The 57041-nt window shown below is 65.2% G+C and carries 51 protein-coding genes and 1 tRNA gene (2 of these 52 running past the window's edge); 24 read left to right on the forward strand and 28 right to left on the reverse strand.

Annotation, left to right across the window (positions count from 1 at the left end; all coding sequences use genetic code 11):
• From ASC89_RS10435 to ASC89_RS10465, 7 genes are all read left to right on the forward strand, one after another.
• A protein-coding gene (locus tag ASC89_RS10435) for a GFA family protein (protein WP_055997388.1) crosses the window boundary here: on the forward strand, window positions 1-438 show its 3' portion. 51 nt of this gene lie to the left of the window's left edge; only the last 438 of its 489 coding nucleotides appear in the window; its start codon lies off the left edge, out of view; the stop codon is at window positions 436-438.
• A 10-nt stretch (window positions 439-448) separates the two neighbouring features.
• Entirely contained in the window at window positions 449-2056 is a 1608-nt protein-coding gene (gene cimA / locus ASC89_RS10440; protein WP_055997391.1) for a citramalate synthase, read from the forward strand.
• A gap of 76 nt (window positions 2057-2132) precedes the next feature.
• The gene (locus ASC89_RS10445; protein ID WP_055997394.1) at window positions 2133-3932 is read left to right on the forward strand and encodes a LysM peptidoglycan-binding domain-containing protein; all 1800 of its coding nucleotides are present in this window, start codon (window positions 2133-2135) and stop codon (window positions 3930-3932) included.
• Window positions 3933-4044: 112 nt separating this feature from the next.
• Window positions 4045-4356, forward strand: coding sequence for a helix-turn-helix transcriptional regulator (locus ASC89_RS10450; protein ID WP_244488434.1), 312 nt, complete (start codon window positions 4045-4047; stop codon window positions 4354-4356).
• Window positions 4356-6254 (forward strand): ABC transporter ATP-binding protein/permease, encoded by a 1899-nt coding sequence (locus ASC89_RS10455; RefSeq protein WP_055997397.1) that lies wholly within the window; start codon window positions 4356-4358, stop codon window positions 6252-6254. Before ASC89_RS10450 ends, ASC89_RS10455 begins: the two co-directional genes overlap by 1 nt.
• A gap of 4 nt (window positions 6255-6258) precedes the next feature.
• Complete coding sequence (locus tag ASC89_RS10460) at window positions 6259-6726, forward strand: GNAT family N-acetyltransferase (RefSeq protein WP_055997400.1); 468 nt, start codon at window positions 6259-6261, stop codon at window positions 6724-6726.
• 242 nt (window positions 6727-6968) lie between these two features.
• Window positions 6969-7955, forward strand: coding sequence for an acyltransferase (locus tag ASC89_RS10465; protein WP_055997403.1), 987 nt, complete (start codon window positions 6969-6971; stop codon window positions 7953-7955).
• A 66-nt stretch (window positions 7956-8021) separates the two neighbouring features.
• Here ASC89_RS10465 and ASC89_RS10470 read toward each other — a convergent pair whose 3' ends face one another.
• From ASC89_RS10470 to nadC, 5 genes are all read right to left on the reverse strand, one after another.
• Complete coding sequence (locus ASC89_RS10470; RefSeq protein ID WP_082533286.1) at window positions 8022-11375, reverse strand: efflux RND transporter permease subunit; 3354 nt, start codon at window positions 11373-11375, stop codon at window positions 8022-8024.
• Window positions 11372-12598, reverse strand: a complete 1227-nt coding sequence (locus tag ASC89_RS10475; protein ID WP_055879524.1) for an efflux RND transporter periplasmic adaptor subunit — start codon at window positions 12596-12598, stop codon at window positions 11372-11374. Before ASC89_RS10475 ends, ASC89_RS10470 begins: the two co-directional genes overlap by 4 nt.
• 11 nt (window positions 12599-12609) lie before the next feature.
• A complete protein-coding gene (locus ASC89_RS10480; protein ID WP_055997409.1) occupies window positions 12610-13158 on the reverse strand; it encodes a PadR family transcriptional regulator in 549 nt (182 codons plus the stop codon).
• Window positions 13159-13300: 142 nt separating this feature from the next.
• Window positions 13301-14113, reverse strand: a complete 813-nt coding sequence (gene cysQ, locus ASC89_RS10485; protein WP_055997412.1) for a 3'(2'),5'-bisphosphate nucleotidase CysQ — start codon at window positions 14111-14113, stop codon at window positions 13301-13303.
• The gene (gene nadC / locus ASC89_RS10490; protein WP_055997414.1) at window positions 14110-14973 is read right to left on the reverse strand and encodes a carboxylating nicotinate-nucleotide diphosphorylase; all 864 of its coding nucleotides are present in this window, start codon (window positions 14971-14973) and stop codon (window positions 14110-14112) included. The genes cysQ and nadC overlap by 4 nt, the downstream gene beginning before the upstream one ends.
• 221 nt (window positions 14974-15194) lie before the next feature.
• Here nadC and ASC89_RS10500 point away from each other — a divergent pair, with 221 nt between their 5' ends.
• From ASC89_RS10500 to ASC89_RS10515, 4 genes are all read left to right on the forward strand, one after another.
• Window positions 15195-17012 carry an OmpA family protein gene (locus ASC89_RS10500; protein ID WP_156384566.1) on the forward strand — a complete coding sequence of 606 codons (1818 nt, stop codon included), beginning with the start codon at window positions 15195-15197 and terminating at the stop codon, window positions 17010-17012.
• Between the two features lie 150 nt (window positions 17013-17162).
• Window positions 17163-17768 carry a TetR/AcrR family transcriptional regulator gene (locus ASC89_RS10505; protein ID WP_055997423.1) on the forward strand — a complete coding sequence of 202 codons (606 nt, stop codon included), beginning with the start codon at window positions 17163-17165 and terminating at the stop codon, window positions 17766-17768.
• A gap of 409 nt (window positions 17769-18177) precedes the next feature.
• Window positions 18178-18858, forward strand: a complete 681-nt coding sequence (locus tag ASC89_RS10510) for a PspA/IM30 family protein (RefSeq protein ID WP_055997426.1) — start codon at window positions 18178-18180, stop codon at window positions 18856-18858.
• Window positions 18859-18900: 42 nt separating this feature from the next.
• Window positions 18901-19167 (forward strand): YiaA/YiaB family inner membrane protein, encoded by a 267-nt coding sequence (locus ASC89_RS10515; protein ID WP_055997429.1) that lies wholly within the window; start codon window positions 18901-18903, stop codon window positions 19165-19167.
• 217 nt (window positions 19168-19384) lie between these two features.
• Here the strand turns inward: ASC89_RS10515 and ASC89_RS10520 are convergent, their stop codons facing one another.
• A complete protein-coding gene (locus tag ASC89_RS10520; RefSeq protein WP_055997432.1) occupies window positions 19385-20791 on the reverse strand; it encodes a short-chain fatty acyl-CoA regulator family protein in 1407 nt (468 codons plus the stop codon).
• A gap of 219 nt (window positions 20792-21010) precedes the next feature.
• On the opposite strand from ASC89_RS10520, the gene ASC89_RS10525 reads away from it, so the two are divergent.
• The 5 genes from ASC89_RS10525 (at window position 21011) to mce (ending at window position 27773) form a co-directional block, all read left to right on the forward strand.
• The gene (locus ASC89_RS10525; protein ID WP_055997435.1) at window positions 21011-22543 is read left to right on the forward strand and encodes an acyl-CoA carboxylase subunit beta; all 1533 of its coding nucleotides are present in this window, start codon (window positions 21011-21013) and stop codon (window positions 22541-22543) included.
• A gap of 109 nt (window positions 22544-22652) precedes the next feature.
• Entirely contained in the window at window positions 22653-23096 is a 444-nt protein-coding gene (locus tag ASC89_RS10530) for an endonuclease domain-containing protein (protein ID WP_082533288.1), read from the forward strand.
• Window positions 23097-25073 carry an acetyl/propionyl/methylcrotonyl-CoA carboxylase subunit alpha gene (locus ASC89_RS10535; RefSeq protein WP_055997438.1) on the forward strand — a complete coding sequence of 659 codons (1977 nt, stop codon included), beginning with the start codon at window positions 23097-23099 and terminating at the stop codon, window positions 25071-25073. It abuts the gene before it with no gap.
• A gap of 148 nt (window positions 25074-25221) precedes the next feature.
• Window positions 25222-27351, forward strand: a complete 2130-nt coding sequence (scpA, locus tag ASC89_RS10540; RefSeq protein ID WP_055997441.1) for a methylmalonyl-CoA mutase — start codon at window positions 25222-25224, stop codon at window positions 27349-27351.
• Window positions 27348-27773, forward strand: a complete 426-nt coding sequence (gene mce / locus ASC89_RS10545) for a methylmalonyl-CoA epimerase (protein ID WP_055997444.1) — start codon at window positions 27348-27350, stop codon at window positions 27771-27773. Before scpA ends, mce begins: the two co-directional genes overlap by 4 nt.
• 21 nt (window positions 27774-27794) lie before the next feature.
• Here mce and rfbC read toward each other — a convergent pair whose 3' ends face one another.
• From rfbC to rfbB, 4 genes are read right to left on the reverse strand one after another with little or no spacing between them, the layout of a single operon-like run.
• A complete protein-coding gene (gene rfbC / locus ASC89_RS10550; protein WP_055997447.1) occupies window positions 27795-28343 on the reverse strand; it encodes a dTDP-4-dehydrorhamnose 3,5-epimerase in 549 nt (182 codons plus the stop codon).
• Window positions 28343-29224: a glucose-1-phosphate thymidylyltransferase RfbA gene (gene rfbA, locus ASC89_RS10555; RefSeq protein ID WP_055879487.1), complete on the reverse strand. Its 882-nt coding sequence runs from the start codon at window positions 29222-29224 to the stop codon at window positions 28343-28345. The genes rfbC and rfbA overlap by 1 nt, the downstream gene beginning before the upstream one ends.
• Window positions 29221-30117 carry a dTDP-4-dehydrorhamnose reductase gene (gene rfbD, locus ASC89_RS10560; protein ID WP_055997450.1) on the reverse strand — a complete coding sequence of 299 codons (897 nt, stop codon included), beginning with the start codon at window positions 30115-30117 and terminating at the stop codon, window positions 29221-29223. Before rfbD ends, rfbA begins: the two co-directional genes overlap by 4 nt.
• On the reverse strand, window positions 30114-31172 hold the full coding sequence (gene rfbB / locus ASC89_RS10565; protein WP_055997453.1) for a dTDP-glucose 4,6-dehydratase: 1059 nt from the start codon (window positions 31170-31172) through the stop codon (window positions 30114-30116). Before rfbB ends, rfbD begins: the two co-directional genes overlap by 4 nt.
• Window positions 31173-31318: 146 nt before the next feature.
• Here rfbB and ASC89_RS10570 point away from each other — a divergent pair, with 146 nt between their 5' ends.
• The 4 genes from ASC89_RS10570 to ASC89_RS10585 all read left to right on the forward strand — a co-directional run bounded on the left by ASC89_RS10570 (window position 31319) and on the right by ASC89_RS10585 (window position 35921).
• A complete protein-coding gene (locus ASC89_RS10570; protein ID WP_055997456.1) occupies window positions 31319-31771 on the forward strand; it encodes an RbsD/FucU family protein in 453 nt (150 codons plus the stop codon).
• Window positions 31772-32222: 451 nt separating this feature from the next.
• Window positions 32223-33800, forward strand: coding sequence for an extracellular solute-binding protein (locus ASC89_RS10575; protein WP_407065066.1), 1578 nt, complete (start codon window positions 32223-32225; stop codon window positions 33798-33800).
• A 91-nt stretch (window positions 33801-33891) separates the two neighbouring features.
• A complete protein-coding gene (locus tag ASC89_RS10580) occupies window positions 33892-34986 on the forward strand; it encodes a carbohydrate ABC transporter permease (RefSeq protein ID WP_055879474.1) in 1095 nt (364 codons plus the stop codon).
• Window positions 34986-35921: a carbohydrate ABC transporter permease gene (locus tag ASC89_RS10585; protein WP_055879472.1), complete on the forward strand. Its 936-nt coding sequence runs from the start codon at window positions 34986-34988 to the stop codon at window positions 35919-35921. The genes ASC89_RS10580 and ASC89_RS10585 overlap by 1 nt, the downstream gene beginning before the upstream one ends.
• A gap of 188 nt (window positions 35922-36109) precedes the next feature.
• Here the strand turns inward: ASC89_RS10585 and ASC89_RS10590 are convergent, their stop codons facing one another.
• Genes ASC89_RS10590 through ASC89_RS10600 form a run of 3 tightly spaced genes read right to left on the reverse strand, consistent with a single transcriptional unit; the run spans window position 36110 to window position 39506 of the window.
• Window positions 36110-37600 carry an FGGY-family carbohydrate kinase gene (locus ASC89_RS10590; protein WP_055997459.1) on the reverse strand — a complete coding sequence of 497 codons (1491 nt, stop codon included), beginning with the start codon at window positions 37598-37600 and terminating at the stop codon, window positions 36110-36112.
• A complete protein-coding gene (locus tag ASC89_RS10595) occupies window positions 37597-38694 on the reverse strand; it encodes a M42 family metallopeptidase (RefSeq protein WP_055879465.1) in 1098 nt (365 codons plus the stop codon). The genes ASC89_RS10590 and ASC89_RS10595 overlap by 4 nt, the downstream gene beginning before the upstream one ends.
• Window positions 38694-39506 (reverse strand): BtpA/SgcQ family protein, encoded by an 813-nt coding sequence (locus ASC89_RS10600; RefSeq protein WP_055997462.1) that lies wholly within the window; start codon window positions 39504-39506, stop codon window positions 38694-38696. The genes ASC89_RS10595 and ASC89_RS10600 overlap by 1 nt, the downstream gene beginning before the upstream one ends.
• A gap of 148 nt (window positions 39507-39654) precedes the next feature.
• Here ASC89_RS10600 and ASC89_RS10605 point away from each other — a divergent pair, with 148 nt between their 5' ends.
• Window positions 39655-39912 carry a hypothetical protein gene (locus ASC89_RS10605; RefSeq protein WP_055997465.1) on the forward strand — a complete coding sequence of 86 codons (258 nt, stop codon included), beginning with the start codon at window positions 39655-39657 and terminating at the stop codon, window positions 39910-39912.
• 141 nt (window positions 39913-40053) lie between these two features.
• Here the strand turns inward: ASC89_RS10605 and nagA are convergent, their stop codons facing one another.
• The 12 genes from nagA to ASC89_RS10665 form a co-directional block, all read right to left on the reverse strand.
• Entirely contained in the window at window positions 40054-41178 is a 1125-nt protein-coding gene (gene nagA, locus ASC89_RS10610) for an N-acetylglucosamine-6-phosphate deacetylase (protein WP_055997468.1), read from the reverse strand.
• Between the two features lie 225 nt (window positions 41179-41403).
• The gene (locus ASC89_RS10615; protein ID WP_055997471.1) at window positions 41404-42198 is read right to left on the reverse strand and encodes a sugar isomerase domain-containing protein; all 795 of its coding nucleotides are present in this window, start codon (window positions 42196-42198) and stop codon (window positions 41404-41406) included.
• Window positions 42199-42222: 24 nt separating this feature from the next.
• Window positions 42223-42969 (reverse strand): GntR family transcriptional regulator, encoded by a 747-nt coding sequence (locus tag ASC89_RS10620; protein ID WP_055997474.1) that lies wholly within the window; start codon window positions 42967-42969, stop codon window positions 42223-42225.
• On the reverse strand, window positions 42962-43843 hold the full coding sequence (locus tag ASC89_RS10625) for an ROK family protein (protein WP_055997477.1): 882 nt from the start codon (window positions 43841-43843) through the stop codon (window positions 42962-42964). Before ASC89_RS10625 ends, ASC89_RS10620 begins: the two co-directional genes overlap by 8 nt.
• Complete coding sequence (locus ASC89_RS10630; protein ID WP_055997483.1) at window positions 43840-44577, reverse strand: PIG-L deacetylase family protein; 738 nt, start codon at window positions 44575-44577, stop codon at window positions 43840-43842. The genes ASC89_RS10625 and ASC89_RS10630 overlap by 4 nt, the downstream gene beginning before the upstream one ends.
• A complete protein-coding gene (locus ASC89_RS10635) occupies window positions 44574-45404 on the reverse strand; it encodes a carbohydrate ABC transporter permease (RefSeq protein ID WP_055997485.1) in 831 nt (276 codons plus the stop codon). Before ASC89_RS10635 ends, ASC89_RS10630 begins: the two co-directional genes overlap by 4 nt.
• Window positions 45401-46336: a carbohydrate ABC transporter permease gene (locus ASC89_RS10640; RefSeq protein ID WP_055997488.1), complete on the reverse strand. Its 936-nt coding sequence runs from the start codon at window positions 46334-46336 to the stop codon at window positions 45401-45403. Before ASC89_RS10640 ends, ASC89_RS10635 begins: the two co-directional genes overlap by 4 nt.
• A 67-nt stretch (window positions 46337-46403) precedes the next feature.
• Window positions 46404-47648 carry an extracellular solute-binding protein gene (locus ASC89_RS10645; RefSeq protein WP_244488435.1) on the reverse strand — a complete coding sequence of 415 codons (1245 nt, stop codon included), beginning with the start codon at window positions 47646-47648 and terminating at the stop codon, window positions 46404-46406.
• Between the two features lie 135 nt (window positions 47649-47783).
• Window positions 47784-48659: a carbohydrate ABC transporter permease gene (locus tag ASC89_RS10650; protein ID WP_055997494.1), complete on the reverse strand. Its 876-nt coding sequence runs from the start codon at window positions 48657-48659 to the stop codon at window positions 47784-47786.
• Window positions 48656-49519 (reverse strand): carbohydrate ABC transporter permease, encoded by an 864-nt coding sequence (locus tag ASC89_RS10655; protein ID WP_244488436.1) that lies wholly within the window; start codon window positions 49517-49519, stop codon window positions 48656-48658. Before ASC89_RS10655 ends, ASC89_RS10650 begins: the two co-directional genes overlap by 4 nt.
• 245 nt (window positions 49520-49764) lie before the next feature.
• Window positions 49765-51060: an ABC transporter substrate-binding protein gene (locus ASC89_RS10660; protein ID WP_055997499.1), complete on the reverse strand. Its 1296-nt coding sequence runs from the start codon at window positions 51058-51060 to the stop codon at window positions 49765-49767.
• 315 nt (window positions 51061-51375) lie between these two features.
• On the reverse strand, window positions 51376-51915 hold the full coding sequence (locus ASC89_RS10665) for a hypothetical protein (RefSeq protein ID WP_055997502.1): 540 nt from the start codon (window positions 51913-51915) through the stop codon (window positions 51376-51378).
• Window positions 51916-52397: 482 nt separating this feature from the next.
• On the opposite strand from ASC89_RS10665, the gene ASC89_RS28460 reads away from it, so the two are divergent.
• Complete coding sequence (locus ASC89_RS28460; protein ID WP_156384567.1) at window positions 52398-52526, forward strand: BA14K family protein; 129 nt, start codon at window positions 52398-52400, stop codon at window positions 52524-52526.
• A 43-nt stretch (window positions 52527-52569) separates the two neighbouring features.
• On the opposite strand, the gene ASC89_RS10670 is transcribed toward ASC89_RS28460, so the two are convergent.
• A tRNA-Gln gene (locus ASC89_RS10670) sits at window positions 52570-52643 on the reverse strand.
• Window positions 52644-53165: 522 nt separating this feature from the next.
• Between ASC89_RS10670 and ASC89_RS10675 the strand changes: the two genes are divergently transcribed.
• Both ASC89_RS10675 and ASC89_RS10680 read left to right on the forward strand, forming a co-directional pair.
• A complete protein-coding gene (locus ASC89_RS10675) occupies window positions 53166-54089 on the forward strand; it encodes a Ppx/GppA phosphatase family protein (RefSeq protein WP_055879432.1) in 924 nt (307 codons plus the stop codon).
• Complete coding sequence (locus tag ASC89_RS10680; RefSeq protein WP_055879430.1) at window positions 54089-54802, forward strand: RlmE family RNA methyltransferase; 714 nt, start codon at window positions 54089-54091, stop codon at window positions 54800-54802. Before ASC89_RS10675 ends, ASC89_RS10680 begins: the two co-directional genes overlap by 1 nt.
• A gap of 195 nt (window positions 54803-54997) precedes the next feature.
• Here ASC89_RS10680 and ASC89_RS10685 read toward each other — a convergent pair whose 3' ends face one another.
• Window positions 54998-56395: an MFS transporter gene (locus ASC89_RS10685; protein ID WP_055997505.1), complete on the reverse strand. Its 1398-nt coding sequence runs from the start codon at window positions 56393-56395 to the stop codon at window positions 54998-55000.
• Between the two features lie 8 nt (window positions 56396-56403).
• Window positions 56404-57041: the final stretch of an MFS transporter gene (locus ASC89_RS10690; RefSeq protein WP_407065064.1), read on the reverse strand. The gene runs 769 nt beyond the window's last position; the window shows 638 of its 1407 coding nt (coding positions 770-1407); its start codon lies off the right edge, out of view; it ends in the stop codon at window positions 56404-56406.

A 57041-nucleotide genomic window follows, 5' to 3' on the forward strand; every position in this document is an offset into this window, starting at 1 on the left:
CGCGTCGACCAGCAGCCCGACAACGTCCATGTCTGCCACTGCCGTATGTGCCAGAAGGCGGTAGGCGGGCCGTTCGCCGTGATCTGCCCGGTCGACAAGGTGAACTTCCACGTCACCCGCGGCGAGATCAGCTGGTTCAAGAGCTCCGAGCTCGCCAATCGCGGTTTCTGTCGCGAGTGCGGCACGCCGCTGATTTTCGACTACCCCTGGGCCCCTGATATCGGCGTGCTCTCCGGCGCCTTCGACGAGCCTGACCGCGTGCCGCCGGTGATCCAGTACGGTAACGAAAGCCGCGTCGCCTGGTATGCCCATATCGGCGAGCTGCCGGGCAGCACGCCGACCTATTCCGTCGACCCCGAAGGCCGCCTCGCCCGAATTAGTAGCTCCAACCGGCAACACCCTGACCACGACACGGCCGAATGGCCGCCCCGTAACTGAGTACCCTGTGATGACTGCCCAAGCGCCTGCCAAGGAACGCCTCTACCTCTTCGACACCACGCTGCGTGACGGCGCGCAGACGGCTGGGATCGAGTTTTCGCTCGAGGACAAGATCTCGGTCACCGCGCTGCTCGAGCGCCTCGGCGTCGATTACATCGAGGGCGGCTATCCCGGCGCCAATGTCATCGACGACCAGTTCTTCACCGAGAGCCGCACCCGCGACGCCGTCTTCACCGCCTTCGGCATGACCAAGCGGGCAGGGCGCTCGGTCGGCAACGATCCCGGCGTGCAGGCAACGCTCAACGCCGTATCCGATGCTGCCTGCTTCGTCGGCAAGTCGTCGTCGCACCAGGTAAAGGTGGCGCTCGGCATCTCGCTCGAGGAGAATCTCGACAACCTGCGCGAAACCGTCGAGGCCACTGTCGCCGCCGGCAAGGAAGCGTTGGTCGATTGCGAGCACTTCTTCGATGGCTACAAGTCCGATCCCGACTACGCCCTCAGCTTTGTCCGCACCGCGCTCGAGGCTGGCGCCCGCTGGGTGGTGCTCTGCGACACCAATGGCGGCACCATGCCGTCCGAGGTAACGGCGATCGTCGGCGAGGTCAGCAAGGTCGTCCCCGGCGATCATCTCGGCATCCACGCGCATGACGATACCGGCCAGGCGGTCGCCAACACGCTCGCCGCCATCTCGGCCGGCGTCCGCCAGATCCAGGGCACGCTCAACGGTATCGGCGAGCGCTGCGGTAACGCCAACCTCGTCACTCTCATCCCCACCCTGGCGCTGAAGCCCGGCTTCGCCGACCGCTTCGAGATCGGCGTTACCAGCGAGCAACTGGCCGATCTCACCTCGATCTCGCGCGCCTTCGACGACCTGCTGAACCGCGCCCCGGCCCGGCAGTCGCCCTATGTCGGCACCTCGGCCTTCGCCACCAAGGCCGGCATCCACGCCTCGGCGCTGGCCAAGGATTTTTCCACCTACGAGCACGTGCCGCCTGAAACTGTCGGCAACGAACGCAACATCATGGTCAGCCAGCAGGCCGGTAAGTCCAACCTGCTTGCTGCCCTGAAGCGCCATGGCATCGAGCTCGGCAAGGACGATCCGCGCCTAGAGCGGCTGCTGCGCACCGTCAAGGAGCGCGAAGCCCGCGGCTACTCCTATGACGGCGCCGACGCCTCGTTCTTCATTCTGGCCCACGGCGTGCTCGGCACCTTGCCCGAGTTCTTCGACGTCGAGAGCTACCGGACCAGCGTCGAGCGCCGCCACAACGCGCGGGGCGAACAGGTCGTCGTCACCGAGGCGGTGGTGAAAATCCGCATCGGCGACGAGCTGCTGATGTCGGTGGCCGAGGGCAACGGCCCGGTCAACGCCCTCGACCTTGCCATGCGCAAGGATCTCGGCGTGTTCTCGACCCGCATCGCCGACCTCGAGCTGGTCGACTTCAAGGTGCGTATCCTCGACGGCGGCACGGGCGCGGTCACCCGTGTGCTGGTCGAGAGCCGCGATGGCACCGGCGAGCGCTGGTACACCATCGGGGTCAACACCAACATCATCGACGCCTCATTTGAGGCGCTTTACGAGTCGATTACCTATAAGTTGATGAAATCAGAGGCAGCCTGAGACGCCGGAACGGTAGGGGCAGGTTGCCCCATGCTCCCCGGAGGCCCTGCTGAGCCGGACCGACGACCGCCGTACTTTGCTGCTCGCCCTCGGCGCCGCCGGGGTGACGCTGGCTGTTGTCCTCGGCGTCATCGGCCTCCCCGTGGTCAACGCCTGCTCGGCCGATCCGCGCGGCGTCGTCACCTGCCTCCGCGACATGGCCGACCGCAAGTTCGACCTCCCCGGCACCATTCCGGGGCAGGTCGCAGAGACGGCGCCCGGCGAGGCCCCGGCTCCACCGGCAACCGTGGTGGCCGAGACCGAAGCTCCGGCCGCAGCGGGAGGGCCGCTTGAAGCGCCGACGGTCGAGCCTGCGGTCGTCCCGCCCCAACCCATCGAGGCTCCGGCTCCGACCGCCAAACCTGTGCAGCCTGTCGCGGCGGCCCCCGCCGAACCTGCTCCGACGGCAACGCAGCCCGCAGCCGCTGCCCCCGCGCCTCTCGAAATGGCAGCCGCCGAACCGGAGCCTGATGTACCCACGCCGTTCAAGCCGAAAGTCCCCGCCACCGAGCCTGTGCCATTGAGGCCCGACGACACCGCCCTGAACTGGAGCGTCCCGTCCGAGCCGCAGGACACTGAGGCGCTTCCGCTCGAGGCGGAAGCGTCGGCGACACAGGTCGAAACGCCGGACCAGATCGAGGAGCCCGCAACCGGCGCCGCTGAGCTCGCGGCTAAGCCGGAGCCAGCCGCACCGGCAGCCACGCCGTCCGAGCCTGCCACGCCGCCAGTTGCGGCTTCACAGCCTGAGCCGGCCGTGCCTGCCGCTACCTCCCCGCCCGAGGCGCCCCTTGTGGTCGCCAACGCCGAGCCGGCCGGCTCGCGACCTCCCGCGCCGACCATCGCTGCTCCGGTCGTCCTTGCTCCCACCATCGACGCCATTGAGCTCGATGGCATCAGGAGCTTCGTTTCCGGCTCCGGCCCGGCCGGCGCGCTGATGCGCCTCTATGCCGATGGCGAGCTGATCGGTGAGAGCCCGGTCGAAGCCGGCAGGTGGCTGGTCGAAGGCAGCAACCTGCTCGACAGCCCCCGCCGCGAGCTGCGCGTCGAAGCCATCGAACCTGACACCGGCAAGCTGCTGGGCGTCGCCGCCATCACCGTCGAGATCGAGCTGCCCGATGGCGGCGCCCCGCCCGACGAGCGCCCTGAGGAAACCCCGGACCTCGGTAGCGGCGTCGCCCCGGCGCCACAACCCAAACCAGCCCCTGCCACCCTGGCCGCCGCGCCGCCCGGTAGCTCCGCACCTGCGGAATTCGCCGACAACAAGCCATCGGTCACCGCTGCTGTTCCGGCGAGCGAGCCCGTCGCCGAGCCGGCGCTGGTGATCGATCCGGCGCCCACAGCAGCGGTTGCGCCGGAGCCCGACATTGCGGCCATCGAGCCCCAGGCCGAACCCGAGCCGCTGCCGCCCCTGGCGACCGTGGTTCCCCGGGAAGAGTCCGCCTCAGTCGAAATTCTGGCCCCATCCGCCCTGCAGCCGACCACTCTGCCACCAGCCGAGGCAGGCGCCGATGAGCCGTCGACGATCACCCTCCCGACGCCCGATGCGCCCGCGTTGCTTGCCCAGTTCGACGTTCGCGCGTCGGAACCGGCTCAATCTCCGGGTCAGCCCGTCACCATCCTCCGCCTGCTGCCTTTCGGCGATCCGGATGAGGGTCGCTACAACGTTGGCAAGGCCATCATCCGCCATGGCGATTCGCTCTGGAGCATCGCCCGCCGCTACTACGGCCACGGCATCCACTACCGCACCATCTTTCACGCCAATCGCGAGCTGATCCGCCGCCCCTCGCGGATCTTCCCCGGCCAGATCTTCGATCTGCCACTGGTCACCGACGACTGACCATTCCCTGACAGGGTACTGCCGCAAATCCCGTTCAACTGCCCAGTCAGGCAGGTGGTTTCGCCTTGCCTTGGCGAGGCCGATCTTTTATCGCTGAATAACGATGAACCCGATGCATGACGACGACATCGCCAATGTGATGCGGGCCCTCGGACACCCCGTCCGGCTCAACATCCTGCGCATCCTCGCCGCCCAGCGTGCGGGCGATTGCTGCTGCACCGATGTCACGCAGAACCTGTCGCTGGCCCAATCCACCGTCAGCCAGCACATCAAGGTGCTGCTCGACGCCGGTCTGGTCGAGCGCCACCCCAAGGGCACGCGCAACTGCTACTCGCTGCGCGCCGATCGCCTCGCCGATTTCGGCATCGCCTGCACCGGCTTGTTCACCGGCCTAACCGATCACCCGGTCAAAGAGCTCGCCTGATGTCATCCGCCGATGAGGCAACCAAGCGCCCCACCGTTAGCGCGGAGGAGGGTGGCCTGCTTGCCACTGTACGAAACCTCTGGGGCTACATGTGGCCCGAGGGCCGTCCCGACCTGAAGTGGCGCGTCATTCTTGCCATCGGCGCCCTGCTGGTGTCGAAGGTCGCGACCACGCTGATCCCCTTCGTTTACAAGTGGATCATCGACAGTCTCGATGGCACCACACCCGACACGGCGCTGGTCATGGGCGTCGCCATCCCGATCGTGCTGGTCGTCGCCTTCGGCGTCGGCAACATCATCGATGCCGGCTTCCAGCAGCTGCGCGACGTGCTGTTCGCTTCGGTCGGCCAGCACGCCGTGCGCAAGCTGGCGCTCCAGACTTTCGAGCACCTGCACAGATTGTCGCTGCGCTTCCATCTCGCCCGCCGCACCGGCGGCTTGAGCCGGGTCATCGAGCGCGGCACCAAGGGCATCGAGACCATCGTGCGCTTCACGATGCTCAACACCGCCCCGACGCTGGTCGAGTTCGTCATCACCGGCGTCATCTTCATCGTCATGTTCGGCGTCAGCTATCTGAGCGTGCTGGTCGTCACCGTCTGGCTCTACCTGTGGTTCACCATCAAGGCCTCGAACTGGCGCATCGCCATTCGCCGCGACATGAACGACAGCGACACCGACGCCAACGGCAAGGCCATCGACAGCCTGCTCAACTTCGAGACGGTGAAGTACTTCGCCAACGAGAAGATGGAGGCCCAGCGCTTCGATGCCTCGATGGAAAAGTACGAGCGCTCCGCGGTCCGCATCTGGACCTCGCTCGGCTTCCTCAATTTCGGCCAGGCGCTGATCTTTTATGCCGGCACGGTGATCATCCTGATCATGGCGGTGCTCGGGGTGATGAACCGCACGCTGACGCTGGGCGATTTCGTGCTGCTCAACACCTTCCTGATGCAGATCTACCGGCCGCTCAACTTCATCGGCTTCGTCTATCGCGAAATCCGCCAGGGCCTCACCGACATCGAAGAGATGTTCAAGCTGCTCGATCGCGCGCCCGAGATTCAGGACAAGCCGGACGCCAAGCCGCTCAATGTCACCGGTCCGGTGGTGAAGTTCGACGACGTAAAATTCCACTACGACGCCGATCGCCCGATCCTGAAGGGCATCAGCTTCGAAGTGCCCGCCGGCAAGACCATCGCGGTGGTCGGGCCATCGGGCGCCGGCAAATCCACCATCTCGCGGCTGCTTTATCGCTTCTACGATGTCATCGAGGGCAAGATCACCATCGATGGTCAGGACCTGCGCGACGTCACGCAGGAGAGTCTGCGCGCCGCCATCGGCATGGTCCCGCAGGATACCGTGCTGTTCAACGACACCATCGCCTACAACATCTGCTACGGCCGTCCCGACGCGACCGAAGCCGAGGTGCGAAAGGCGGCGGAGCTGGCGCAGATCGGCCATTTCATCGAGAGCCTGCCCAAGGGCTATGACACCCCCGTCGGCGAACGCGGCCTGAAGCTTTCGGGTGGCGAAAAGCAGCGCGTCGCCATCGCCCGTACCATTCTGAAGGGCCCGCCGATCCTCATCCTCGACGAGGCCACCTCGGCGCTGGACAGCAAGACCGAGGAAGACATCAAATCCGCCCTCGACGTGGTCTCGGCCAACCGCACCACGCTGGTCATCGCCCACCGGCTCTCGACCGTCGTCAATGCCGACGAGATCATCGTGCTGCGCGACGGCCAGATCGCCGAGCGCGGCACCCATCATCGCCTGCTGGTCAAGCAGGGGCTCTACGCCCAGATGTGGAACCGCCAGCGCGAAGCCAGCGAGGCCGAAGAACGCATGCAGCGCGTCGCCAACGACCCGGAAGGCTTCGTCAAGCGCGGCCTGCCTGCGGCGGAGTAGGAGAGTGGCGCTAGAGGTTCGCAAGGCAGCCGATAGCGAGCGCCCCATCATCGAGCGGCTAATGCAGCTTTATCTCTACGATATGGCGTCGGAGCATCCCTGGCCGCTCGAGCCCGATGGCCGCTACACCTACGATTTCCTAGATCGCTTCTGGCAGCATCCGTATTTGCTCTACGCGAACGGAGAGCTTGCCGGCTTTGTTCTCGTCATCCGGGGTTGCCCGATCACCGGACGCGCCGATTGCTGGTTCATGGCCGAGTTCTTCGTGCTCCGCCCCTATCGTCGACAAGGCCTCGGCGCTGAGGCTACCAGGCAGTTGTTCGTCCGGCATTCCGGCCCGTGGCACGTGGCGGTTCTGCAGTCGAACTGGACGGCGCTGGCGTTCTGGGGCAGGGCGCTGTCCGCCTACGAGCCTGCCGTCGCGCCGACGGCGTTCGACGGCGACAATTGGCTGGTGCACGCGTTCCGGTAGCGCCCGATCCATCGAGGCTGCGGCCACCCCCACCCTTGATCCTCCCCACAAGGGGGAAGGAGACGACAACCTCCACATCGCGGCACCGGCATTCTCCCTCCCCCTTGTGGGGAGGGTAGCGAAGCAGGTTCGGGCGAAGCCGGCACCGTCGCGTACCTGGGTGGGGTAGGCCCTACGCTCCGGCGCAAATGCAACCCGCCCCTTGACCAATTCGTTGCGTCCCACCATCACAGCGTCGGCCAATGACCTCAGCATCCTCCCGCAACGCCTCGCTCGACGCCCTGCGCGTCCTCAGCCTGTTCGGCATCGTGACATTGCATGTCGCCGGTGGCGGCTTTGCCGACAACAAGCCCTTCGGCTTCGTGGTCGACGAACTGAGCCGCTTCGCCGTGCCGGTGTTTTTCCTGATGTCGGCCTACTTCTGGAAGGATGCCGACCTTGCCGCCCCGCTGCGGCTGGCCGGCAAGGTGGCGCGTCGGGTGATGCCGGCCTTCGCCATCATCCTCGCCCTCACCATCGCGCTGCGCCTGCTCGAGGGGGGCCGCCTTGGCTTCGAGCCAACGCCCGCTGGTCTGCTTCTGCTGTTGTGGTCCGGCGGGCCGGCTTTCCACCTGTGGTTCCTGCCTGCCCTGGTGCTCGGCAGCGCCGTCGTCGCGACGCTGATGAAGTTCACCGGCCTGCGCTGGACCCTGGCCATTGCGCTCGGGCTCTACCTTATCGGCACCATCATCGGCGCTTACTCACGACCGTTGTTCGGTCACGGCTTCCCATTCTGGATGGATCGCAACGGGCTGTTCTTCGCCCCGGTCTTCCTCGTCGCCGGCATCTTGCTGCGCCGCCACCGCGCCGCGCTCGTCGGCTGGCCGATCCCGGCCATCATCGCAGCTTTGGTCGCCTTCGCAGTCCTCCATCTCGCCGAAGGCTATTTCGTCGTCGGCCGCTACGCCCTCGGCCACGACTACTCGCTCGCGACCCTCGGTTACGCCCTCTCGGTCGCCGGCCTGTTCATGCGCATCGAGCTGACGAACCCCCTCTGGTCGACCCTTGGCCAGGCCACCTTCGGCGCCTACCTGATCCACCTGCTGGTCCTAAAGGTCCTCGCTGGCAATCTCGGCTTCGGCCGCCACTCCCTGCTGATGATCGCCCTCGGCTTCAGCGTCAGCCTCGGTCTGGCCGTTGCCTGGAGGGCAGGGCGGGCGGCGCTCGCTCGGTACCGCGCTACCGCTTAGCCTACAGCCCAAACGAAAAGGCCCGGATCGCTCCGGGCCTTCTCAATTCTTGTCGTGTTGTTCGGCTTATTCGGCAGCCTGGCGGCTGACCACCGTGACGCCGTCCTGCTCGGTTTCGACGAGGCCCGAACCTTCGGTCTTGATGAACCGCTTCGAGCTGTCGATGTCGGCCGGGATCTCGACCGTCTCGCCTTCCGGCGTGACGGCGGTGTGCTTGCGCCCACCGAAGATCGCCCGGAACGGCCAGGCGATGGCGTTGCCGATCGCTCCGAACACCGCACCGAATAGCCGGCCGATCCAGCCCTGGCGGATGACGCTCGGCGCGGTGATCATCACCGGCACCATCACCAGGGTGAGGGCGGTCGAGACGAACAGGCCCGAAACCAGGGCTGCCGACAGGTGGGTGAACCACGAACCGGCAAGGCCGCCCCAGACGATCTCGCGCCGGATGAAGTCGAACTCGACGTTCACCGCCATCGGGATCACGCCAAGCGCCGTCACCGTAGCGGTGAGCAGCACCGGCCGCACGCGCTGGGCAGCAGTGATCAGCATCGCCTTGGTCGGCTCCACTCCATCACCACGGTTGTAGTGGTTGTAGGTGTCGATCAGCACGATACCGTTCTTCACCACGATGCCTGCCAACGCCACGATGCCGAGGCCGGTCATGATCGCCGAGAAGCTCATCCCGGTGATGGTCATGCCCAGCATCACGCCGGCGAGCGACATGACCACGGTCGAGAGCGTCACCAGCACCTGGTAGAAGCTGTTGTACTCGAGCAGCAGCACCAGGAAGATGATGAACAGCGCGGCTGCCAGTGCCTGCATGATGAAGGCATTGGTATCGCCGATCTGCTCGTCGGCACCGCCGAAGGCGATCTTGGTCGTCGCCGGGATGTCCTGCGTCGCCACCCATTCCTTGAGCTGGGCGATTTTGGCATCTGCCGCCACGCCCGGTGCAAGGTTCGCCGCCACGCCCATGACGTAGACGCCGTTCTTGCGGCTGATATTGGCGACCTTCGGCACAGCTTCGCGCTTGATGAAGTTCGACACCGGCACCAGACCCTGGGCCGTGACGATCCGCAGCGAGTCGAGGCTGTCGAAGCTGCGCTCATCGAGCGGCAGGCGGACGCGGATATCCAGTTCGTCATCGGCGTCATCCGGCCGGTACGAGCCGAGCTTCACACCCGAGGTGACTAGCTGCACATAGGGCGAAAGTTCACGCACGCCGATGCCGTACTTGGCCGCGGCCACGCGGTCGATCGTCACTTCCCAGTCGATGCCGGGCGAGGGACGGCCGTCTTCCACGTCGATGGTGTCGCCGAGCTGGTTCTCCACATAGTTGCGCAGCTTGGTGACCACCGGCGTCAAGTCGGAGTAAACCGTGCTTTCGACCGTCAGGTTGATCGCCTTGCCGGCCGGCGGGCCGTTTTCCTGCGCCGCGATCTGCACTTCGAGGCCCGAGATATCCTTCACCCGGTCACGGATGTTCTGGAAGATCTCGGTGGCTTTGACGCGCTCGTTCCACGGCTGCAGCTGCAGGTTGAACTGCCCGATGGTGTCCGGCGGACCGCCGCTCGAGAAGCCGTCGCCACCACCACCCGAGAAGGTCATGATCGAGTCCTGCACGCCCTGCACCTGCAGGATCTGCGTCTCCACCTCGGCCAGCATGTCGCGGATCTCGACCGGCGAATAGTTGCCGCGGGCGATCACATTGACCGTGCCGAACTCGGCCTCGGAAGCGGGGAAAGCTTCCATGCCGGTCGGGTTGGCGATGTAGGCGTAGAACATGAAGCCGACGACGGTGAAGCCCGCCAGCAGCGACAGGATCGGATGCCGGATCAGGTGCTGCAGCGTGCGCACATAGACGCCCGTCGGCCCCTTCACCTTCTTCACGTCGAACTTGTCCGGGTACATGACGACATCAGCGGCTTCCTTGGCCTTGGGGTCGACATGGCTCGAGGCGATGATCGCGCCGATCACCGGCATGAACACCAGCGCCGAGAGCAGCGAGGCGCACATCACCACGATCACGATGATCGGCAGGTAGCTCATGAACTTGCCGATGATGCCCGGCCAGAACAGCAGCGGCACGAACGCGCCCAGCGTCGTGAAAGTGGCCGAAACCACCGGCACGAACATCTTGCGCGCCGCGAGGATGAATGCCTCCTTCTTTGAGACACCCTCCTGCAGCTTTCGTTCGGCGTACTCCACCACTACGATTGGATCGTCGACGAGCACGCCCACCGCCAGCACCAGGCCGAACATGATCATCATGTTGATGGTCATGCCGAGCATCTGCACGATGAGGAACGCGATCATGAACGAGATCGGGATCGACGTACCGATCATCAGGGCAGGGCGGACACCCAGCGTCGCGACGCAGGTGACCATCACCAGCGCCACAGCAGTCAGCACCGCGGCTTCGAGCGAACGGAACAGGTTCTTGGTGGTGTCGGCCTGATCGATCAGGAAGCTATGCTGGATACCGGCCGGCCAGTCCTTGACGAACTCGGTGGTAACGGCGCGCACCTGATCGGAAACATCGATGACGTTGGTCCCGAGCTCCTTGATCACCCCCAGGGTGATCGCCGGCTGTCCGTTGACGTGGGCGTACTGGGTGGCGTCCTGGAATGTGCGGGTGATCGTCGCCACGTCGCCGAAGGTGACGACATTGTCGCCATCGGCCTTGATCGGCAGCGAGTAGACATCCTGCGCATTGGTGATGAGGCCGGGCACTTCGACGTTGAACGAACCGCGGCCGGTGTCGAGCGTACCGCCGGGCACCACCATGTTATTCTTGGCCAGTGCATCCAGCAGTTCGCCGGCCGTGAGGTTATAGGCCTCGAGGCGGCTCATATCGATGGTCACCGCCAGCATCTCGTCGCGCGACCCGGAAATGGTCACGCTCTGCACGGTCGGGATTTCTTCGAGCCGGTCCTGCAGATCCTTGGCGCTCTGCACCAGGGCCCGCTCCGGCACGTTGCCGTAGAGCGCCACCGAGATCGAAGGCTGGTTGGTGAACGAGATCTCCGTCACCGACGGCTCCGTCGCGTCCTCGGGAAGTTCCGAGGCGACGCCGTCGAGCTTGGCGCGGATGTCCGCCAGCGCCTTGTCGCTATTGGCGTTCACGTCGAACTCGAGGAACACCGAGGCATGACCGGTCGTTGCGGTCGAGGTGTAATTCTTGAGTCCGTCGATGTCCTTGACGCGATCCTCGATCGGCTTGGCCAGCAGCCGCTCCGCGTCACGCGGAGAGACGCCGGTCTGACTGGTCGAGACGTAGAAATACGGGATGTCGATGGCCGGGAAGCTCTCCTTGGGCAACGACATGTACGCGCTGAAACCGGCGAACAGCAGCAAAGCCATCACCGTCAACACGACCCGCGGCATGCGCAGGACGCGTTCGAGGAAATTCATCATGAGTGCACCCCTTCAGCGGCGGTCTCGGCCTCAACCGATTCCGGCTTGCCCGTAACGTTGGTCGCGTTGACCTTCTGACCCGGCACGACATACTCCTGACCCATCGTGATCACATCGACCGTCGGGGGCAGGCCCGTGACCCAGACGCCCTCGCGGGAGTCCGAGATGATCGTCACGGGGTAGAACTCAACGACGCCGTCCTTGACCGAGCGGATACCGAGCGTGCCCTCGTCATTCAGCGTCAGCACCGACTGCGGCAGCAGGTGCGCCGGCACCGTGCCCATGGTGACCGTGGCCGTCGCCGTCACGCCCGACAGCACCTTGCCGTCGGCGTTCGGGATCTCGATCTCGACCGGGAACGACCGCGTGGCTTCGTCGGCGAGCGAGGCGATGTAGCTCACCTTGCCCTCGACCTTCTGGCCAGTCACCGTCTCGACGCTTGCCGCCAGCCCCAGCTCGGCACGCGCGATGCGGGCCTCCGGCACATTGGCGACGAACAGCATCGGGTCGAGTTCGACCACCGTGGCGCACGGCTGGCCGGGGCTCAGCACGCTGCCCACCGTCGCCACCGGATCCTGCACGATACCGGCGACCTTGGTGGTCACCTTTGCGCGGTCGAATTCCTGCTTGGCCTGATCGAACGCCGTCTGTGCCTGCCGCAGGGCGGCCTCCGCGACGATGCCCGTATTGTTGGCGGCGAGACCCTTGTCGCGCAGCGCCTTGTTGGAGTCGTAGGCATTCTGCGCCTGCGCCAGCGCGGCCTCTGCCTGCGCCACCGCGGCTGCCCGCGTACCCTCTTCAAGCGTGCAGATAATGTCGCCGGCCTTCACCGCCTGGCCCTTGGTGACGTTCACCGCTGTCACCACGCCCGAAGTCTCGGGGGTGATGCTGGTCACGGTCTTGGCCTTGGTGCGGCCGCGCAGCGGCACTTCCACCGGCATGGCCTGCATCGCGTAGGTTTCGGTACGCACCGACTGGGCCGGCGCCGAAGCGCCGCTGCTCTCGGCGACGCGCTCGGCAATCGTCAGCGCCGGATCGACCGCCCCCTCGGCGACGTGATGCGTCGTCTCGGCGCCCTCGGCGTCCTTGCTGAAGAACGAGACAATCGGCTTTTCGCCGTTACCGGGGCCATTGCCGCCGGCCACGAAAACGCCGCTGCCGAGCCACAAGGCCCCGGCAATGACAATGGCGCCGGCAACGCCGTAAGAAACGATCGCACGCATTCTGATACCCTCTATTCCGCAGCTGCAGCGTCGTCCCTATCGGGACGGGCCAGCGCTATCAGTTCATCCCCGTGCGCCTCGATGTAGTCACGAGCCGCTTGCATACAAGTCCGCCCGTAATCGATGACCCAGGCGTCTCCGGGGTGGTTGTGTTGTTGTTTGAGCCGGTCGAAGTCGGCGAGCGTCGCGTCGATCTCGACGATTCGTTCGTTCAGCCGCTGCTCGACCAGCGATTGCGGGAGTTCCGAGGCGAAGCGCAGGAACAGCAGAAACTCGCTGCGGAACTCGTCTTCGCCAAGCTTCTCGAACATCGACTGAATGAACGCAGCGCGGCCGGCCGGTGTGATCGAATAGATCTTCTTGGCGGGCTTGCCGTCCTGCTGTTCAACGCGCGCCGTGACCAGCTTTTCCTGTTCGAGGCGCGCAAGCGACGGATAGATCGCCCCATAGCTGGCGTCGATGAAATACGAATACTCCCCTTCAACGGAGAGCTTTCGGATCTCATATCCAGTCGCGTCGCCATCATAGAGGATGGCAAGGCAGATGGTTCTGACGTTCATTGGCTTCCTATCCGGCTGGTATATAACGGACCAGCATATGCCGGGCCTATATATGGAGCCGGAAAAAAGCGCAACAAGGGCTGGAAGAGGGGCTGCCATGCATTTTCTTCATGGCCAACCGTTTGAATACTAACGGTTTCCGTCAGGCGCCGGTAAGCCGCAGCATCTCGGCAAGGGCCCGCAAGGCCAGTTTCTGGCTGGCTGCGGCCACGAACCAGGCATTGAGGAACTTGTCGTCCCGGTGTCCGCAGGTGAGCGGCAACCCGTCCATTCCCAGTACCACACCACCCGCAGCTTGCAGCACTGCCTGCCCCGCCGCGGTGTCCCATTCCGAAGTTGGGGTAAATCGCGGGTAAAGCTGTGCGGCGCCTTTGGCCAGCAGGCAGAACTTCAGCGACGAGCCGACCGAGACGTCCTCAGCCACCTCGAGTGTGTCGCAGAGTTCGGCCAGCGCGGCATGTCCGTGTGAGCGGCTGGCGACAATGCGCAGCGGATGCTCGGCCTCGGCCACCTGCAGCGGCTCGACGCCCTCGACACTGCCGCCGACGACGCGCCCGGCAAACGCCCCGTCCGGCCCGCCCCAGTAAATCTCGCCCGTTGCCGGCGCCAGCACCACGCCGCTCACCGGATGCCCATCCTCGCAATAGGCGATGTTCACGGTGAACTCGCCGTTGCGCTTCAAGAACTCCTTGGTGCCGTCGAGTGGGTCGACCACGAAGTAGCGCGCCCCCAGCTCGGGGATCCGTCCCGCCGCCACGCTCTCCTCGGCCAGCACCGGCAGGCCGGTCTCAGCGAGAGCCTCGAGGATGATCGTCTCGGCCCGCTGGTCAGCCTCCGTCACCGGCGAGCCGTCGGCTTTCTCCATTGCCACCACCGGGCGTCGGTAGACCTCGAGGATCACTTCGGCTGCCGCGATCGCGGCACGGTTCATCAGTTCGGCAAGTGGCATGCTCATTGGATTTCGACATCCAGGCCGAGGTCCAGCGGCCTGGCGCCCATGGTGATCTGGCTCGATGAGATGTAGTCGACCCCGGTCTCGGCGATGCCGCGCACCCGCTCCAGCGTCACCCCGCCCGAAGCCTCGAGCCGCGCCCGTCCGTCGCTCAGCTTCACCGCCGCCCGCAGCGGCTGGTTATCCATGTTGTCGAGCATGACGATCGTCGCGCCGGCCTCCAGCACCTCTGCCAATTCGTCGAGGCTGGTCACCTCGATCTCGATCGCCACCAGATGCCCCGCGGCTGCTCGCGCCGCCCGATAGGCCTTGCCGGCCCCGCCCGCCACCGCGATGTGGTTATCCTTGATCAGGATGGCGTCGCTCAATGCGTAACGGTGGTTCGCGCCGCCGCCGCAACGCACCGCATATTTCTCGAATGCCCGGAGCCCCGGCGTGGTCTTGCGCGTATCGCAGATGCGCGCCCCGGTCCCGGCCACTGCTTCTACAAACTTATGCGTATGTGCGGCGATGCCGCTGAGATGATTCAGGAAATTGAGCGCCGTGCGCTCACCGGCCAGCAACTGCCGTGCATCGCCCGATACGACCGCAACGATGTCGCCTTTGCTCACCGCGGCCCCGTCGGCCAGCTGGGGATCGAACGACACCGCGCCACCCAGCTGCCGGAACACCTCGAGCGCCACCGGCAACCCGGCGATGACCCCGGCCTCACGCGCCGAAAGAGTTGCCGTGGCCACGGCGCCCGCCGGGATCGTCGCCAGTGAAGTGAGATCGCCTGCAAGTCCAAGGTCTTCAGAAAGGGCGCGACGGACCGCATCCTCGACGAGGGCAGGGGGCAGGGCGCCGATAAGGGTGTCGCGCATGTCTGGGCTCTGGTGCTGGCGGCGAGCGGTTTACGCGACCGAGCCATCCCGCGCAATGCCGCCACGTCCCCGCGACCAATATCTCCGTGTCCGGAACAAATGGCGCTCGCACTCGTTGGGTCCCCTGCGCCAGTTCAGGGCGGGTTGGCTGTTGCATCACAAGAAGAATGGAGAAAACAATGCAGCTCAAGCGCTTATTGCTTACCACCACGAGCCTTTGCATGCTCTCGCTACTCCCCCTCACTGCCCTGGGGCAGGATGCGGGGCTGACAGCGGCCTACAATGCCTATGTCGAGGCCCAGAGCGGGGATGATGCCGACGCCAAGGCTGCGGCCGAAGCAGCCTTCCTTGCCGAATGCCAACGCATCGGCGCACCCGACCTGCAACAATGTATCGCCATCGCCACAGGCGCCGCCACAGTCGAGCAGCCTGCGCCGCCCGCCGAAGAAGCCGCGCCACCGGCTGAAGAGCCCGCGCCGCCAGCCGAGGAGCCAGCGGCTCCTGCTGAAGAACCGGCACCTCCCCCGGCTGAGGAACCGGCCGCTCCCGCTGAACAGCCTGCTCCAGCAGAGCCGGCCCCGGCTGCTGAACAACCCGCCGAGCCGCCTGCTGCCGAACAGCCCGCCGCTCCCGCGGAGCAGCCTGCCGCTCCCGTGGAGCAGCCTGCAGCTCCCGCTGAACAGTCGCCGGCCAGCGATCCGGCGCTGATCGCCGCGTTCGAGGCCTACGTCTCCGCCGGTTCCGGCGGTGATGCCAACGCCAAGGCTACCGCCGAGGCCGCCTTCCTCGCCGAATGCAACCGTCTCGGCATCCAGTCACTCGACGAGTGCCTGGCGCTGATGGGCGGTGCGCCGGCTCCGGTCGCACCTGCCGAACCCGCAACGCCCGCCGAACCGGCCCAGCCGGGCGAGGCTCCGGCGACCGACCAGTCCGGTCAGCCGCTCGAAGTGGTCCCCGATCAGGAGACGCCTGACGCCCCGGCCGCCCCGGTGCTCGACAGCGCCAAGGATGCTGCGGAGGCCGGCGCCGAACAGCCCGCTCCTGCCCAGCCGCCTGCCGCCGAAGCTCCGCCGCCAGCCACCGATGCCGAGGCCCAGACCCAGGCACCGCCGCCGGCCGAGGAGGTTGAGGCGGCCGTTGCTACCGAGGGCAAGCGCGTCGACCAGCTCCCGGCCCCGGAAGCGCCGCCTGCCGCGCAGGAGGCCAAGAAGGATGGCGACCGGCTGATCATCAACATCGGCATCAACATCGACATCTTCACCCCGTACAAGGATCGCGACCGCATCGGCCGCGGCGACGAGGTCTATTATGAAGAGCTCGACAACGGCCGCTATCGCCAGACCGTCATCCGGTCGGATGGCACGCGTGTTGTGACCGTATGGAACCGCTATGGCGAAATCATCCGCCGCGTGAAGGTGCTGCCCGACGGCACTCGCATCATCCTGGTCTTCTCCCCCGACGACCGTCGGGACGACGACTGGCGCGATCCGGGCGACGAGCTGCCGCCGTTCTACCTGCCGATCCCGGTGGACGACTATGTGCTCTACAGCGAGCGCTCCGACGAGGCCGATATTGAGCGCTTCCTCAGCGAACCGCCGCTGGAAAAGGCCGCCCGCGTCTACACCGTCGATGAAGTGAAGCGTTCGGCCCGTATCCGCGACACCGTCCGCCGCGTCGAGATCGGTGACCTGACCTTCGAGACCGGCTCGGCCCAGCTCGGCCGCGATCAGGTCGGCTCGCTCGGCAAGGTGGCCGAAGCGATGAAGAAGATCCTTGCCCGCAACCCGGGCGAGACCTTCCTCATCGAGGGTCACACCGACGCGGTCGGCTCGGACGAATCCAACCTCGTCCTCTCCGACGAGCGCGCCGGTACCATCGCCGACCTGTTGACCGAGTTCTACGACATCCCGCCGGAGAACCTCACCACGCAGGGCTATGGCGAGCGCTACCTCAAGGTCGAGACCGACGGCGCCGAACGGGCCAACCGCCGTGCCACCGTCCGCCGCATCACCTCCCTGGTGTCAGGCGGCCAGAGCTGACCGAAGCACCTACGGTGAAAGTATGGAACCCGCGCTCCGGCGCGGGTTCTTCTTTTGAGCGAGGCGGTAGAGAGGCAGGCTCTCGGTGTCCGCCATAGACAAGCCACGCTCCTAAGTCTAATTGAACGTCGTTCAGTTCTGGAGTTGCCCATGGCCCGCCGTGCCGACCATTCGAAGGAGGAGCTTGCGAGCCTCGTCGTCAACACCGCCGAGGAACTGATCGCCGAGGAGGGGATCGACGCGTTCTCGGCCCGCTCGCTGAGCCGCGCCATCGGCTACACCGCCGGCACGCTCTACCATCACTTCAAGGATCTCGACGACATCGTCACCCAGGTGAACACCCGCACCCTGGTGGGCCTTGCCCGCGCCTTCGCTGATGGGACGCCCTCCGACGATCCGCGGCAGATGCTGCACAACTACGCCGATGCCTTCCTCGGCTACATCACGTTGAAGCGAAATCTCTGGAATGCGCTGTTCGAGTTCCGCCGCAAGCCCGACCAGCCGGTGCCGCCCTGGTATGTCGAGGCCATTGCCTCGCTGATCCGCATCATCGCCCAGTGCTTTGCCGATATCCGCCCCGACCTCGACGACAAAGCCGCCCACCAGTCCGGCCAACTGGTCTTCGCCTCGATCCACTCCGTCGTCTCGCTCGACAGTTCGGGCCGCCTCAACCTGATCATGGACCGCGACATCGGCAAGGTCGTGCACGAGCTCGTCGACATGCACATCCTCGCCTACACCCACCGCACGAAGTAGGCAGGTCTCCGCCAATGCCAGCGTCACCTCGGCGAAGGCCCAGGTGCCGGGCCTATCGGCGAACTTGCCACCAGACAGCGCCCCAAACTCGTGTCATCCCTGCGAAAGCAGGGATCCAACTCACCACCTGCACCAGCTGATGGATGGGTCCCAGTTTTCGCTGGGATGACAGCCGGTGGGTGGGCGCGACCATAACTTAGCGCATACGGGCGAAGGCCGGAAAACCCACTCCGCCATCCCCCTGTTTCTACACCAGAAGCCGCCGCAACCCATTGAATCCGTTTAGCCTCATCCTTCGTCTAAACACCGTTCAATTTACAACTTGAACGCCGTTTAAAATCCTGTATGTTGATCCTCGTGAACAGCGTTCAATTAAACGCCGACACCAACCGAAGGGAGACGTACTGCGATGTTGAACGTTCTGAAAACCCTGTTCCGGGGCGCCTCGGCCCGCGCCGAAGAGCAGCTCACCGACCATTTCGCCATCGACCTCATCGAACAGAAGATCCGTGAGTCCGAGGGGGCATTGTCGCTCGCCAAATCGACCCTCGCCGCCCTGATCATCCGTCAGCGCAACGAGACCCAGACGCTCAGCCGCCTCGAGACGCAGGTTGACGATCTCGAGACCCGGGCCCGTCAGGCGCTGGCCGCTGGCCGTGTGGATCTTGCCGCTGACGCCGCGACCGCCATAGCCAACCTCGAAAACGAGCGGGCCGTGCGCCGCGATACCCTCGATCAGCTCGCCAACCGTGTCGCCCGCACCCAGGCCTCGGTGGAGAAGGCGAACCGCCGCATCATCGACCTGCGCCAGGGCATGATCTCGGCCCGCGCCGCCGATGCTGAACGCAAGGCGCAGAAGTCGCTCAACCGCTCGATCGGCGCCACCAGTTCGATCCGCGAGGCGGAGGAGTTGATTGCCCGCGTCGTCAACGGCCCCGATCCCTTCGCCGAGAGCGAAGTGCTCGACGAGATCGACGCCGGCCTCGGCGAGAAGGGTATCCGCGACCGCCTCGGCGAGGCCGGCTTCGGCGACAAGACCAAGGTCCGCGCCGACGACGTGCTTGCCCGCCTCAAGTCCACCAGCCTCTAAGCCGCAACCGCAACCACACTCGAACCAAAGGGAACCACAGAAATGAACTCCGACAACAACCAGGTCTACATCCTGTTCAACGCTGCCGGCGTCGCCGCCGCGCTCTTTCTCCTCGCGCTGTCGCTCTGGCTCGCGCCGGTCGATATCTCGACCAAGGGGTATTGGGGCATGGGCATCGTGCTGCTGATGGGAAGCCTCGTAAACCTCGTCAAGTATCGCACCGATGACCGCAACGCCCGGGACGTGGTGCGCCAGCTCGAGCAGGCCAAGAACGAGAAAATCCTCAAGGACTACGTCGGCAACCAGTGATCCCCAGGGTCATTGTAGTGATCCCAGTCACCGCCGATGAGAGAGCCCCGGGTCAGTGCCCGGGGCTTTTGTTTCGAGTGAGCACCAGGATCAACCCCACGCTCCATCTCCCCCTTAGCGGGGGAGAAAGCGAAAACTTGGGCCTAGCGCAGCTAGGTCCTTAGTTTTTTGCCAGAGAGGGGGTGCGGAGCCATCGTGCCTGAAGCCCCCACCAGCTTCACCCCAGTCGATACGGCACCACTTCGCGCCGATCGACATCGATCTCCAGCCGCGCATCCATCGGTGGCACCGAGCGCTGGATGCAGTTGGTCCGGGGGCAGATCCGGCAACTGATCCCGATCGGCTCGAAGCCGCGGCAGAGGTCAAGGTCCGCCGCATAAGTGAGCTTGCTCGCATGCGCCACCTCGCAGCCGAGCGCATAGGCATAGCGCCGCACCGGTCCGCGAAACCCGCCAGTATGCTTTTCTTCCGACCAGGCGAGACAGAGGTACCGATTGCCGTCCGGCGTCTCTGCCAGTTGCCGCGCGATCCGCCCATTATGCTCGCCGAATACCCGGTGCACGTTCCAGAGCGGGCACGCGCCGCCGAAGCGCGGGAACTGCAGTGGCGTTGCCGAGTGCCGCTTGGTGATCGTCCCCGCCGCGTCCACCCGCGCAAAAAAGAACGGCACGCCGCGCGCCCTGGGCCGCTGCATGGTCGAGAGCCGATGCCCGACCTGCTCCATCGACGCGCCGAACTCGAACGCCAGTTCCTCGACGTCGTAGCCAGTGCGATCCGCCGCCGCGAGGAACGCTCCATACGGCATCTGCAATGCCCCGGCGAAGTAGTTGGCCAGTCCCAGCCGGCAGATATCGGCTGCCTGCCGGGTCTTGAACTCCGCCCCGGTGACGATCTCATCGATCAGTTCCGCCTGTTCGATCAGCGCCAGCTGCACGCCAAGCTGGAAATACTGCGTCGCTGGCGCCAGCCTCCCGTTCAGCACGATGGTGCGCGAGGCCCGTTCGAACCGCCGCAACTGGTCCGGCGAGTTCGGCTCCTCGAACACTACCGAAACCCGATGGCGTGTTGTCAGGTAGTTCGCCAGTCGCTCGAGCCGTCCATGCAACGCCAGCCCGATCGTTCCGGCGAGGTTCTCCGCCGCGAGATCAAGTGGATCGACGTAATTGTTGGCGTAGTGGAAGAAGTCGCGGACTTCCTCGTAGCTGGTCTGCAGGCCGGGGCCGCCAACCATCGCCGCGTCCGCCCCCATCAGTCGCTCGTTCGCCTTGCGATAGGCCTCGTAGAGCCGCAGCATCGCCCGCGCCGTATCGGGCGCACTTGCCGCCACCGACTTGAGCTCGATCAGCCCTGGCGCCGCCTCGCCGAACAGCGGATCGGCCATCGCTTCACGCAGGTCGGCCAGCACCCGGTCGGCCCCTTCCGAGGTCAACTCCCCTAGGTCGAGCCCGAAATTCTCGGCCAGCGTCAGCATCAGCGAAGCCGTCAGCGGCCGCTGGTTGTTTTCGATCTGGTTGAGATACGACACCGAGATCTCGAGCCGCCGCGCCAGCTCGCGCTGCGTCAGCCCCGCCCTGGTGCGCGCCGCCCGCACCCGAGCTCCGGCGAAGATCTTACGGTCAGCCATTCGCAAGTTCGCAATTTCACAGTTTGCAACTTTGCAGAATTAGCAGGTCCGCACATTCCTGTCTCTCGTCGCTTCGTCGGACCGTGTAAGCTGGCGATGGCTTGGAGCGTTTTCAGGAAAAGCTGCAGACTTTTCCGGTTCGAAAGCGCGACCAACAAAGAAGACTTGGAGCATTCGCCGTTCGCCAGAACGGTGAATGATCAACGCTCAGGGGACTCCATGCAAAAGATCATCGCCGCGCTCGATCAGCGGCGCAATGAGGCCCGTCTCGGCGGCGGCCAGAAGCGCATCGATGCTCAGCACGGCAAGGGCAAACTCACCGCCCGTGAGCGCCTCGAGGTGCTGCTCGATCCCGGTTCCTTCGAGGAATACGACATGTTCGTCACCCACCGGGCGGTGGATTTCGGCATGGAGCAGAACATCATCCCGGGCGATGGCGTGGTTACCGGCTGGGGCACCATCAATGGGCGCCTCACTTACGTGTTCAGCCAGGATTTCACCGTCTTCGGCGGTTCCCTCTCCGAAACCCACGCCCAGAAAATCTGCAAGATCATGGATCTTGCCGTGCAGAACGGCGCGCCCGTCATCGGCCTCAACGATTCCGGCGGCGCCCGCATCCAAGAGGGTGTCGCGGCGCTGGGCGGCTATGCCGAGGTGTTCTGGCGCAACGTCCAGGCCTCGGGCGCCATCCCGCAGATCTCGGTGGTGATGGGCCCCACCGCCGGCGGCGCGGTCTATTCTCCCGCCATGACCGACTTCATCTACATGGTGAAGGACACCTCCTACATGTACGTCACCGGCCCGGACGTGGTGAAAACCGTCACTTCCGAGATCGTCACTCACGAGGAACTCGGCGGCGCCTCGACCCACACCAAGGTTTCGTCGGTCGCCGACGCCGCTTTCGACAATGACATCGAGACCCTGCTCGAAGTCCGCCGCCTGTTCGATTTCCTGCCGCTGAGCGCGGCCGACAAGCCGCCCGTGGTCGCCGTCAACGACACCATCGACCGTGCAGAGCCCAGCCTCGACACCCTGATCCCCGACAGCGCCAATAAGCCCTACGACATGCGCGAGGTGATCCTCAAAATCGCCGACGAGGGCGATTTCCTTGAGATCCAGAAGGACCATGCCGGCAATATCCTCGTAGGCTTCATCCGTCTCAACGGTGGGACGGTGGGCGTCATCGCCAACCAGCCGCTGGTTCTCGCCGGCTGTCTCGACATCAACTCGTCGAAGAAGGCGGCGCGGTTCATCCGCTTCTGCGACGCCTTCTCGATCCCCATCCTGACCCTGGTCGATGTCCCCGGCTTTCTCCCCGGCGTCGCCCAGGAATATGGCGGCATCATCAAGCACGGCGCCAAGCTCCTCTTCGCCTATGCCGAAGCCACTGTCCCCAAGGTCACCGTCATCACCCGCAAGGCCTATGGCGGCGCCTATGACGTGATGGCGAGTAAGCACATCCGCGCCGACGTCAACTACGCCTGGCCGACGGCCGAAATCGCCGTGATGGGCGCCAAGGGCGCGACGGAAATCCTCTACCGCTCCGAACTCAGCGACAAAGACAAGATCGCAAGACGCACCGCGGATTACGAGGCAAGGTTCGCCAACCCATTTGTCGCGGCGGAACGCGGCTTCATCGACGATGTGATCATGCCGCACGGCACCCGTCGGCGGGTAGCACGGGCGTTCGAAACGCTGAGGAACAAGAAGGCGGTGATCCCGCTGAAGAAGCACGGGAACATTCCGCTGTGAGGGGCTTGGTGCCAACCACCGGCCGCGCCCCCCACGCCTCCCTCCCCCGTTGCGGGGAGGGATCAAGGGTGGGGGGAGCCGCACACTCGACGGCGGAGGCAAGGCACCCATGAGCACCGAGCTCACCCAAAAGCTCCGCCGTAACCCTCCCGAACCCGAGCGCCGTATGTGGGCAATCCTCTTCCCGCTACGCAGCCAGGGTTACAACTTCCGCCGTCAGGCCCAGATCGGCGCCTACTATGCCGACTTCGCGTGCCGCCATCCGGCAATAGTGATCGAAGTCGATGGCGAAACGCACACGACCGACCTTGCCCAGACAAACGACGCGACACGCGACGACTATTTCGCTGGGCGCGGCTACCGCGTGCTGAGGTTCTGGAACAACGATGTTATGGAGAATGCAGAGGGTGTCTATCTGACCATCGCAGCGGCACTTGCCGAGATATCCAGCGTAGCTGCTCCCCCCACCCTTGATCCCTCCCCGCGACGGGGGAGGGAGTCGACTGCCAGCTCCGGCGCCAGGCAGTCGGATCCCGACAGGACCACCCCCTGAATGTTCTCCTCCCTCCTCATCGCCAATCGCGGCGAGATTGCCTGTCGCGTTATCCGCACCGCCAAGCGGATGGGCATCCGCACCATCGCCGTCTATTCCGACGCCGATCGTGATGCCGTTCACGTCAAGCTCGCCGACGAGGCCGTGCATATCGGTGGCTCTGCCGCCCGCGACTCTTATCTCTCGATCGAGAAGATCGTTGCGGCCTGCAAGCAGAGCGGCGCCGAAGCGGTACACCCCGGCTATGGCTTCCTCTCGGAGAATCCCGCCTTCGCTGCAGCCCTTGCGGCGGAGGGCATCATCTTCGTCGGCCCGCCGGTGAAAGCCATCGAGGCGATGGGCGACAAGATCACCAGTAAGAAGCTGGCCGCCGCGGCCGGCGTCTCCACCGTTCCCGGCCATATGGGCCTCATCGCCGATGCCGAGGAGGCCGTCACCATCTCGCGCTCCATCGGCTATCCGGTGATGATCAAGGCTTCTGCCGGCGGTGGTGGCAAGGGCATGCGCATTGCCCACAGCGATGCCGAAGCTCGCGAGGGTTTTGAGCGTTCGAAATCCGAGGCCGCGTCAAGCTTCGGCGACGATCGCATCTTCATCGAGAAATTCGTCACCGAGCCGCGCCACATCGAAATCCAGCTGATCGGCGATCAGCACGGCAATGTGCTGTGGCTCAACGAGCGCGAATGCTCGATCCAGCGCCGCAACCAGAAGGTGATCGAGGAGGCACCGTCGCCTTTCCTCGACGTCGCCACTCGCAAGGCCATGGGCGAGCAGTCCGTCGCCCTCGCCAAGGCGGTAGGCTACACCTCGGCCGGCACTGTCGAGTTCATCGTCGACAAGGATCGCAACTTCTACTTCCTCGAGATGAACACCCGGCTGCAGGTCGAGCACCCGGTCACCGAACTGATCACCGGCCTCGACTTGGTCGAGCTGATGTTCCTAGCCGCATCAGGCGAGAAGCTGCCGCTCACTCAGGCCGATATCGGCATCAATGGTTGGGCCATCGAGAGCCGCATCTACGCCGAGGACCCATTCCGCAACTTCCTGCCCTCCACCGGTCGGCTCACCCGCTATAGCCCACCAGTCGAGGAGGCCTCGCCCGAACTGGTGGTCCGCAACGATACCGGCGTTGCCGAAGGCGGCGAGATTTCCACCTTCTACGATCCGATGATCGCCAAGCTCTGCACCTGGGCCCCGACTCGCACCGAAGCGATCGACGCCATGGAAGTGGCGCTCGACGAGTTCGAGCTCGAAGGCGTCGGCAACAACATCCCGTTCCTCTCGGCTGTCATGGGGCAGGAGCGCTTCCGCTCCGGCCGCCTCACCACCGGCTACATCGCTGAGGAATTCCCCAACGGCTTCAGCGGTGTACCGCCGGACGCGGAATCTCTGACGCATCTGGCGGCGCTCGCCTGCTGCTCTGCCTTCGCGCTCGACAAGCGGCTCTACCCGACGACGCCTGAACCACGCGCCGTGATCATTGGCGCCGAGCGCTGGGACTTCTCGGTCCGCGCCGATGGTATCGAGTATTGGCTGACCGCGCCGGACGGCAAGAAGCTGCTGGTCGAAAGCGGCTGGAAGCCCGGCAACAGCCTCTGCATCGCCCGCGTCGATGGGCGCCTGCACCACGTCAAGCTCGATCGCGTCACCGGCGGCTTCCGCCTGCGCTGGCGCGGTGCCGATCTCGTCGCCAAGGTGTTGCTGCCGCACGTCGCCGACCTGATGCCGCTGATGCCGGTGAAGGTGCCGCCCGACCTTTCGAAGTTCCTGCTCTGCCCGATGCCCGGCCAGATCGTCCGCATCGACGTCGCCGAAGGCGATATCGTCGAAGACGGCCAGACCCTCGCCATTGTCGAGGCGATGAAGATGGAGAACGTGCTGAAGGCGGAAAAGCGCGCACGGATCAGCAAGGTGCGCGTGAAACCCGGCAGCGTTCTGGCGGTGGACGAGGTGATTTTGGAGTTCGAGGCGGTATGATCATGGTCCGGTGTGTGTGGCTCACCCCTCATCCGCCCTTCGGGCACCTTCTCCCACAACGGGAGAAGGCGATCACCTCAGGGGTCACAGTCGGGCCTTCTCCCTTGATGGGAGAAGGTGGCCGACAGGCCGGATGAGGGTGGGGCCCATGAACAACTCTCCCACCTTCGCCGACTGGTCGAAACTCGCCCAGAAAGACCTGCGCGACACCCCGGTGGAGTCGCTGAACCGCGACTACGGCGATCTCCCGATCAAGCCGGCTTACTTCCCGGAAGACGCTGCCGCCGATCCCGGCGTTCCCGGCGCTGCGCCGTTCACCCGCGGCGTTCGCGCCACCATGTATGCCAACCGCCCGTGGACCATCCGGCAATATGCCGGCTTCTCCACGGCGCGCGAGTCCAACGACTTCTATCGCAAGAACCTCGCCGCCGGCCAAAAGGGCCTGAGCGTCGCCTTCGACCTCGCCACCCATCGCGGCTATGACAGCGACCACCCAAGGGTCACCGGTGATGTTGGCAAAGCCGGCGTCGCCATCGACAGCGTCGAGGACATGAAGGTGCTGTTCGACGGAATCCCGCTCGATCAGATGAGCGTGTCGATGACCATGAACGGCGCGGTGCTGCCGGTGCTCGCGATGTTCATCGTCGCGGCAGAAGAGCAGGGGGTAAAACGAGCGCAGCTCGACGGGACCATTCAGAACGACATCCTCAAGGAGTTCATGGTCCGCAACACCTATATCTACCCGCCTGGGCCGAGCATGCGGATCGTCGGCGACATCATCGCCTATACCGCCGAGCATATGCCGAAGTTCAACTCGATCTCGATCTCGGGCTACCACATGCACGAGGCCGGGGCGACGGCGGTGCAGGAGCTGGCCTACACCATTGCCGACGGCATCGAGTATGTGCGCTCGGCGCAGGCGCGGGGTCTCGATATCGATGCCTTCGCGCCGCGGCTGAGCTTCTTTTTCGGCATCGGCATGAACTTTTTCCTCGAGGTGGCAAAGCTCCGTGCCGCCCGCACCCTTTGGCACAAGTTCATGACCCAACTGGGCGCCAAAGACGCAAAGTCATTGGTGCTGCGCACCCACTGCCAGACCTCCGGCGTGTCGCTGACCGAGCAGGACCCGCACAACAACATCGTCCGCACCACCATCGAGGCGCTCGCCGCCGTGCTCGGCGGCACCCAGAGCCTCCACACCAATTCCTTCGACGAAGCCATTGCGCTGCCGACGGAATTTTCAGCGCGCATCGCCCGTAACACCCAGTTGATTCTGCAGCACGAGAGCCGCGTCACCGACGTCGTCGACCCGCTCGGCGGTTCCTACTACATCGAAGCCCTCACCGCCGACCTGGTGGAGCGCGCCAGCGCCTTGATTGCCGAGGTGGAGGCTCAGGGCGGCATGACCGCCGCCGTCCAGGCCGGTACCCCGAAGCTGGAGATCGAGAAGGCCGCCGCCCTGCGCCAGGCCCGCGTCGATCGCGGCGAGGATGTCATCGTCGGCGTCAACCGCTACCGCCTCGAGAACGAAGCGCCGATCGCCATCCGCGAGATCGACAACAACAAGGTGCGCGACGAGCAGGTCGCCCGCCTCGCCGAAATCCGCCGCGCCCGCAACCCAGACGCCGTGGTCGCTACGCTGGCCTCACTGCAGAGTCAGGCGAGATCGAAAGGCAATCTGCTCGCGGCCAGCATCGCCGCCGCCCGCGCCCGCGCCACCCTGGGCGAGATTTCCGCTGCCCTCGAGCAGGTCTTCAACCGCCACTCGGCGATCACCCGCGTCATCTCCGGCGTTTATGCGGAAAGCTATGCCGCAGATCCACAGTACGCCCAGCTCACCAGCCGAATTGCAGCATTCAGAGACAAGGAGAAGCGCCCGCCGGCGCTGTTCATCGCCAAGATGGGGCAGGATGGGCATGATCGTGGCGCCAAGGTCATCGCCACCGCCTTCGCCGATCTCGGCTTCACCGTCCATATGGGCGACCTGTTCGAGACGGCCCCTGAGGTTGCCGACCACGTCGCCGAGCTGAAGGTGGATGCCGTCGGCGTCTCCTCCCTCGCCGCCGGCCACAAGACGCTGGTACCCGAGCTGATCGGCGAACTCCGGGGCAGGGGGCTCGGCGACGTCACCGTCATCGTCGGTGGCGTCATTCCCGAACAGGACTATGACTTCCTGCGTGAGGCTGGTGTGGCGGAGATCTTCGGCCCCGGCACCAACGTGCTGGAAGCCGCGTTCTCGGTGCTGAACCAGATCGAGGGAAGGCTGAGTAATCGATGATCGGCAGGCTCAACCATGTCGCCATCGCCGTCCCGGATCTCGCCGCCGCTGCCGCGAAATACCGCGACCTGCTTGGGGCTGATGTGCACCCCCCGCACGATCTGCCCGAGCACGGTGTTACCGTGGTTTTCGTCCAGCTCGAGAACACCAAGATCGAACTGATGACCCCTTTGGGCGAGAACTCGCCGGTCGCCAAGTTCCTCGCGAGTAATCCTTCGGGCGGCATGCATCACGTCTGCTACGAGGTGCCTGACATCGCCTCGTCTATCCGCACGCTGGTCGAAGCCGGCGCCCGTGTGCTCGGTGACGGCAAACCCAGGATCGGCGCCCACGGCCTGCCGGTGGTGTTCCTTCACCCCAAGGATTTCGACGGCACGCTGATCGAGCTCGAAGAGGTGAAGCCGGAGCTGCAGCCGGCGTAATCTGTCGCAGGCTCGCCTGCCTCAGCCGCCTCGAGTGGCGGCGGCCAGACTCGGCGCCGCCGCATCCTTTCGCGAAACCACCGGAGCCCCGGTCAATGGCCACGCCACGGCGATCTCCGGATCATCCCAGCGGATGCTGCGGTCGCTCGCCGCGTGCCAGAAATCGGTAGTCTTGTACAAGAACTCGGTCCCATGCTCGAGCGCCAGGAACCCGTGCGCGAACCCGGCTGGGATCCAGAGCTGCTTGCGGTTCGCCGCGCTGAGTTCCACCCACGCCCATTTGCCGAACGTGGGCGAACCCTCGCGAATATCCACGGCGACGTCGAACGCGGCGCCGGCGAGCACGCGCACCAGCTTGCCCTGGGCGTGCGGCGGCACCTGGTAGTGCAGCCCGCGCAGCACGCCCTTGTGGCTGATCGAGTGGTTGTCCTGCACGAAGTTGCCGTCGAAACCAGTCGCCTCGCGGAACCTGGCCTCGTTGAAGCTCTCGAAGAAGGCGCCGCGCTCGTCCTCGAATACGCGCGGCTCGAACACCATCAACCCATCGATGTCCAGTCGCTCGACGTCCATCAGCCTCGCCCTTCGCGCAGCAGCGCCATGAGATACATGCCGTAGCCGCTCTTTCTAAGTGGCTGGGCGAGCCGCGCCAGCGCTTCATCGTCGATCCAGCCGTTACGCCAGGCGATTTCCTCCGGGCAGGCGACCTTGAAACCCTGCCGCTTCTCCAGCGTCGCGATGAACTGCCCGGCCTCGAGCAGTGAGTCATGTGTACCGGTGTCGAGCCAGGCAAAGCCGCGGCCCATCCGCTGTACATTGAGGGTGCCACGCTCCAGATAGAGGCGGTTGAGGTCGGTGATCTCAAGCTCACCGCGCGCCGATGGTTTCAGGCTCCGCACCAGCTCGACCACTTCGGCGTCGTAGAAATAGAGCCCGGTCACGGCGTAGTTCGATTTGGGGAGCTCAGGCTTCTCCTCGATCGAGATCGCCGCACCGGCATGGTCGAACTCCACCACGCCATAACGCTCGGGGTCGTTCACGTGATAGGCGAACACCGTCGAGCCCTGCGCCTGCCGGTCGGCGACTTGCAGCAGTTTTGTCAGGTCATGGCCGAAGAAGATGTTGTCGCCGAGGATCAGCGCCGAGGGGCCGCCGCGGACGAAATCCGCGCCGAGGATGAACGCCTGCGCCAGCCCGTCCGGGCTCGGCTGCACCACGTAGCTCAGTTCCATCCCCCATTGCCGGCCGTCGCCGAGCAGGGTGCGGAACCGCGGCAGGTCCTCCGGCGTCGAGATCACCAGCACTTCGCGCATGCCGCCGCTCATCAGCGTCGACAGCGGATAGTAGATCATCGGCTTGTCGTAGACCGGCAGCAGCTGCTTGGAGACCGTCAGTGTCGCGGGGTGGAGGCGCGTCCCGGCGCCGCCGGCGAGAATGATGCCGCGGCGCGTCATCGGATGGTCTCCGGAAGCAGGGTGTCGAGCGTTCCCAGCACGTCGGCTTGCCAGTCGGGCAGCTCGATGCCGAGCGCGCTACGCAGCTTGTGCGTGGAAAGGCGCGAATTGTGCGGCCGCCTGGCCGGTGAGGGGAAGGCGCTGGACGATACCGGCAGCACTCGCTCCGGGCGCAGCTTAAGTGGTACGCCCCGCCGAACAGCTTCGCCGATGATGTAGCTTGCATAGCCGTGCCAGCTCGTCTCGCCTGCCGCGGCAAGGTGGTAGATGCCGCGGGCGAGCGGGCGGTCGTGGGCGATCTTCGCCACGGCGCGGGCCGTTACCTCGGCAATCAGCCGGGCGCTGGTCGGCGCCCCAACCTGGTCGTCGATCACCCTGAGCTCGTCACGGCTTTGCGCCAGCCCCAGAATTTTGGCGACGAAGTTGCTGCGACCCGGCGCGTGCACCCAGCTGGTCCGAAAGATCAGGTGCTTGCCGTCCGCCTTGCCGATCGCCTGCTCGCCGGCGCGTTTGCTTGCGCCATAGACGTTGAGCGGCGCCGTCGCATCATCCTCGGCATAGGGTCCTGGCTTCTCGCCATCGAACACGTAGTCGGTGGAGTAGTGGATCAGCCAGGCATCGCGTTCCGCCGCCGCGCGGGCCAGAGCAGCCGGCCCATCGGCATTCACCAGCTGCGCCAGCTCGGGTTCGCTCTCGGCCTGGTCGACGGCGGTGTAGGCGCCGGCATTGACGATCACGTCCGGCCGCTCGCGGTCGACTATCTTCGCCAGCCCTTCTGGATGTGCCAGGTCCGCGCCCTCGCGGCCGAACGCAACGACCATACCGAGCGGGGCCAGCAATTGCGTCAGCGCCGTGCCGACCTGGCCGTCGCGTCCCAGGATCAGCAGTCTCATCCGTACTGCCTCGCCACCCATTCGCGATAGGCGCCACTGGTCACGTCGGTAACCCAGGCTTCGTTGCCAAGGTACCAGTCGACGGTCTTCGCCAGGCCCTCCTCGAACACCACTGCGGGGCGCCACCCGAGCTCGCCGGCAAGCTTGGTGGGGTCTATGGCGTAGCGCCGGTCATGCCCCGGCCTGTCGGTCACATGGGTGATCTGCGCTGCGTAGCTCGCGCCATCGGGCCGCGGTCGCCTGGCATCGAGCAACGCGCAGATGGTTCGTACCACCTCGATATTGGTCTTCTGGTTGTCGCCGCCGATATTGTAGGTCTCGCCCGGCTTGCCGGCCTCGAGCACCCTGCGCAGTGCCGAGCAGTGGTCGCCGACATACAGCCAGTCGCGCACCTGCAGCCCATCGCCATAGAGCGGCAAAGCCTTTCCGTTCAATGCGTTATGGACGATTAGCGGAATCAGTTTCTCAGGAAATTGCAGCGGCCCGTAATTGTTCGAGCAGTTGGTAACGATCGTCGCGAGCCCATAGGTTTCGCGATAGGCCCGCACCAGGTGGTCGGATGAGGCCTTCGACGCCGCATAGGGACTGTTCGGCTTGTACGGGTTGGTCTCGGCGAACGGCGCCTCGTCGCGCGCCAGCGTGCCATAGACCTCGTCGGTCGAGACGTGGAGGAAGCGGAAATCCCGCCGCTTCGTCTCCTCGAGCCCGGTGACATAGGCCTTCACTGCCTCGAGCAGGTGCAGCGTCCCCATCACATTGGTCTCGAAGAACGGCGCAGGGCCGGAGATCGACCGGTCGACATGGCTCTCCGCGGCGAAATTAATGACGGCCCGCACGTCGTGTCCGCGCAGCAATCGGCCGACCAGGGCGCTGTCGCCGATCGAGCCGCGCACGAACTGGTGTCGGCTGTCGCCGGTGAGCGACGTGAGGTTGGCGAGGTTGCCGGCATAGGTCAGAGCGTCAAGCGTCACCACCGGCTCATCGTTGGCCGCCAGCCAATCGAGCACAAAGTTTGAGCCGATGAAGCCCGCGCCGCCAGTCACCAGGATCGTCATCGTTTGGTCGTCCCCTTTCGCTGGCGGACCTTAGCCGCAATGCCCATGATCTGCTACCGCGGTGCGCTGGGGAGATCGGGGCGGCAGTCGGGGATGCACACCTGGTGTCCGCATGCTAATCAGCCTCATCCTTGGAGGAGGAAACCATGCTCAAGGGGCTCGATCCCGTTCTGAATGCCGACGTGCTGCATGCGCTCAAGTCCATGGGCCACGGCGACGATTTGATCATCGCCGACATGAATTTTCCCTCGGATTCGATTGCCCGCCAGACCGTCTACGGCAAGCTGCTGAAGCTCGAGAATGTCACTGCCGGCCGTGCGGCCGAGGCGATTCTGTCGCTGATGCCGCTCGACAGCTTCGTGCCGCACCCGGCCTTGCGCATGGAGATCGTCGGCAAGCCCGACGAGGTGCCGCCGGTGCAGCTCGAAGTACAGGCGGCGATCGACAAGGCCGAGGGCAAGCCCTCGCCGATGGGCTCGATCGAGCGCTTTGCCTTCTACGAGGCAGCCAAGCACTCCTACGTGGTGATTCAGACCGGCGAGCGCCGCTTCTACGGCTGTTTCATCCTCAAAAAGGGTGTGCTGCCGCCCGAGGCCTAAAGCGCTTTCAGGAAAAGTTGCAGACTTTTCCGGTTCGAAAGCGTGACCAGCAAAACACCTGGAGCGCCCACCGAGCACGGCCGGGAGGCGCTCCTGCGGAAATTGTGCATTCACTGGTGAAAGCACGCACTACTCACTGATGAATGCAACCCCCACTTTGTGCGCTGCAGGGGCTCCGTGGTCTCGCCAACATGTTGACTTCTAACATGTTAGCTCCATACCATTCCTCAGCATCCCGCATATAAGGGAGCGCTCCCTGGGGAGGGACGTCGGCAGGGGTTGAGGGACTTGGGTTGCGCCGTGGCGCGGCCCGACCTGCACGTTCAGTTTCCCATCGAGCGCCGGCGCGGAGGCGACAACGCCGCTGGAAGCGGCGCTTTGAGGGAGAACAGACGTGAAACTCGAACTCTACAACCGGATTGCGGCCATCCAGGCCAGCCGCCGCAGCTTCATGAAGGGCGCGGCCGCGCTCGCCGCCGGCACTGCGCTCAGCAGCACCTTCGCCGGCCGCGCCTTTGCCCAGGACAGCGTGCGCGCCCAGATCCTGCAGATCCCCGGCGTCGGCAAGGGCTCGCCCACCGATGCCGACTGGCAGAAGGTCGGTGAACTCTGCCTCGCCGCCACCAAGGCCAACGTCGCCGAGGGCGAGTTTGCCGGCGTCGAGCTGACCTTCATGGGGCTCAACAACCAGAACCTGCATAACTTCCTGTTCCGCGGCTTCCTGAAGCCGTGGGAGGCCTATACCGGCGCCAAGATCAACTGGATCGATCTGGCCCAGGCCGACTACAATCCGCGCCTGCAGCAGTCGATCGCCACCGGCACCGTCGATTTCGACATCGTCGAGATGGGCGCGCCCTTCGAGGGCGACACCGCTGGCAAGGGCCTGCTCGACGAGATGCCCGACTGGGTCGCGACCCAGATCGAGGCGGACGATCTGGTGAACTATCTCAAGGCGCCGGTGGGCACCTGGGACGGCAAGACCTACCGCATCAACATCGACGGCGACTGCCACACCTTCGCCTACCGCAAGGACTATTTCGGCGATGGCTCGATCAGCGGCATGGCCGACGTGCCGACGCACTGGGAAGATTTCCCGGCGCTGGCCACCGCTCTTACCGGCAAGAACGATCCGATCACCGGAACCCCGGCCTACGGCTTCATCGATCCGCTGAAGTATCAGTGGGGTGGCTTCGGCTTCTATTTCCTCGAGGACCGCGCAGCCGCTTATGCCAAGCATCCGGATGATCCGGCCTGGCTGTTCGACCCCGACACCATGAAGCCGCGGGTCAACAACCCGGCCTGGGTGCAGGCCATCCAGGATGTGCTCGACCTCGTGAAGGCCAACGCCTATCCGCCTGATCAGCTGAATGCCGACCCGAACGCCACTGCCTTCTCGCAGTTCCTCGGCGGCACCGGCGCGGCCCTCACCTGGTGGGGCGATGTCGGCTCCAACGCCCGCACCTCCGATACCTCGGTGGTCGGCGATGTGGTCGGCTTCTCCATCAACCCTGGCGCCAAGAAGGTCTACAACTCCAAGACCAGCGCCTGGGAGGAGAAAGAGAACTTCGCTCCCAACATGGCCTATATCGGTTGGGGCGTGTACGTCACGAGCCGCGTCTCCGGCGACGAGAAGAAGCGCAAGGCCGCCTGGTCCGCCGCCGCACATCTGGGCGGCAAGGACATCTCGCTGTGGACCGCAGCTTACCCGTCCGGCTTCCAGCCCTATCGCAACTCGCACTTCCAGTACGATGAGTGGGTGGCTGCCGGCTATGATCGCGCCTTCGTCGAGGATTACCTCGGCTCGAACCTCGACAGCTACAACCACCCGAACGCTGCCATCGAGCCCCGTATCCCCGGCATCTTCCAGTACTACTCGATCGCCGAGGACGAACTGGTGAAGGGCATCAACGGCCAGTACGCCGGCGCCCAGGAAACCGCCGACGCCATCGCCGCCGCCTGGGAGAAGATCACCGACCAGATCGGTCGCGACAACCAGATCAAGCTCTACAAGGCGTCGCTCGGCATGTAGTGCCGCGTATGGCGTGATTGACAATCCACGGCTGGTGGCGGACCGTCACCAGCCGATTTAGTTCGGAACGAGAACTGTCCAAGAGGCGTGGATGGCGTTGACTGAATCACCGAGCTACGGCGCCATCTCGCGTCGCCGCAAAGACGGGGGCAGGGCGCTCATTGCCGCTGCCAGCGTTCTCTTCCTCGCCGTCGGCCTGCTCCAGGCGCTTAACTCCGCCGGCATATTGCCACTCGGTCTCAAGGATTGGCGCCCCACGCTTTACGCCTACCTGCTCTGGGCCGTGGCGCTCGGGGTCGGCATGGTGATGGCGCGCGGCGAGGCCGGGCTCAAGGCGCTGTTCATTCTGCCGGCGGCCTTGTTCACCGTGGCCATGGCGATCTTTCCGACCCTGTTCGGCCTGTCCATCGCCTTCACCGACTGGAACCTCGCCTCGCTGACCGGCCAGAAGTTCAACGGCTTCGACAACCTGGTGCAGCTGGTCCGCGACCCGTTCTACTGGAACGCCATGCGCAACATGGTGATCTATGTGCTGTTCGTGCTCGTCGAGTACGCCGTCGCTTTTGGCCTCGCCCTGCTGCTCAACGCCGAGATCCGCGCCCGGAAATTCTGGCGCGTCGTCTTCCTCATCCCGTTGATGCTGTCGCCGGTCGCCGTCAGCTGGATGGTCGGCAAGTCGATGCTCGAATACCGCTTCGGCCCGGTGGCGCGCTTCGCTCGGTGGCTGGGCTTCAACAACCCGAGCTTTTTCACCGATCCCTGGGTCGCGCGGCTGTGGATCGAGGCGATGGATGCCTGGGTGTCGATCCCGTTCGTGATGATCCTCTTGCTGGCGGGCCTCCAGGCCATGCCCAAGGAGGTCATCGAGGCCGCCAAGGTCGATGGTGCGTCGCCCTGGCAGCGCTTCTGGCAGGTGATCTTCCCGCTGATGCTGCCGGTCTCGATCACCGCGATCGTGTTGCGCATCATCTTCAAGCTCAAGCTCGCCGATATCATCATCACTGTCACCTCGGGCGGTCCCGGCGGCGCCACCGACAGCGTCTCGAGCTTCATCTATCGCGAGTACCGTGACCGCTCGAACGTCGGCTACGGCACCATGCTCGCGATGTTCTATCTGGTGCTGATCGTGATCTTCATCACCCTGCTGCTGAAGTTCCTGCGCAGGCACATGCAGAGGATGACCTGATGGCCGCCGAAGCAACACTCTCCGCCGCGACCGCCGCCGATGCCGGTGCTGGTGCCCGGCGCCTGAAGCATATCGCCGGCAAGGTCGGCATCTATGCCGCGCTGGTGGCCTGGGCCTTCGTGTCGCTGTTCCCGGTCTACTGGACCATCACCACCTCGATGAAGGTGGCCAAGGATGTGCAGCTCGGCCACCTGATCCCGTGGGTGGATTTCCAGCCCAACTGGCTGGGCTGGCGCTCGCTCGGCCTCTCGCCCGATACCATCGGGCAGGTCTCGACCGTCCGCGACGAGTTCCTCGGCCGCTTCCTTAATTCGGTCTACACCGCCTTCGGCGCCTCGTTCCTAGCGGTGCTGATCGGCTCGCTCGCCGCCTACGGCCTCAGCCGCTTCCAGTACAAGTTCCTCTGGATGAAGAACCAGGATCTGAGCTTCTTCTTTCTCAGTCAATTGATCCTGCCGCCGGTCGTCCTGGCGCTGCCCTTTCTCGTGCTCTACCGCGAGCTGGCGCTGCTCGACAGCATCATCGGCCTCGTCCTGCTCTACACGCTGACGGTCCTGCCGATCGTCATCTGGATCATGAAGGACCAGTTCGACACCATCCCGATCGAGCTCGATGAAGCCGCGCAGGTCGATGGCCTCGGCCCCTGGGGCACCTTCTTCCGCATCATCCTGCCGATGGCGCTTCCCGGCATGGTCGCCGCCTTCATCCTCAGCCTGATCCTCTGCTGGAACGAGTATTTCTTCGCCGCGCTTCTCACCGGTTCCAGCGCGAAAACGCTCCCCGTGATGGTCGCCAGCCAGACTGGTTCACAGGGCATCAACTGGTGGAGCATGGCCGCCCTCTCCACCGCCGCCATCGCCCCCCTGGTTGTCGTCGGCGTGCTGCTCGAACGCTACATCATCCGCGGGCTGACGGCCGGCAGCGTGAAGGGGTAGGGGCCGGAAACGCCGGCGTCACACTCGCACCCCTCCCCGTCAAGGGGAGGGTGCTGGCCGGTGGCTGGGGCACCATCCGGCCCAGCATACCGGCCCCACCTCCCCCTTGATGGGGGAGGCAAGCGAAGCTTGAGAGCGAAGCGATCTTGCGAAGCTCGGAGGGGGTGAGCCGAGAGCTCGATGCCGGGCTAAAGCTCCCGCATCAAATCCTTGTTTCGCTCATAGAGCTCCCGGAACACCCGATACTGCCGCTCGTAGAGTTCGCGGAGGCTCTCGTCCGGAGTGATCTGGTGGTCCACCGGGTTCCAGGTCCGGATATCGTCCGGCTGCACATCGCCGATCGCCAGCGCCGCGATGAACGCATCGCCATAGGACGCTCCCACCGTCTTCTGCCGCACGATCTGCGTTCGGCCCGACACGTCCGAGGTCGCCTGCGCCCAAACCCGGTTCTTGGTGCCGCCGCCGGCCGCGAGGATCGCCTTGGGTGGCTGTCCCACATCGGCATAGGTCTCGAACACATGGTGCGTGCCGAAGGCGATGCCCTCGAACAGCGCCCGGTAGATATCGCCGCGGGTGTGCGTCAGGTTCATGCCGAACAGCACGCCCTTGGCCTCGGTGTCGTGGATGGGTGTCCGCTCGCCCGAGAAATAGGGCAGCATCACCAGCCCGTTGGCGCCGGGCGGCGAACCCTCCGCCTCGAGCGCCAATGCCATCACCGCAGTCGCCGGATCCAACTCCTTGCCGAACTGCTCGCGGAACCAGTGGCTGAGCGTCCCCGAAGTCGCGAGCCCCGACATGGCGGCGTGCTTGCCCGGGAAGAACCACGGCGCGTACCAGAGCCGCGCATCCGGCACCCGGACCGGCGTGATCTCGATGATGAAGATGGTCGAGCCGTACATCAGCAGCATGTCGCCGCTGTCGAGCACCCCGACGCTCAGCGCCTCGGCGCCCGCATCGATCGTCCCCGTCGTCACCGGCGTCCCCACTGCGAGACCCGTCTCAGCAGCAGCTGCCTCCGTCACCGTGCCGGCAATGTCGGTGGTCCAGATCGCCTCGGGGAGTTTCTCCAGCCCGATGATGTCGTCGGCCAGCTCGTCGGTCCACTCGAGCTTTTCGACATCGTAGAGCGGCGAGAAGTTGGCCGCCGAATAGTGGTCGATCACATAGCGGCCGGTGAGCTTGTGGACGATGTAAGTGGTCGAGGTCAGGATCTTCGCGGTTTTCGCATAGAGCTCCGGCCGGTTCCGCTTCAGCCACAGGATCTTGGGCCCGATCGACTGGCTGGTCAGCGCGTTGCCGCAGCGGCTCAGCAGCACGTCCTCGCCGATCCGTGCCGTCAGCTCCTCGATCTCCTTGGCCGCCCGGGTGTCGACCCCATAGAGCACGCCGTTCATCAGCGGCTCGCCTTCTGCATCCACCGGCAGCATGCAGGGGCCGATGGCGCTTGCCGCCACCGCGACGATGTCTGAGGGCATGACGCCGCTGTCGGCGATCAGCTTCTGGCTCAGAAAGCAGAAGTCGCCCCACCAGTCCTCGCGCGGCCGGTGCTCGGCCCAACCAGGCTGCGGCACCAGCATCTTGTGCGGCCGGGCGGCGCTGGCGACGATCCGCCCCTCCGCATCCACCAGCACGCCCTTCGATTCAAACGTCCCGATATCGATGCCGAGATAGTGCCTCATCCGATGTAATCGTCCCGATCGAGGCTGAACTTGCTGTCGATCCGCGGCAGCGCCTCCACCAGCAGTGTCGTCAGCTGCTCGAGGTCGGCCATGTCGCAGACTTCCAGTGATGAGTGTGAATAACGCATCGGAAAGCCGACATCGATCGAGGCGACGCCCTGGCCAACCAGCTGCACATAGCTGAGGTCGGTCAGCGCCCCGATATGGGCGCTGCGCTGCAGCGGCAGCTTTTTCGCCATGGCGCTGTCTTCGAACAGTTTCACCATCGCCGGATGCGGCAGCGTGCCGTTCAGCGTGCCGCGCCCGTGGAACGAGTAGAGCGACATCGCCGGGCCGCCGCCGAGCTTCACGTCGCCACGCGCCGCCATGTCGGGGGTATCGGTCGCAAGGATCAGGTCGAGCTGGATCGCCACATCGGGCATCAGCACCTGCGCCGCCGTCACCGCGCCGCGGAGGTTGAACTCCTCCTGCACGGAAAAGACGAAATGCACCGTCGGCCGCTTCTTCACGTCGACCAGCGCCTTCGCCACCTCGATCATCACCGCGCAGGCGGCACGATCGTCCACTGCCGTGCCGGCGATCCGTCCATTGGCGAGTTCGGTCACCTTGGGCGCGTAGACGATGGGCGTTCCCACATCGATCCCTGCCGCCAGCACCTCGGCCGCCGATTTGAACCCGGCGTCGATATAGAGCTCGGGGTAGGGCAGCACCTTGTACTTTTCGTCCTGCGATGTGGCGTGGTGGCTCTTATGCGCGATCAGCCCAGGCACATCGGCGCCTTCGCCGATGCAGAACAGCACCTCCGTCGACGGCAGGGCCCGTTCCGGTACGCCGCCCAGCCGCTCGACGCGAACCATCCCGTTCGGCTCGATCTTCCTCACGATCAGGCCGAGCTGGTCCATATGCGCGAACAGCATGACGCTGGGCGCACCCTTGTCGCCCGGCAGCGTCGCGATCAGGTTGCCCAGCCGGTCGGTCGTGGAGGTGATCCCCAGCCCCGCCATCGCTGCCTTCAGATATTTCCTGACCCGTCCCTCATAGCCCGAGAGCCCGGGAATGAGCATCAGGTCGATCACCCATTGCTTGAGGCTCATCAATACCCCCGCGCCGCGCGGACCAGCCGCATAAACTCGGCGGCCCGGTCGGCATCCACGGCCTTCCAGGTGTCGCCATCGACCTTCAGCGACGAGCCGACAATGCAGCCGTCGGCGACGTTGAGCACCTCGGCCACCGTCGCGTGCTTCACGCCGGTATTGGCCAGTACCGGCGTGGTCGGCAGCGCCTTCTTCACCGCTTCGAGGTCGACCATCTTGGCCGCCTCACCGGTGATCGCGCCCGAAACAAGGATCGCATCGGGGATCGACGAGAACACCGCGCTGCGGGCCCGGTCGCTCAGCGGCCGCTGGTCCAGCGAATAGGCGAACTCGGCCGAGACATTGTAGAGCAGCGCCAGATCCTGGCGGCCGAGCCGGTCGCGATAGCGCATCGCCTTGCCGGCATCCGGCGTCCACGGGCCCATGTCCGAGGCATAGGTGCCGGTGAAAATCTCGCGCACGAAGCGCGCCCCGGTCGCCGCCGCCAGTGCGATCGAGCTTTCCGGGTCCCACAGGACGTTGACGCCGAACGGCACGCTGATTTCCGAGCGCAACCGCCCGATCACGTAGCCCATGGTCGCGGTCGAGGCGGTGTCGACCTTGAATTCATACGGCCGGTCATTCTCGTTGCCGAACATCACGGCATCGAACCCGGCGGCCTGCAACGCCACCAGGTCCTTGCGGGCCCCCTCGACGATGGCCTCCACGCCCCCCTCGTAGTCGTGCAGCGGTGCGCCCGGCAGCGCCCCCAGATGCACCATGGCAATCACCGGCTTCTTGTCGCCGAACACCGTCTTGAATTTGCTTGTCATTGTTTTTGTAAACCGCTTTACTAGACGCCTATGCGTAGCAGCGGCAAAGCCCGGCGTCTATGGCTCGCTAGGGGTCGGAAGCCTGCTCCACACCAATCCTTAACCACAATCCGGTAGAGTATGCGGGAATGAGTGCGAGGTTCCCCAGATGGAACTGCTCTTTCTCCTCCTGCTGATCCCCGTGGTCTGGCTGCTGTTGCTGCCCGGACGGATCGCCAAACGCGCCCGCAAATACCGCTTCACCGGCGCCGGCATTCTCGTCGGCGTTCTGGTTGCCGGCTGGATCGGGGTGCAGGCGATGTCGAAGCCGCCGGCCGAGACGGTCGATTACGCCGCCGGCGACAGCGACCTGCGCGCCATCCTGCTGCAACCCGAAACCGCCCCGCGCTACAGCTTTCGCGAGTAGGTCGGGGCGCTAAGCAAGAGTTGCAGACTCTTGTGTTGCGAAGGCCCGGAAATAGCTCAGGTGATCACAGACCCACCGGCAGTCATCCCTGCGAAAGCAGGGACCCAATTCACAGGTCGCACAGGCCCGAGTTGGGAGGACCTACCCAGGCAGAGCTCGAACCTTCAGCCCCTTATCGAACCAGACCAAATCGGCGGCGCTACCAACTTGAAGCGTTCCCAATCCCTTCGCCCCAATCGCCTGCGCCGGATAGAGCGATGCCATCCTCAGGCACTCACCCAGCTCCAGCCCGAACTTGAGGTGCATGTACCGCAGTGCCGCATCGAGCGTCAGGTCAGCCCCTGCGAGCGTGCCGTCACCGAGCCGCAATGCGCCGTCCTGGCGGTAGATCGTTCGTCCGTTGAGCGAGAAGCTCGTCAAGTCAGTGCCCGCTTGCGACATCGAATCCGAGACGAGGAAGATCCGCCCCGGCCCGGTCTTGGCCCGCAGCGCCAGCCGCAGCGTCGCCGGGTGCACATGAATGCCGTCGGCGATCAACCCACCCCACACGCTGCCGTGGTGCAAAGTCGCGCCGACCACGCCGGGGTCGCGGTTGCCGATCTGGCTCATCGCGTTGAACAGATGCGTCGCCATGCTCGCCCCGGCCCGTATCGCCCTCGAAGTCACCTCGAACGAAGCATCCGAATGCCCGATGCTGACGACGATGCCGGCGCGCACCAACCGGGCAATCTGCTCCGGCGTTACCGTCTCGGCGGCGACTGTCACCAGCAGGTGGGGCAGGGCGCCGCGCGCCCGTTCCAGCCGCACCAGATCCGCCTCGTCCATTGGCCGGATCAGCGCCGGATCATGCGCCCCCTTTCGAGCCAGCGACAAATGCGGCCCTTCGAGATGCAGCCCAAGAAAACCCGGCACCTGCCGCCGCGCCGCCTCGGCCCCGGCCGCCAGCACCGCCTCGGTGACTTCGCCCGTGTCGGTGATCAGCGTCGGCAGCAGCCCGGTCACCCCGAACGCGCGGTGCGTGGCGCAGACCACGCCCAAGTCGTTTGCGGTGGTCCCCGGCCCGACCAGGTGTCCGCCACCGCCATTCACCTGCAGGTCGATCAGCCCGGGCGCCAGCACCCCGCCATCGAGGGGCACGCGCGTGGCGCCAGTGGGAGCATCGCCGATGGTTTGCACGACGCCGTCAGCGACGACGAGCGCGGCATCATCGTGCCACGTCTCGCCATCGAAGATGCGGGCGCCGGTGAATGCGGTGATTTGAGACATGGAGGGCTCGATGTCGAGGTGATCCTCCCCCGTGCCACGGGGGAGGGGGACCGCCGGAGGCGGTGGAGGGGGCGGCGGGAGACGCCGGTGGTTGAGGTCGCCCCCTCCACCAGCTTCGCTGGTCGCCCTCCCCCGCCACGCGGGGGAGGATCACCGGGCATCCGGTGGCCCTAAACAAACAAACGTCCCGGGCGTCAGGGTCAGCTTCCGCCCGGGACTCGTCCGTCAGCCTTCCTTGGCCATGGACTTCTTGAACTGCGGCAGGTGCTTCTGCTGCGCTTCCAGCATGCGCTCGCGGTACTGGCCGTAGATGATGTCGGTGTCGTGCAGCGTCACGCCGGGGATGGTCGGCGACGCAAACACCGGCAGCTCGATGCCGCGGTCGGCGAGCTTCTGCGCGCTCTCGGCCAACAGCTCGTGCATCATCATCATGGCAAGCACCGTCGAGGAACCGGCCACCGGACGCGACCAGCCCTTGATGTTGACGATGGCATCTTCCACCGGCGAGCCGGTATCGATCACGATGTCGGCCGCATGCGGCAGACGCTTGCCCGAGGAGTGCGTCGCGGGCTTGCCGGCATTGGACTGCGCGGTGATGGCGATCACCGTCAGCCCACGCTCCTTGGCATAAATCGCCGTATCGATGCCCGAGGCGTTCGAGCCCGAATGGCCGAAGATCACGATGGTGTCGCCGGCGTTCAGCGGCTGATGGTCGAGGAACTTCTCGGCGTATTTCTCCGTACGCTCGAGCCACAGCAGCTCTCGCACGCCACCGGCGCCGAGGATGTTGTGCCACATGACGCGCGGGTCGGTCAGCGGGTTGAAGCCGACATAGGAGCCGTAGCGCGGGTAGGTTTCCTGCACCGGCAGCACCGAGTGACCCGAGCCGTAGAGATGCACCAGGCCCTTGTTGGCGAGGGTTTCCGCAACCGCGGACGAGGCCTTGTCGAAGGCGTCGGCATTCGCTTCGGCCGCCGCCTCGGCGATCTTCACGAGCTTGCTGATATAGAGGGTAGACATGAGTTTGCCTTTCAGAACAAAGCGTTACACGTAGAGGGTGGAGCGGATCTCGTAGCGGTCCGCCCGCATGGTGGAGAGGGCGTATTCGAACGGCCCCCTCGCGTCATAGGCGATGCGCTCGACCTCGAAGGCCGGCGTCCCTGCCGTAAGCTGAAGGAGTTCGGAATCCGCGGCGGCGACGCTGCCGACGCGGTAGACTTCCTTGGCCTTCACCGGGGTGATGCCGCAGCGCTCCTTCAGCCAGCCATAGAGCGACTGCACGTTGGTCGCGTCTTCCAGCAGCCCGGGCACCCGTGCCTCGGGCAGGTGGCTGGTCTGGATACCGATCGGCATGCCGTTGCCGAGCCGAAGGCGCTTGAGCTGCACGACGGGATCGCCGATCGCGATCTCCAGCGCATCGGCCATCTCTTCATCGGCCGGCACGCGATTGGCTTCGATCAGCCGGGTGCCGGCCTGCAGCGACAGCGATTTCATCTCGTCGGTGAAGCTGGTGAGCCCGCGCACGCCGGCGACGACCGTGGCCGAACGCACGAACGTGCCGCGCCCATGTTCGCGCCGTAAGAGCCCGGCTTCCTCGAGGTTGCGCAGGGCATGGCGCAGCGTGATGCGCGAAATCCCCAGCATCTCGCCGAGCCGATCCTCGTTGGGGATCTGCATGCCCGAGCTCCATTCGCCGCGCTCGACCAGCTCACGCAGCGCCATTTCGGCCTGATGCCACAGCGGCTCCGGCCGCCGCCGATCGGGCTTTATGAGACCTTGTGGTTCATCCATGCCCATTCCTCCAGTTCGGCCCATAGGCGCCGGCAAATGCCGCGCCCACCAGTCCCGCCTTCGGCCCGAACTGTCCGGGGCGGATATCGATTGCTCTCAGATGCGGTGGCAGTTGCCGCTGCAGCGCCGGCAGCAGCAGCGGCCTCAGAACGTCCAACGATGCCGCGACGCCCCCCGCGAAAATGATGGCCTCCGGCGCAAGCAGCGCAACCGCGCCTGCCAGTGCTGTACCGAGGGCCTGCATGGGCGGCCGCAACGCATTGATCGCTACGGCATCGCGCCCGCGCGCCGCGCGCACCAGCGTCGCGCCATCCGGCAACCCGATCGATTGCGCCGCCGCATCGAGCGCCCGGCCCGAGGCCTGCCGCTCCAGCCAGCCGCTGCGGTCCTCGCCGGGGTCATGGAGGTCAGCCACGGCCCAGCCGAACGAACAGGCCGCGCCGCCATTGCCGGCGACGATCCGTCCGCCGGCCAGCACGGAGGAGCCGATGCCGGTGCCGATGGCAAGGAGGATCGCATCCTGCAGCCCCTTGGCCGACCCGGCCGAAACCTCGGCGAGCAGCGCGAACTGTGCATCATTGCCGAGCCCTACCGAAACACCAGGCAGCTCCGCCGCGAGGTCGAGCCCGTCGAGATAGCTGAGGTTGGGCACCCAGCGGCACACTGTCCCCTGCGCCAGCCCGGGAATGCCAAGGCCCAGCCGCGTCGCCTGATGCACGCTCAGCTGCTGCGTCAACAACTCCATGAACGACGCCAGCGTCTGCGGCGCCGCCCATTCGCCCACGGCGCGCACGGCTGCCGGATCGCCCAGATCGGCGACGCCGGCGCGGAACCGCGTGCCGCCGAGATCGATGGCGAGGATCGTCTCCGTCATCGCGCCCCCGATCCCACCGGCGGCGCAAACAACCCGGCGCCCGCATTCCACGAGTTCGAAGTGCTCATGAATGCCTGCGCGTAGGTCGTGCCGCGGATGCAGCCGCGCAGCCGGTACAGCGAAGCGTAATAGTCCATGTAGGGGAACGAGCTGAGCCCGCGCGCCAGCTCATACTTCTCGGCCGCCTCGCGCCACGGTGCAAAACCCTCGGTGACGTCGACGAGATGCGTCGGCACGAACCCCTCGTCGTCCTCCCAGTTCTCGCCGAACAGCAGCAGGGCAGGGGAGTGCACCGGCAGCGCCCGCTCGAGCGTCGGCAGCGCCGCGTAGAACACTGCCGTTTTGGTCAGCTCGCTCGCTGCCCGGTGGTCCTTGTGCCAGCTGCCCTGCCAGTGGGTGATCACCACCTCGGGCTTCAACTCACGCAGCACATCACACACCGCCAGCGCCGTGGCGTCGTCGCTGGGCAGAAATCCGTCCGGCAGCTCGAGGCTGCGCCAGCTTATGCCCAGCCGCTCGGCGGCCGCGCTTGCCTCACTCCGCTTCTGCTCGGCATAGAGTGGAGGCGCGAGGCAGCGGTGGCCCTGCTCGCCCATAGTCAGGTGCAGGAACGTCACCTCGGCTCCACGCGCCGCTGCGACGAAGGCAAGCGGCCCGGCAATCACTTCGGCGTCGAAGGCATGCGCCCCGACCACGAGAATGCGCTTACTGGCGTAGACCTGGGCTTCGATCATTTCACGGCTCCCGACGCTGCGGCGCCTTCGCGGATCTGGCGCGCCAACAGCAGATACATCGCCAGCACCGGGGCAAGCGAGATGCCCAATGAGGCAAACACCATGCCCCAGTCGGTGCGGAACTGCCCGACGAAACCGGTGATCGCCAGCGGCACCGTCTTGAGGTTGTTGTCGAAGATGAAGATCAGCGGGAAGAAGAAGTCGTTCCACACCGCGATGGTGGTGAAGATGGCGACGATCGACACCGCCGGCGCCACCACCGGCAGGATGATGCTGAACAGGATGCGCAACTCGCCCGCTCCATCCAGCCGCGCTGCCTCCTCCAGCTCGCGCGGCAGCACCCGCATGAAGTTGGCGAAGATGAAGATGGCGAACGGAATGCGGATCGCGACATAGACCGAGATCAGCCCGAGGTGGCTGTCCAGCAGCTCGAGGTCGCGCATCAGCGTGAACAACTCCACCGAGGCGAGGCGGATCGGCAGCATGATGCCGGCAAGAAACAGCGCCAACATCCAGACGCCCCATTTGAGGCCGTAGCGGCTCAGCGGATAGGCCGCCATCGCCGCAACGACGATGGTGACGATCACCGCGCCGCCGGTGACGATGAGGCTGTTGATCAGGTTGCGGCCGAGGTCGGCGCGCTGCCAGGCGTTGATGAAATTGTCGAAGCTGAGGTTCTGCGGCAGCCCCAGCGGATCGGCATAGATCTGCTGCGTGGTTTTGAAACACGACACTACCAGCGCATAGAGCGGCAGCAGTACCACGACGGTCCAGCCGAGCAGCACCAACCAGCGCGGCAGGCGGGAGAGGAAACCTGCGGGCGTCATGGCTGCACCGTCGCGCGGTCGAAGGCGCGCAGCAGCAGCAGCGTGCCGACGCTCAGCAGCAGGAACAGCATGGTGCCGAGCGCCAGCGCCAGCCCGATATCGGTAATGCCCACCGCGCCCTCGGCGCCGAACGCCAGGCGGTAGAAATAGGTGACGAGCGTGTCGGTCGAGAAGTTCGGGTTCCCCTGCACACCCTGCATCACATAGACGATGTCGAACTGGTTGAAGGTGTTGATGAAGCTCAGCGTCGTCACCGAGGAGATCGATGGCACCAGCAGCGGCAGCGCCACCGTGGTCAGCATGCGGGTGGAACCGGCGCCGTCGAGCTTGGCGGCCTCGAACACCTCGTAGGAGATCTGGCGCAGCCCGGCGGTGAAGATCAGCACCGGCAGGCCCATCCAGTTCCACGCATCGATGGCGATCAGCACCCACAGCGCCCAGCCGGAATCGCCCAGTACCGTCAACCGGCCCTCATGCAGGCCAAGCCCGTTGAGCATCCATTCGACCACGCCGTTCGGCGCCAGCAGCAGCCGCCACAGCGCGCCGACGATCACCGGGCTCAAAACCGCGGGAAAAAAGAACACCGATTGGAAAAAGCTCGCGCCTTTCCGCGACCAGAACAGCAGGTAGGCGAGGATCAGCCCAAAGCCGTTCTGGAACAGCATGATGCCGAAGAACCAGGCCACGTTGTGCCAGAGCGCCCCGAACAGCTTCTCCGAATTTGGAAAAGTGAACAGCCGCAGGTAGTTGTCGAACCCCGAGAAATCGAGCTGGCGCAGCCCGCGCCACTCGAACAGGCTGCCCCACAGCGAGGTCAGCAGCGGGTAGAGCACGAACAGCCCGTAGATCAGCAGCGCCGGCAGCACGAAGCCGAGCGCGGCAAGGTGCCGTGACAGCCTGGCGGGTTCGGTGCGGTTGGCGGCGTCGCTCATCGTGCGGGGGGTCCGGAGGAGGGGAGGGCGGCCCGCCTGGGCGGGCCGCCGACAAACCTAGCTGTCGTTACGGCTTGGGCTTGAACCAGGTGCTGACCGCCGCATTGACGTCGGCGGCGAGCTTTTCGGGCGTGATGTTGCCCTCGACCATGTCGATCACTTCGGCCTGGATCACCGACGAGGCCGTCGGGGTTTGCCAGCGGTAGCCGACGAGGCTGAGATAGGGCGTGGTATTGCCCTGCATCGCGATCATCGCCTTGAGCACCGGATCTTCCGAGGTCACATCGGGACGGGCCGCCGGCCAGCCAAGCTCGTCGGCGAACAGCTGCGCAAACTCGGGCGAAGCGATGAAGTTCAGCACCTTGGTCGCCGCTTCCTTCTTCTCGCTGTCGGCCACCAACCCGTACGAGCCATCCGAGAAGGCCGCGACCAGCGGCTTGTCGGTGGCGGCATCAGCGGGGAACGCGAATACCGAGAACTTCAGGTCCGGGTTCTGCGCCTTGAAGCTGCCATTCTCCCATGAACCGCCGAAGAACATCGCGGCCTGGCCGTTGATGAACTGCTGCGTCGAGGTGGTGTAGTCGATGCCGGCAAAACCATCCGAATAGTAGGGCTTCAGCTCGGCGAAGCGCTTCAGCGTGGCGATGAAGCGCGGGTCCTCGAAGCTCGCCTTGCCCGACATCATCTCGCCGTAGAAGTCGGCGCCGTAAATGGTCGGGCCGATCATGCCGACGCCAATCTCGAGCGCCCAGGCCGAGCCCTGCGCCCCGCCACTGGCGATCGGCGTGACACCGGCGGCCTTCAGCTTCTCGCAGGCTGCGAGGAACTCGGCGTAAGTGGTCGGTACCGCAATGCCATTCGCCTCGAACAGGGCGGTGTTGTAGAACACGCCAAGCACCGGCACCGAGTACGGCACGCCGTAGAACTTGCCGTCGGCAACACTGATCACGCCACCGGTGGCGGTCTCAGGCATCTCGGCAATAGCCGGCACGCTGTCATTCAGCGGCTCGAGATAGCCGGCCTCGACCAGCGGCTGCAGCTCGCCATAGGCCTTGAGCTGGGCGATGTCGGGGCCCTTGCCGCCGCGCAGCGCCGTGGCCAGCCGGTTCTGGTAGTCGGCATCGGGCGTGAACTGCAGGTCCACCTTGATATCGGGGTTGGCCGCCTCGAAGGCCGCGAAAATGCGGCCCATGGCAGCCTGGTCCTCGGTGCGCCAGCTCCACAGCTTGACGGTTTCCTCGGCGGCGGCAAAGGACATGAACGGGGTGCTGGCGGCGAGCGCCAACCCGATGGCGAATAGTCTGCGAGACAACGGCATCTATCAAAGAGCTCCCTGGACTCATTGGGTGAGATCGGCGGAACGCAAACCGACCCGGAAAGCTAAGCAGCAATGCTGGAGCAGGTAAAGAGGTTATAACGTCATTTCGTTATATCCACTGCCGGCCGCTCAGCCCTTCACCCCCGAACTGACGACGGAATCGACGAAAAAGCGCTGCAGGATCACGAACAGCAGCACCGGCGGCAGCACCGCGAGTGTGGCTCCGGCCATCACCAGGCCGGTATTCATGGCGCCGCGGTTGTAGCTCAGCAGCCGCGAGAGCGAGATGACGATCGGGTACTGGTCGGCACTCCCCTGCAGCACCGTCAGTGGCCAGAGATAGCTGTTCCAGTGGTAGACGAAGGCGAACAGCACCAGCGCTGCGATAGCCGGCATCACCGCTGGGGTGACGATCTGGAACAGCACCCGCAGCTCCGACGCGCCGTCGACCCGCGCCGCCTCGATCAACTCATCGGGCACGCCCTTGATGAATTGCCGCATCAGGAAAATGCCGAAGGCATTGGCGAGGTTGGGGACGATCACCCCGGCGAGGCTGGCGTTGAGCCCGAGATAGCCGGTGATCCGATAGAGCGGGATCAGCGTCACGATCGGCGGCAGGAACATCGTCGCGATCAGCAGCGCGAACAGTGCTTCCTTGTAGCGGAACTCGTACTTGGCGAAGGCGTATCCGGCCATCAGGCTGGTGACGATGATGGCGGTCGTGGTCACCACCGCGATCACCGCCGAGTTGAGGAATGAGCGCCCGAGGCTCACCACTTCGGCCACCTGCGTATAGGCGTCGAGGTTGGGCGCGCCGGGCAGCCATACCGGCGGCACCTGCATCGTCTCCTGCGGCGTCTTCAGGCTGGTGAGGATCATCCAGGCTAATGGAAACGCTGCGATCACTGCCACGACGATGATCACCAGCACCAGCACTGCGCTGGCCGGCGTCGCCTTGAAGCGCGGGCCCTCGAGCCGGCGGCGGTCTGCAATTGCGGTGGTCATGCGGATTTCGTCTCCCGCGAACGGGCGAAGGCGAACAGCAGCGCGATCGCCACGACCAGCGCCAGCATCAGCGTCACCGCCATGGCCGAGCCGAGCCCGCCCTGCGCCCTTTCGATGCCGACGCGGCGGATGTGATAGGTGAGGACGTTGGTGGCATTCACTGGCCCGCCCTGGGTGATCAGCGCCACCGGCTCGAACACCTGCACCGCGTTGATGATGGCGATCACCGACGAGAACAGCAGCGTATTTCCGAGCAGTGGCAGGGTGATCGAGAAGAAGCGCTGGATCGGGTTGGCGCCGTCGATCTTGGCCGCCTCGTAGAGCGAATCCGGGATCTGCGTCAGCCCTGCGACCGCCAGTACGGTGAAGTAGCCCACCTGCTGCCAGACATTGAGGATGACGATCGCGAACAGCGCCGTCTGCGGCGCACTCAGCCAGGTCTGCGGCGGGATACCGACCCAGCCGAGGATCTGGTTCAGAGGCCCCTCGGTCGGCGAGTAGAGCTTTGAGAACACCAGCGCTACCGCGATCATCGGCACCATGTAGGTCGAGAACAGCACGGTGCGGAGGAACACCCCGCCTGGCGCGATCTTCTGGTGCACCAGCAGCCCCAGCAGCACCGACAGCGGCAGGATGATCGCCACCGAGCCCACGGTGTAGAGCGCGGTGTTGACCAGCGCCGCCTTGAAATCGCGGCCCACCGAGTTGCTGGCGAAGATATCGATGAAGTTCTGTACGCCGACGAACGTCGCCGTCTCGAACCCGGTCTGCGTCGACCAGTTCTGAAAGCTGAGCCAGATCGTCAGCAGCATCGGGATGATGATGAAAACTGCCAGCAACCCGGTCGCGGGCGCCAGCATGAAGACCGCTGATCGGTGCTGAGTGTTGGTCATACGGTTTTTGGTTCTACTCGAAGTGGCGGTGGTTGTGGCCGCCCCCACCCTTGATCCCTCCCCACAAGGGGGAGGGAGACGACTGATGGCAAGGCACGAGCTCGGCAGTTCTTGCGCCTCCCTCCCCCTCAGGGCGCTACCGCGTCCCTTGTGGGGATGGAATGAGGGTGGGGGTGGCAACACGCTCCGACGCGCGTTGCCACCCCAGGGCGTTACTTAGCGTTACGCTCGAGGATCTCGGTCGCGTCGGCCTGGGCCGTCGCCTGCGCATCGGCGGCCGAGAGCTGGCCGAACTGCATGGCTTCCAGCGTCTTCTGCAGCGATTCCGAGAACTCCTGCCCGCCCAGCACCACCGGGAACGGCTTGGCATTGGCCAGCGTGCCGGTATAGCCGGCGAGGAACGGATCGCTCGACAGCCGCTCGGCGAACGCCGTGCCGTCAGAGGTACGCGACGGCAGGATGCCCATCGACATCAGGATATCGCCCATCGCCGAGGCGCCGGTCGGACCCGAGTCCGGCCCGTTGAGCCAGTTGAGGAAATCCCAGGCCGCAGCCTGCTCCTCGGCCGAAGCCTTGGCATTGACCACGGTCATCCACGAGTAGGAGATCGAGCGGGCGGTATCGCCCGACGGTCCGACCGGGATCGGGGCCGTGGCGATATCGGCGAAGTTGTCGCCCATGCCGGCCTTCAGCGCCGATTCCCACCAGTTCGCCATGATGATCATGCCGGTCTTGCCGGACACGAAACTGTCGAGGAACGGTCCGGTGGTGTTGGCGTCGGCCGTGGCCATCGCCGGGTCCGAGTAGCCCGATTTGATCAGCTTCTCGTAAAGCTCGAAGGTCTGCTTGGCCGCCTCGCTGTCGAGCACCGGCTTGCCGTCGACCACCAGGTCGCCGCCGTTCGAAACCAAGAGCGACGAGAACGGGTGGAGGACGCCCGCCGCCCACGAGTTGATCAGCCCGAAGCCTTGCTGGCCCTTGGATTTGTCGGTCAGCTTCTCGGCTGCGGCGAGGAACTCGTCCCAGGTCTTGGGCGCCTCGGTGATCCCGGCAGCTTCGAACAGCTTCTTGTTGTAGTTGAGCGCATAGACGTCGATCTCGTTCGGGATGCCGTAGAGCGTGCCGCCGATAGAAGCCGCCCCGATCACGCCGGCCGGCCAGTTGGCCTTGGTGTCGGCGGCGATAGCGTCCGGCACCGCTGCGACCAGCTGGTCCTTGGCGAGATCCGGCAGCCAGGCATCATAGATGCCGGCAATGGTCGCCCCGCCGGCGCCGCCGCCCGAAGTGCGGAGCGTCGTCAAGAGGTCGCCGAACGGCACGGCGCGGACGGTGATTTTGGTATCGGGGTGCGCCTGCGTGTAGGTCGCGGCGGCCGCCTCCAGCTTGGCCACCGTATCCGGTGCCCAATGGGTGAGGAACGACACATCCGCGGCCTGGACCAGTGCGGTGCTCGAAAGCAGGACCGCGACCGCCCCCGCGGAGCGCGTGAAAGCCTGGAACAGCTGCATGTTTGAATTCTCCCTGTGGCGCCAGTGAGCTCTATGCCCGCCTGACGTCATAGAGTTATGACGTTATAACAACATTGGTCAAGAGCCATGCCGGAGCTGTGGAAGCGTATGGGTGCGGTGAGGAAAGAGGCGAGGATCTTTGCGCCCGGGCCAGGGCAGGTTCGGCCTTGCCGAAGCGCACGCTCTGGAGAGCTGAGTCAGCCCGGCGATGCGGGTCTGAGCGGCCAACAACAGCGCCCCGCGTTGCGCGCCGGGAGACCGCCGTCGGGGCCAGGGGCGACAGGCCGGACAAGCCGGCCCATCGCGGATCGTCAATCAGTCGGCGAGCAGCGCGTCGATATACGCTTTGACCGCCGGATCGTCGGACTTGGTGATTGCCGCCAGCGCCGCATCCCGGTCGCCGACCGCCTCGTCCAGCGCCGCCTGGGCGGCTGCCAGCGCCCGCCCCTCTGGGCTATCCAGCGCTTCGGCCTGCTCTTCCTCAGTAAGGTCGTCGAAGTCCGGATAGGCGTCGTCGAAGTCAGTCTGCGCGTCGGTCACGGCCTGCTGCAACTCGCCCGACTCCACCGCGGCGTCGAGGGCCGCATAGGCACGAACCTTGCCGACCATCGATTTGTCGCTGGCATGCGCCAGTCCTTGCTCGGAGGCATGCGCCGCATTGCCGCCGCCGGCCTTGGAGGCAACGCTGCCGTTGCCATTGCTATTGCTGTTCTCGCTGCCGGCGTTTTCATGCGCCGATTCCGAGTTGCCGGGGCTTTCGGGGCGGCCGGCGGCGACTGCGCCGCTCAGGTTGGCGGCAACCAGCGGCGACAGGGCGAGCAGCCCGACCAGGGCGAATTTCGACAGTGATTTCATGAGCGTGGCCTCATCTGCAAAGGGATGCCCGTTCCTGCGGGCGGCCCTCTGGTACCACTGGCGCCCTGATCTCCGGCTGAGCTGCCGTGTCAGCACAATTACAGGAAACGGCCGCCCGCCACGCGGCCCCGCGCCAATTACATGCTAATCGTCCAGAGGCTTACAGGGTTTCGGCAACCCGGGGCTGCCATGCTGACCCGATCCGGACGCCTCACGCACCCAGCGCTTTCCCGGAGCGCCACGCGTGAGGAGACGCTTGATGCGAGAATTCGCCTGGCCCTTCGTTGCCACTCTCGTCGCCGGCCTGTCGCGCGGCACCCCGGCCACCGCCCAGTACTGGAACAACGACCACAACTACGGCTGGCTGCCAGCCCCAATAACCGGAACTTCGATCCGGCGGCCGCGGCCATCAACGCGCTCAACACCTCGTTCCCGCGCCGGCGAGGCTACTCCACCCCGATTGATTCAGCCTGATCGACGCCATGGAACGCGGCGATGTCAGAGCCTACTCCACCCACCGGACCCGCTGCACCGCCCGCTTCGTCACCTACAGCGCCTCCACCGACAGCTATGTCGGCAATGACGGGAGGCTGAAGCGCTGCAGGCTCTAGGCGCACAGCAGTCGAAACATCGGCAGTATCAGAAGGAGAGGGCTGGCTGGGGAACCTGGATTCGAACCAAGATTGACGGAGTCAGAGTCCGCAGTTCTACCATTGAACTATTCCCCAAGCGCTGAGCCTGGATGCTGTCCGGCGGAACCGTCAGCATTCGGTGCGCCTTCTAGCGGCAATCGATCGTCTGATCAACACCCCTTTTCGGCATTCTTCAGCCTTTGCGATCCGGCCCGCCGCCGTTCAAGTTTGCGGCAGATTCAGGGCGTTGCGTTGGCGGGTATCATCCTCTACCCTCATCGGCGACACTGAGATATGCCCGTGTCGGGCGCCCACGGCTTCGGCCGGATGCCGGCGACTGCGCGGGGAAATGGAGCAAGGTTGACCGATCAAGATCGGTCCGCCGCCGCAGCCGGGGCCGAGAGCCTGGAGCGGCACCGTGACGGGCAGGGCCGTAGCCCCGCCCAGACCACCGCGAATCCTGGGGGGCAACCTGGGCCTGGCGGAGCGGAGCGGCGGACGCACCCCGCAGGGAATCCCTCTTCGCGCCGGTCGCGAGGGCCGCTCTACGCGGCGCTCGATCTTGGCACCAACAATTGCCGCCTCCTGATCGCCCGCCCGCACGAGAACAGCTTTCGCGTGCTGGACGGTTTTACCCGCATCGTGCGCCTCGGCGAGGGCCTGTCGACCACCGGAAAGCTGTCCGACGCCGCCATGGAGCGGACGATGGAGGCGCTGCGGCTCTGCCGTAACAAGCTGCGCGAGCACGAACCGACCCGCATGCGCCTCATTGCCACCGAGGCGTGCCGCTCGGCCTCGAACGGCGCCGAGTTCATCGCCCGGGTCGAACGCGAGCTCGGCCTCGTGCTCGAGATCGTCGACCGGCAGACCGAGGCCTCGCTCGCGGTCACCGGTTGCGCCGACCTGATCGAGGAAGAATCGTCGGGCGCCCTGATGTTCGATATCGGCGGTGGGTCGTCCGAACTCGCCTGGCTCGATTTCCGCGGCGGCCGCCCGCGCCGCCAGGGCCGCATGTCGTCGTCCATCCGCTCCTGGCAGTCGCTGCCGGTTGGGGTCGTCTCGATCGCGGAAAAATTCGGCGGCGTGAACGTCACCCCCGAGACGTTTGAGGACATGGTGGCGTTCGTCGCCGGCCAGCTCCGCCAGTTTCGTGGCCGCGAAAAGCTGCGCCAGATGATCGCCGAGCACCCGGTGCACCTGATCGGCACTTCCGGCACTGTCACCACGCTGGCCGGGCTGCATCTCGGCCTCGAGCGCTACGAGCGCCAGAAGGTCGACGGCCTGTGGATGACTCGCGCCGATGTCGATGCCACCATGACGGCGCTGCTCGGCATGAGCTTTGACCGCCGCGTCGCCCATCCCTGCATCGGCAAGGACCGCGCCGATCTGGTGCTGCCCGGCTGCGCCATCTTCGAGGCGATCCGCCGCGAATGGCCGACCGAACGCGTGCGCGTCGCCGATCGCGGTCTGCGCGAAGGTATTCTCATCTCGCTGATCGACGCCGACCGGGCTGATCGCGCCAATAGTCGCAGGAGTCGCTGATGGCCAAGGGAACAGGGCAGGGGGCCGGACGCAAATCGGCGACGGGCCTCAAGGTTCACGTAAAGACCGCCAAGGGCCGGAAGATTGGCTCGACGATCTGGCTGCAGCGCCAGCTCAACGACCCCTATGTCGCCAAGGCCCGGACCGAGGGACTGCGCTCGCGTGCCGCCTACAAGATCAAGGAACTCGACGAGCGCTACCACTTGTTCAAAAAGGGCATGCGCGTGGTCGATCTCGGCGCGGCCCCCGGTGGCTGGTCGCTGGTGGCGGCGCCCATCGTCGGCACCACAGCGGATAAGCCGCTGATCGTCGGGATCGACTACCTCGAGATGGATGCGATCGAAGGCGTCATCCTCCTGCAGAAGGATTTTAACGACGAGGACGCTCCCCAGGCGCTGATCGATGCGCTGGGTGGGCACAAGGCCGATATCGTGATGTCGGACATGGCGGCGCCGACCACCGGGCACCGCGCCACCGACCACATCCGGATCATGCAACTGGTCGAACTCGCCGCCGATTTCGCGGTCAAGGTCCTGGCGCCGGGCGGGACCTTTGTCGCCAAGGTGTTCCAGGGCGGCACCGAGCACGAGCTGTTGCACTTGCTGAAGCAGCACTTCACCACCACCATCCACGCCAAGCCCAAGGCGAGCCGCGCCGATTCCGCCGAGACTTACCTGCTGGCCCGCGGCTTCAAGGGCAACGCGCCGGAGTAAGTGCTTTGGTGCGCGGTGGTCGAACGACCCAGTGTGATCACCCCACCTCCGATGTCATCCCAGCGAAAGCTGGGACCCAACTACCCACAGGCTCGGGCTGCAAGATGGGTCCCAGCTTTCGCTGGGTTGACAGCCGGTGGTAGGTTTAAGGCCGAGCCCTAATCACCGGGTTCGCGCAGCCCAATGATCCGCTGATCACTCCGCCGGCGCGCCGCTCTCGGCCCGGTGGCTGTGCATGTTGGCGCTCCGCGGAACCCGCAGGAAGATCAGCGCCGAGATCAGCGTCACCGTTGCCATGGCCCAGAAGGCAACGTGGAAGTCGTTGAGCCCTGGGGCTCCGCCATGCAGCAGGTGGACGCCCTCAAAGATGCCGCCGCCGATCGCCACGCCGAAGGCGAGGGAGAGCTGCACGCTCACCTGGCTCAGCACATTGGCTTGCCCCGCATCCTTGTCGGCGACATCGGCGAAGATGAAGGCATTGGTGGTGGTCCAGAACAGCGACTGGAAGAAGCCGGTGATCACCAGCAGCGCCAGCATCAGCGGGGTCGGGGTGTCGGGCGTGTAGAGGCCCATCGCCAGCACCCCGCCGGCGGTGATGGTGCAGGCGATCACCAGCGCCCGGCGGAAGCCGAGCCGCGCGATGAAGCGCTCGGCCATGAACTTCATGGTGAAGGCGCCGACCGCCGAGGCAAAGGTCACCATGCCGCTCTCGAACGGGTTCAAGCCAAAGGCGAGCTGCAGCATCAGCGGAAACAGGAACGGCATCGCACCGGTGCCGAGCCGGAAGATCGTTCCGCCGATCATCGTCAGCCGGAACAGCGGCTGGCGGAAGATCCTCAGGTCGAGCAGCGGGTACTCGGTCCGGCGGAAGTGGAACCAGTAGGCGATAGCGGCCACCACACCGAGGAACAGCGAGCCATAGCCAAAGCTTGCGGGCAGGGCCGGCAGCGTCAGCACCGAGATGCCGAAGACAAGGCCGGCAAAGCACAATCCGGCCAGCAGAAAGCCGGTGAAGTCCAGCTTGCGCGGCTCGTTCCGATGCCACTCCGGCAGGTACTTGTGGACCAGGATGATTCCAAGGATGCCGATCGGCACGTTGATCAGGAAGATCCAGTGCCAGCTCGCAAAGGTGGTGATGAAGCCACCGATCGGCGGCCCGACGATCGGGCCGACGAGCCCCGGGATCGACAGCCACGCCATGGCATCGACCAGTTGCTGCCGCGGCGTCACCCGCACCAGCACCAGCCGCGCCACCGGCGTCATCATCGCTCCGCCCATGCCCTGCAGGAACCGCGACAAGACGAACGTCAGCAGCGAGTTCGAGATGGCGCAGCACACCGATCCGAGAATGAACACCACGATCGCCCAGGCAAAAATCCGCTTGGCGCCGAACTTGTCGGCCATCCAGCTCGACACCGGGATGAAGATCGCCAGCGCCACCATGTAGGTGGTGAGCGCCAGCTTCAGCGCGATCGGCTCGGTGCCGATATCGTGCGCGATGGCCGCCAGCGAGGTCGCGATCACCGTCGAATCCATGTTTTCCATGAACAACGCCACGGCGAGGATCAGCGGAGTCAGGCGGAGCGCGGACATCGGAGCCTTCAGAGTGTTGCCGGAACCGGCTTGGCGATAGGCTTTGCCTTGTGGCCCGACACGTCGCTACCTGCGTCGGGTGGCAGCCGCATGAACGGGATGGCGCTGCAGATGGCGACGGCAGCGACGACGAACCAGGCGATGTGGAAATCCGCCAGCACCAGCTCGCCACCATGCATATTCGAGGCGATTTCCAGCGCGCCACCCGCCACCGCGACACCGGCCGCGACGCTGAGCTGCTGGCTCACCGCATTGATCGCTGTGGCCTGGCTGGCATGTGCTTCGTCGACATCGGCAAACACCAGGGCGTTGACGCCGGTAAAGAAGAACGAGCGGGTGAGGCCGCCGAACAATAGCGAACCCATCAGCAGCCAGTGCGGCACCGCCGGGGTGAAGAAGCCGTTGATGGCGAGAAAAGTGCAGCCGAGCAGCGCCGTGACCATCAGTGTCCGCGGGAAGCCGAAGGCGGCATAGAGCTTTTCAGCGCCGAACTTCGAGAGGATCGCCCCGATCGCCGCGATGAAGGTGGTGAGCCCGGATTCGAACGGCGTCAGTCCGAAAGTCAGCTGCAGCATCAGCGGCATCAGAAACGGGAAGGCGCCGATGCCGATACGGAACAGCGAGCCGCCGATGATGGCGTTGCGGA

Origin of the sequence: Devosia sp. Root413D1 (assembly GCF_001425235.1) — a bacterium.
Classification (GTDB): domain Bacteria; phylum Pseudomonadota; class Alphaproteobacteria; order Rhizobiales; family Devosiaceae; genus Devosia_A.

Coding starts and splice junctions, on each gene's coding strand:
- cimA (WP_055997391.1), top strand. CDS start 449: ATGACTGCCCAAGCGCCTGCCAAGGAACGCCTCTACCTCTTCGACACC.
- ASC89_RS10450 (WP_244488434.1), top strand. CDS start 4,045: ATGCATGACGACGACATCGCCAATGTGATGCGGGCCCTCGGACACCCC.
- ASC89_RS10455 (WP_055997397.1), top strand. CDS start 4,356: ATGTCATCCGCCGATGAGGCAACCAAGCGCCCCACCGTTAGCGCGGAG.
- ASC89_RS10465 (WP_055997403.1), top strand. CDS start 6,969: ATGACCTCAGCATCCTCCCGCAACGCCTCGCTCGACGCCCTGCGCGTC.
- ASC89_RS10470 (WP_082533286.1), bottom strand. CDS start 11,375: ATGATGAATTTCCTCGAACGCGTCCTGCGCATGCCGCGGGTCGTGTTG.
- ASC89_RS10475 (WP_055879524.1), bottom strand. CDS start 12,598: ATGCGTGCGATCGTTTCTTACGGCGTTGCCGGCGCCATTGTCATTGCC.
- ASC89_RS10480 (WP_055997409.1), bottom strand. CDS start 13,158: ATGAACGTCAGAACCATCTGCCTTGCCATCCTCTATGATGGCGACGCG.
- cysQ (WP_055997412.1), bottom strand. CDS start 14,113: ATGAGCATGCCACTTGCCGAACTGATGAACCGTGCCGCGATCGCGGCA.
- nadC (WP_055997414.1), bottom strand. CDS start 14,973: ATGCGCGACACCCTTATCGGCGCCCTGCCCCCTGCCCTCGTCGAGGAT.
- ASC89_RS10500 (WP_156384566.1), top strand. CDS start 15,195: ATGCTCTCGCTACTCCCCCTCACTGCCCTGGGGCAGGATGCGGGGCTG.
- ASC89_RS10505 (WP_055997423.1), top strand. CDS start 17,163: ATGGCCCGCCGTGCCGACCATTCGAAGGAGGAGCTTGCGAGCCTCGTC.
- ASC89_RS10510 (WP_055997426.1), top strand. CDS start 18,178: ATGTTGAACGTTCTGAAAACCCTGTTCCGGGGCGCCTCGGCCCGCGCC.
- ASC89_RS10515 (WP_055997429.1), top strand. CDS start 18,901: ATGAACTCCGACAACAACCAGGTCTACATCCTGTTCAACGCTGCCGGC.
- ASC89_RS10520 (WP_055997432.1), bottom strand. CDS start 20,791: ATGGCTGACCGTAAGATCTTCGCCGGAGCTCGGGTGCGGGCGGCGCGC.
- ASC89_RS10525 (WP_055997435.1), top strand. CDS start 21,011: ATGCAAAAGATCATCGCCGCGCTCGATCAGCGGCGCAATGAGGCCCGT.
- ASC89_RS10530 (WP_082533288.1), top strand. CDS start 22,653: ATGAGCACCGAGCTCACCCAAAAGCTCCGCCGTAACCCTCCCGAACCC.
- ASC89_RS10535 (WP_055997438.1), top strand. CDS start 23,097: ATGTTCTCCTCCCTCCTCATCGCCAATCGCGGCGAGATTGCCTGTCGC.
- scpA (WP_055997441.1), top strand. CDS start 25,222: ATGAACAACTCTCCCACCTTCGCCGACTGGTCGAAACTCGCCCAGAAA.
- mce (WP_055997444.1), top strand. CDS start 27,348: ATGATCGGCAGGCTCAACCATGTCGCCATCGCCGTCCCGGATCTCGCC.
- rfbC (WP_055997447.1), bottom strand. CDS start 28,343: ATGGACGTCGAGCGACTGGACATCGATGGGTTGATGGTGTTCGAGCCG.
- rfbA (WP_055879487.1), bottom strand. CDS start 29,224: ATGACGCGCCGCGGCATCATTCTCGCCGGCGGCGCCGGGACGCGCCTC.
- rfbD (WP_055997450.1), bottom strand. CDS start 30,117: ATGAGACTGCTGATCCTGGGACGCGACGGCCAGGTCGGCACGGCGCTG.
- rfbB (WP_055997453.1), bottom strand. CDS start 31,172: ATGACGATCCTGGTGACTGGCGGCGCGGGCTTCATCGGCTCAAACTTT.
- ASC89_RS10570 (WP_055997456.1), top strand. CDS start 31,319: ATGCTCAAGGGGCTCGATCCCGTTCTGAATGCCGACGTGCTGCATGCG.
- ASC89_RS10575 (WP_407065066.1), top strand. CDS start 32,223: ATGAAGGGCGCGGCCGCGCTCGCCGCCGGCACTGCGCTCAGCAGCACC.
- ASC89_RS10580 (WP_055879474.1), top strand. CDS start 33,892: ATGGCGTTGACTGAATCACCGAGCTACGGCGCCATCTCGCGTCGCCGC.
- ASC89_RS10585 (WP_055879472.1), top strand. CDS start 34,986: ATGGCCGCCGAAGCAACACTCTCCGCCGCGACCGCCGCCGATGCCGGT.
- ASC89_RS10590 (WP_055997459.1), bottom strand. CDS start 37,600: ATGAGGCACTATCTCGGCATCGATATCGGGACGTTTGAATCGAAGGGC.
- ASC89_RS10595 (WP_055879465.1), bottom strand. CDS start 38,694: ATGAGCCTCAAGCAATGGGTGATCGACCTGATGCTCATTCCCGGGCTC.
- ASC89_RS10600 (WP_055997462.1), bottom strand. CDS start 39,506: ATGACAAGCAAATTCAAGACGGTGTTCGGCGACAAGAAGCCGGTGATT.
- ASC89_RS10605 (WP_055997465.1), top strand. CDS start 39,655: ATGGAACTGCTCTTTCTCCTCCTGCTGATCCCCGTGGTCTGGCTGCTG.
- nagA (WP_055997468.1), bottom strand. CDS start 41,178: ATGTCTCAAATCACCGCATTCACCGGCGCCCGCATCTTCGATGGCGAG.
- ASC89_RS10615 (WP_055997471.1), bottom strand. CDS start 42,198: ATGTCTACCCTCTATATCAGCAAGCTCGTGAAGATCGCCGAGGCGGCG.
- ASC89_RS10620 (WP_055997474.1), bottom strand. CDS start 42,969: ATGGATGAACCACAAGGTCTCATAAAGCCCGATCGGCGGCGGCCGGAG.
- ASC89_RS10625 (WP_055997477.1), bottom strand. CDS start 43,843: ATGACGGAGACGATCCTCGCCATCGATCTCGGCGGCACGCGGTTCCGC.
- ASC89_RS10630 (WP_055997483.1), bottom strand. CDS start 44,577: ATGATCGAAGCCCAGGTCTACGCCAGTAAGCGCATTCTCGTGGTCGGG.
- ASC89_RS10635 (WP_055997485.1), bottom strand. CDS start 45,404: ATGACGCCCGCAGGTTTCCTCTCCCGCCTGCCGCGCTGGTTGGTGCTG.
- ASC89_RS10640 (WP_055997488.1), bottom strand. CDS start 46,336: ATGAGCGACGCCGCCAACCGCACCGAACCCGCCAGGCTGTCACGGCAC.
- ASC89_RS10650 (WP_055997494.1), bottom strand. CDS start 48,659: ATGACCACCGCAATTGCAGACCGCCGCCGGCTCGAGGGCCCGCGCTTC.
- ASC89_RS10655 (WP_244488436.1), bottom strand. CDS start 49,519: ATGCTGGCGCCCGCGACCGGGTTGCTGGCAGTTTTCATCATCATCCCG.
- ASC89_RS10660 (WP_055997499.1), bottom strand. CDS start 51,060: ATGCAGCTGTTCCAGGCTTTCACGCGCTCCGCGGGGGCGGTCGCGGTC.
- ASC89_RS10665 (WP_055997502.1), bottom strand. CDS start 51,915: ATGAAATCACTGTCGAAATTCGCCCTGGTCGGGCTGCTCGCCCTGTCG.
- ASC89_RS28460 (WP_156384567.1), top strand. CDS start 52,398: ATGGAACGCGGCGATGTCAGAGCCTACTCCACCCACCGGACCCGCTGC.
- ASC89_RS10680 (WP_055879430.1), top strand. CDS start 54,089: ATGGCCAAGGGAACAGGGCAGGGGGCCGGACGCAAATCGGCGACGGGC.
- ASC89_RS10685 (WP_055997505.1), bottom strand. CDS start 56,395: ATGTCCGCGCTCCGCCTGACTCCGCTGATCCTCGCCGTGGCGTTGTTC.